Annotated in this window: 27 protein-coding genes, 2 tRNA genes and 19 pseudogenes (1 of these 48 running past the window's edge); 38 read left to right on the top strand and 10 right to left on the bottom strand. The window is 58.1% G+C overall.

The window, feature by feature from the left end:
• The 8 genes and pseudogenes from B4967_RS03790 to eno all read left to right on the top strand — a co-directional run.
• Positions 1-2,036: the 3' portion of a type IV pilus secretin PilQ gene (locus tag B4967_RS03790; protein ID WP_083023685.1), read on the top strand. 10 nt of this gene lie to the left of the window's left edge; only the last 2,036 of its 2,046 coding nucleotides appear in the window; the start codon falls outside the window, past its left edge; it ends in the stop codon at positions 2,034-2,036.
• Positions 2,036-2,602, top strand: coding sequence for a shikimate kinase AroK (gene aroK / locus B4967_RS03785; protein ID WP_083023684.1), 567 nt, complete (start codon positions 2,036-2,038; stop codon positions 2,600-2,602). The genes B4967_RS03790 and aroK overlap by 1 nt, the downstream gene beginning before the upstream one ends.
• A pseudogene (gene aroB / locus B4967_RS03780) lies at positions 2,599-3,718 on the top strand (3-dehydroquinate synthase). The gene aroK and the pseudogene aroB overlap by 4 nt, the downstream one beginning before the upstream one ends.
• 442 nt (positions 3,719-4,160) lie before the next feature.
• Positions 4,161-8,604 (top strand): annotated as a pseudogene (gene gltB / locus B4967_RS03770) (glutamate synthase large subunit).
• Between the two features lie 32 nt (positions 8,605-8,636).
• Positions 8,637-10,055: an FAD-dependent oxidoreductase gene (locus B4967_RS03765; RefSeq protein ID WP_083023680.1), complete on the top strand. Its 1,419-nt coding sequence runs from the start codon at positions 8,637-8,639 to the stop codon at positions 10,053-10,055.
• A gap of 333 nt (positions 10,056-10,388) precedes the next feature.
• A pseudogene (locus B4967_RS03760) lies at positions 10,389-12,043 on the top strand (CTP synthase).
• A pseudogene (gene kdsA, locus B4967_RS03755) lies at positions 12,040-12,918 on the top strand (3-deoxy-8-phosphooctulonate synthase). Before B4967_RS03760 ends, kdsA begins: the two co-directional pseudogenes overlap by 4 nt.
• A gap of 68 nt (positions 12,919-12,986) precedes the next feature.
• Positions 12,987-14,276 carry a phosphopyruvate hydratase gene (gene eno, locus B4967_RS03750; protein WP_083023678.1) on the top strand — a complete coding sequence of 430 codons (1,290 nt, stop codon included), beginning with the start codon at positions 12,987-12,989 and terminating at the stop codon, positions 14,274-14,276.
• Between the two features lie 490 nt (positions 14,277-14,766).
• On the opposite strand, the gene fdxA is transcribed toward eno, so the two are convergent.
• Both fdxA and mutS read right to left on the bottom strand, forming a co-directional pair.
• A complete protein-coding gene (gene fdxA / locus B4967_RS03745) occupies positions 14,767-15,090 on the bottom strand; it encodes a ferredoxin FdxA (RefSeq protein WP_083023676.1) in 324 nt (107 codons plus the stop codon).
• Positions 15,091-15,283: 193 nt separating this feature from the next.
• On the bottom strand, positions 15,284-17,851 hold the full coding sequence (gene mutS / locus B4967_RS03740; RefSeq protein ID WP_083023675.1) for a DNA mismatch repair protein MutS: 2,568 nt from the start codon (positions 17,849-17,851) through the stop codon (positions 15,284-15,286).
• 121 nt (positions 17,852-17,972) lie between these two features.
• Between mutS and B4967_RS03735 the strand changes: the two genes are divergently transcribed.
• The 8 genes and pseudogenes from B4967_RS03735 (at position 17,973) to B4967_RS03700 (ending at position 25,045) form a co-directional block, all read left to right on the top strand.
• Entirely contained in the window at positions 17,973-18,497 is a 525-nt protein-coding gene (locus B4967_RS03735; RefSeq protein ID WP_083023673.1) for a CinA family protein, read from the top strand.
• An 89-nt stretch (positions 18,498-18,586) separates the two neighbouring features.
• A complete protein-coding gene (recA, locus tag B4967_RS03730; RefSeq protein WP_243470311.1) occupies positions 18,587-19,648 on the top strand; it encodes a recombinase RecA in 1,062 nt (353 codons plus the stop codon).
• 38 nt (positions 19,649-19,686) lie between these two features.
• Positions 19,687-20,148 (top strand): annotated as a pseudogene (locus B4967_RS03725) (regulatory protein RecX).
• A gap of 224 nt (positions 20,149-20,372) precedes the next feature.
• The gene (gene alaS / locus B4967_RS03720) at positions 20,373-22,982 is read left to right on the top strand and encodes an alanine--tRNA ligase (protein ID WP_083023672.1); all 2,610 of its coding nucleotides are present in this window, start codon (positions 20,373-20,375) and stop codon (positions 22,980-22,982) included.
• Between the two features lie 105 nt (positions 22,983-23,087).
• On the top strand, positions 23,088-24,338 hold the full coding sequence (locus tag B4967_RS03715) for an aspartate kinase (protein ID WP_083023670.1): 1,251 nt from the start codon (positions 23,088-23,090) through the stop codon (positions 24,336-24,338).
• A 193-nt stretch (positions 24,339-24,531) separates the two neighbouring features.
• Positions 24,532-24,720: a carbon storage regulator CsrA gene (csrA, locus tag B4967_RS03710; protein ID WP_039180068.1), complete on the top strand. Its 189-nt coding sequence runs from the start codon at positions 24,532-24,534 to the stop codon at positions 24,718-24,720.
• A 125-nt stretch (positions 24,721-24,845) separates the two neighbouring features.
• Positions 24,846-24,938, top strand: a tRNA-Ser gene (locus tag B4967_RS03705).
• A 30-nt stretch (positions 24,939-24,968) separates the two neighbouring features.
• A tRNA-Arg gene (locus B4967_RS03700) sits at positions 24,969-25,045 on the top strand.
• Positions 25,046-25,285: 240 nt separating this feature from the next.
• Here the strand turns inward: B4967_RS03700 and B4967_RS03695 are convergent.
• A complete protein-coding gene (locus tag B4967_RS03695) occupies positions 25,286-26,290 on the bottom strand; it encodes a tRNA dihydrouridine synthase (protein WP_243470310.1) in 1,005 nt (334 codons plus the stop codon).
• Between the two features lie 127 nt (positions 26,291-26,417).
• On the opposite strand from B4967_RS03695, the gene B4967_RS03690 reads away from it, so the two are divergent.
• The 3 genes and pseudogenes from B4967_RS03690 (at position 26,418) to B4967_RS03680 (ending at position 29,907) form a co-directional block, all read left to right on the top strand.
• Positions 26,418-26,675 carry an OadG family protein gene (locus B4967_RS03690; protein ID WP_083023669.1) on the top strand — a complete coding sequence of 86 codons (258 nt, stop codon included), beginning with the start codon at positions 26,418-26,420 and terminating at the stop codon, positions 26,673-26,675.
• Between the two features lie 92 nt (positions 26,676-26,767).
• Positions 26,768-28,569, top strand: a pseudogene (oadA, locus tag B4967_RS03685) (sodium-extruding oxaloacetate decarboxylase subunit alpha).
• Between the two features lie 13 nt (positions 28,570-28,582).
• Positions 28,583-29,907, top strand: a pseudogene (locus tag B4967_RS03680) (sodium ion-translocating decarboxylase subunit beta).
• Positions 29,908-29,982: 75 nt separating this feature from the next.
• Here the strand turns inward: B4967_RS03680 and B4967_RS03675 are convergent.
• Both B4967_RS03675 and B4967_RS03670 read right to left on the bottom strand, forming a co-directional pair.
• Complete coding sequence (locus B4967_RS03675; protein WP_083023667.1) at positions 29,983-30,549, bottom strand: IMPACT family protein; 567 nt, start codon at positions 30,547-30,549, stop codon at positions 29,983-29,985.
• 78 nt (positions 30,550-30,627) lie between these two features.
• Positions 30,628-30,942, bottom strand: coding sequence for a LexA family protein (locus tag B4967_RS03670; RefSeq protein WP_083023665.1), 315 nt, complete (start codon positions 30,940-30,942; stop codon positions 30,628-30,630).
• 404 nt (positions 30,943-31,346) lie between these two features.
• On the opposite strand from B4967_RS03670, the gene ccmA reads away from it, so the two are divergent.
• From ccmA to B4967_RS03605, 13 genes and pseudogenes are all read left to right on the top strand, one after another.
• Positions 31,347-31,967: a cytochrome c biogenesis heme-transporting ATPase CcmA gene (gene ccmA / locus B4967_RS03665; protein ID WP_083023663.1), complete on the top strand. Its 621-nt coding sequence runs from the start codon at positions 31,347-31,349 to the stop codon at positions 31,965-31,967.
• A gap of 49 nt (positions 31,968-32,016) precedes the next feature.
• Positions 32,017-32,715, top strand: coding sequence for a heme exporter protein CcmB (gene ccmB, locus B4967_RS03660; RefSeq protein WP_083023698.1), 699 nt, complete (start codon positions 32,017-32,019; stop codon positions 32,713-32,715).
• Positions 32,716-32,729: 14 nt separating this feature from the next.
• Positions 32,730-33,468: pseudogene (locus tag B4967_RS03655) on the top strand (heme ABC transporter permease).
• Complete coding sequence (gene ccmD / locus B4967_RS03650) at positions 33,468-33,722, top strand: heme exporter protein CcmD (protein WP_044629993.1); 255 nt, start codon at positions 33,468-33,470, stop codon at positions 33,720-33,722. Before B4967_RS03655 ends, ccmD begins: the two are co-directional and overlap by 1 nt.
• Positions 33,712-34,222 (top strand): annotated as a pseudogene (gene ccmE, locus B4967_RS03645) (cytochrome c maturation protein CcmE). Before ccmD ends, ccmE begins: the two are co-directional and overlap by 11 nt.
• 50 nt (positions 34,223-34,272) lie before the next feature.
• Positions 34,273-36,278, top strand: a pseudogene (locus tag B4967_RS03640) (heme lyase CcmF/NrfE family subunit).
• The gene (locus tag B4967_RS03635) at positions 36,275-36,802 is read left to right on the top strand and encodes a DsbE family thiol:disulfide interchange protein (RefSeq protein WP_083023662.1); all 528 of its coding nucleotides are present in this window, start codon (positions 36,275-36,277) and stop codon (positions 36,800-36,802) included. The pseudogene B4967_RS03640 and the gene B4967_RS03635 overlap by 4 nt, the downstream one beginning before the upstream one ends.
• Positions 36,793-37,260 (top strand): cytochrome c-type biogenesis protein, encoded by a 468-nt coding sequence (locus B4967_RS03630; protein WP_083023660.1) that lies wholly within the window; start codon positions 36,793-36,795, stop codon positions 37,258-37,260. Before B4967_RS03635 ends, B4967_RS03630 begins: the two co-directional genes overlap by 10 nt.
• A pseudogene (gene ccmI / locus B4967_RS03625) lies at positions 37,257-38,501 on the top strand (c-type cytochrome biogenesis protein CcmI). The gene B4967_RS03630 and the pseudogene ccmI overlap by 4 nt, the downstream one beginning before the upstream one ends.
• A 33-nt stretch (positions 38,502-38,534) precedes the next feature.
• Positions 38,535-42,034, top strand: a pseudogene (smc, locus tag B4967_RS03620) (chromosome segregation protein SMC).
• Positions 42,035-42,655: 621 nt separating this feature from the next.
• Positions 42,656-44,436: pseudogene (locus B4967_RS03615) on the top strand (cell division protein ZipA).
• A gap of 89 nt (positions 44,437-44,525) precedes the next feature.
• Positions 44,526-46,562: pseudogene (gene ligA, locus B4967_RS03610) on the top strand (NAD-dependent DNA ligase LigA).
• On the top strand, positions 46,559-46,831 hold the full coding sequence (locus B4967_RS03605) for a YheU family protein (protein WP_083023658.1): 273 nt from the start codon (positions 46,559-46,561) through the stop codon (positions 46,829-46,831). The pseudogene ligA and the gene B4967_RS03605 overlap by 4 nt, the downstream one beginning before the upstream one ends.
• On the opposite strand, the pseudogene mnmC reads toward B4967_RS03605, so the two are convergent.
• Positions 46,825-48,865, bottom strand: a pseudogene (gene mnmC, locus B4967_RS03600) (bifunctional tRNA (5-methylaminomethyl-2-thiouridine)(34)-methyltransferase MnmC2/FAD-dependent 5-carboxymethylaminomethyl-2-thiouridine(34) oxidoreductase MnmC1). The gene B4967_RS03605 and the pseudogene mnmC overlap by 7 nt on opposite strands.
• A gap of 157 nt (positions 48,866-49,022) precedes the next feature.
• Entirely contained in the window at positions 49,023-49,322 is a 300-nt protein-coding gene (locus tag B4967_RS03595; protein WP_083023656.1) for a YciI family protein, read from the bottom strand.
• A 214-nt stretch (positions 49,323-49,536) separates the two neighbouring features.
• On the opposite strand from B4967_RS03595, the pseudogene B4967_RS03590 reads away from it, so the two are divergent.
• Together B4967_RS03590 and B4967_RS03585 are read left to right on the top strand one after the other, a co-directional pair.
• A pseudogene (locus tag B4967_RS03590) lies at positions 49,537-50,412 on the top strand (PHP domain-containing protein).
• Between the two features lie 54 nt (positions 50,413-50,466).
• Positions 50,467-51,090, top strand: coding sequence for an L-threonylcarbamoyladenylate synthase (locus B4967_RS03585; RefSeq protein WP_083023654.1), 624 nt, complete (start codon positions 50,467-50,469; stop codon positions 51,088-51,090).
• A 91-nt stretch (positions 51,091-51,181) separates the two neighbouring features.
• On the opposite strand, the gene B4967_RS03580 is transcribed toward B4967_RS03585, so the two are convergent.
• Together B4967_RS03580 and B4967_RS03575 are read right to left on the bottom strand one after the other, a co-directional pair.
• Positions 51,182-52,087, bottom strand: coding sequence for an ion transporter (locus B4967_RS03580; RefSeq protein WP_083023653.1), 906 nt, complete (start codon positions 52,085-52,087; stop codon positions 51,182-51,184).
• Between the two features lie 42 nt (positions 52,088-52,129).
• Positions 52,130-53,029 (bottom strand): CYTH domain-containing protein, encoded by a 900-nt coding sequence (locus B4967_RS03575; RefSeq protein WP_083023651.1) that lies wholly within the window; start codon positions 53,027-53,029, stop codon positions 52,130-52,132.
• Positions 53,030-53,165: 136 nt separating this feature from the next.
• Here B4967_RS03575 and B4967_RS03570 point away from each other — a divergent pair.
• The 4 genes and pseudogenes from B4967_RS03570 (at position 53,166) to B4967_RS03555 (ending at position 57,175) form a co-directional block, all read left to right on the top strand.
• A pseudogene (locus B4967_RS03570) lies at positions 53,166-53,847 on the top strand (TIGR00153 family protein).
• 9 nt (positions 53,848-53,856) lie between these two features.
• Positions 53,857-55,122 carry an inorganic phosphate transporter gene (locus B4967_RS03565; protein WP_083023645.1) on the top strand — a complete coding sequence of 422 codons (1,266 nt, stop codon included), beginning with the start codon at positions 53,857-53,859 and terminating at the stop codon, positions 55,120-55,122.
• A 178-nt stretch (positions 55,123-55,300) separates the two neighbouring features.
• Positions 55,301-56,620 (top strand): annotated as a pseudogene (gene argA, locus B4967_RS03560) (amino-acid N-acetyltransferase).
• 255 nt (positions 56,621-56,875) lie between these two features.
• Positions 56,876-57,175: a DUF2335 domain-containing protein gene (locus tag B4967_RS03555; RefSeq protein WP_083023643.1), complete on the top strand. Its 300-nt coding sequence runs from the start codon at positions 56,876-56,878 to the stop codon at positions 57,173-57,175.
• Between the two features lie 112 nt (positions 57,176-57,287).
• Here B4967_RS03555 and B4967_RS03550 read toward each other — a convergent pair.
• Positions 57,288-57,642 (bottom strand): annotated as a pseudogene (locus B4967_RS03550) (SDR family oxidoreductase); the annotation flags it as partial.
• Positions 57,643-57,671 lie beyond the last annotated feature (29 nt).

The following is a 57,671-nucleotide window of genomic DNA, read 5'->3' as shown; positions in this document are numbered from 1 at the left end:
TGCTTCGTCTAATTACGCTGTCATTGTTAGCCCTGATGCCCACCTTTGCCCTTGGTTCAGTGCTAACGGATTTTGATGTGCGTTCAACCAGTGGCGGCGAGGTGGAGCTGGTATTGCAATTTAGCGGCGGCGTTGCCCAGCTTCGCGGCTATCGGCTGAATACTCCGCCGCGGCTAGCACCAGATCTAGCCGATACCCAAAGCAGCTTGCCTCAGCGGCGCATTAACGTAGACAGCGCAGGTGTGGAGCGTATTACCGCGCTGGAGGGCAATGGCCGTACACGGCTAGTGGTCGACCTGAGCGAGCCGCTGGACTACACCTCTCGCATAGAAGGGGATCAGCTGCGCATCACCCTAAGCCCTGAAAGTACTAGCGCTGCGAATGACAACTCGTCCGCAGGTATGAGTAGCGGGTTGGAAACTGCCCTAGGGCCGCAAGTAACGGATATCGACTTCCAGCGGGGGGCTGTTGGGGCAGGGCGTTTGCTGGTCTGTTTTGATCGTGAAGGGGAAGTGACGCAAGTGCGGGAAGGGAGCGAGGGCCGCGTTATTGCTGAGCTTCGCGACGTAGATATTCCTGATTCCTTGAATCAAATTTACGATGTGACCGACTTTGCTACACCCATTACCCGCATAACCCCCCGCACTGGCCAGCGGGAAACCCTGCTTGAGCTGCAAACTAACGGCCCCTACGCGATGATTTCATCGCAAAGCGGGCGAACACTCACCGTGGAAGTACAGCCGGTGAGCCAAGCCTCTCAGCAGGACCGCGCGCAGCAGGGAGAAAGCTTCAACGGCGACCGTCTGAGCCTCAATTTCCAAGATATTGAGGTGCGAGCCGTGCTGGCGACGCTGGCTGAGTTTACCGGCTTGAACCTAGTCGCCAGTGATAGTGTTACTGGGCGAGTAACGCTCAACCTCAACGATGTGCCCTGGGACCAGGCGCTGGCGCTGATTTTGCAAAGCCAAGGGCTCTCTAGCCGTGAACAGGGCAATGTGATTGTAGTAGCACCGGCCAGTGAGCTGGCCGAGATTGAGCGCCAGGAGATTGAGGCCCGTAGCCAGCAGCAAACCTTGGCACCGTTGGTGACTGAGTTCATCGAGATAAAGTACGCACGGGCCGAAGACTTAGCACAGCTGTTGCGTGGTGGTGACGGTTTTGGGCTGCTCACTGAGCGTGGCCGCGTTAGCGTTGACCAGCGTACCAACACACTGCTCATTCAAGACACGGCCGAACAGGTGCGCGATATTATGCGGACGCTGGACCGGCTGGATGTGGCGGTGCGTCAGGTACAGATCGAAGCGCGCATCGTGATTGCCCGTGATACCGCTTCCCGAGAGCTAGGAGTGAATTGGGGAGTCGATAGCACTCGAGGCTTCTTAGAGGAGGAAAACGGCAACTTCACTCGTCGTGACATCAACCCCAACGGCATCAACCGTGCCCAAGGTGGCCTGGCGGTGGACTTAGGCTCCACGGCAGCGGCTGATACGGGCTTCAGCTTTGGCTATCTCTCAGGGGATATTCTGCTCGGCCTTGAGTTGCGCGCCCTTGAAAGCGAAGGCACAAGCCAGACGATCTCCCAGCCTCGGGTGATTACCGCCAACCAGCGCACCGCAACGATCCGCCAAGGGGAGGAGCGGGCATTCCCGAGTGTCGATGCCCAGGGCAACCCAGATACCGAGTTTAAAGAGGCAGAGCTCTCCCTTGAGGTAACACCTCAAATTACCCCGGCTAACCGCATCATTATGGATTTGGTAATCAAGAACGACAGCTTCCGTGAGAGCGAGTTCGGCGGCGAGCCGCCCATTGATACCAACCAAATCGAGACCCAGGTGCTGGTCGATAATGGCCAGACGGTGGTGTTAGGCGGTATTTTGACCACTGAACAGCTGAGCCAAATAGCGAAAACACCGCTGCTGGGCGATCTTCCTATACTGGGCAGGCTGTTTCGCTATACCGAAGAGAGCAATGAAAAGGTAGAGTTATTAGTCTTTATCACTCCACGATTACTTGATTATGGTTTGGCGGTTCGCTGATGCAGGATTTACCCAATCTTTTCTTAATAGGCCCCATGGGGGCTGGTAAAAGCACGATAGGCCGCTTATTGGCGGGAGAACTATCGCGCCCGTTTTACGATAGCGATCACGCCATACAAGACCGCTGCGGTGCCGATATACCCTGGATTTTTGACGTGGAGGGTGAGCAAGGCTTTCGTCAGCGTGAAATTCAGATGATTTACGAGCTCACCCAGCTCACGGATGTCGTGGTCGCCACCGGCGGTGGCGCTGTGCTGCGAGAAGAGAACCGCCGAGCGCTGCGCGATCGCGGTACAGTGGTGTACTTGATGACCACTGTCGAGCAGCAGCTAAAACGCACCGCCAAAGATCGCAACCGCCCGTTGCTGCAGTGCGCGAATCGCGAACAGGTGCTCAACGATATGTTCGCCGCCCGTGATCCGCTCTATCGTGCTACTTCCGACATTACGGTACGTACGGATCGCCGTAGCCCCCGTGCCGTGGTGAATGAAATTTTACGCCGCGTGCATCGCCTGATTGATCCGTTAGAAACCGCCAGCGCCCCGCATAAAAAGGTATCTCAATGACAGAGCTAGCCCATGACCGTACGCTAACCGTTGAACTGGGTGAGCGCAGCTACCCCATCCATATTGGCGTTGGGCTATTAAATCGCTCAGACAGTTTTGTGACCTATCTGGCCGGTAGCCAAGTCATGATCGTCACTAATGAAACCGTGGCGCCGCACTACTTAGACACGCTGCGTTCTAGCTTACCCGAGCATTTAGACGTGCGTGCCGTGGTGCTGCCAGATGGCGAGCAGTACAAAACCATCGAGCAGGTAGGCCGCATTTGGGATGCGCTGCTGAAAGCGGGCTTTAACCGCCGCTGCACACTCATTGCCCTTGGCGGCGGTGTGATTGGCGATATGGTGGGCTATGCCGCTGCGTCCTATCAGCGCGGGGTGGCCTTTATTCAAGTGCCCACCACGCTGCTTTCCCAGGTGGACTCCTCGGTGGGTGGCAAAACCGGTGTGAACCATCCGCTGGGTAAGAACATGATTGGTGCGTTTTGGCAGCCCAAAGCCGTGGTGGTGGATATTGCTACTCTCACCACGCTGCCCGCTCGGGAGCTCTCAGCGGGGCTTGCCGAGGTAGTGAAGTACGGTTTTATTCGCGATGCGGCCTTCCTCGCTTGGCTTGAGCAGAACATGACGGCGCTGCGCCGCGTTGAGCCTGAGATCGTTGCAGAGGCCATTGCCAAAAGCTGTCAAATCAAAGCCGATATTGTGGCGGAAGATGAAACCGAGCAGGGCGTTCGTGCGCTGCTGAACCTTGGCCACCACGTTTGGCCACGCCATTGAGGCGCATCAAGGCTATGGCAAGTGGCTTCACGGTGAAGCGGTGGGGGCAGGTATAGCCATGGCAGCGACACTCTCCCACCAGCTTGGGTGGATTAGCCATGAGGCGCTTGAACGTACCAAAATGGTGATTGAAAGCGCTGGCCTGCCGCTGGTCGCGCCAACGGGAATGTCGTCTGATGACTTCTTGGCGCGCATGCGGCTGGATAAAAAGAACGTGGATGCGCGCTTGCGTCTGGTGCTACTGAACGACTTGGGAGACGCCTGTGTCAGCGATTCAACGCCTGCCGAAACGCTTCGCCACCTATTAGATAATTACCCTCGCGGCCAAGGCGTCGTTGGCTAACCCACTATCTACTCTGAAACCCGCCTTTTAACGGCGGGTTTTTTTATACGTACTTGCTTGAGATTAGCGGGTGGATAATGGAATCCGTATGCCTTATGCGCTATCGGCATGGGGTTTTGGCTTGTAATTAGACTAAAGTCTAACGGTTCGATTATGCCGTTAAAATATCGTTTCTTTTATTTGCAAGCCATTGAAGTGTAACTATTTTTTTGTTGAACGGTAATGCAAATACGGGATTTGGCGAGGGTTTTTGATGATTGGCGCGCGCCGGGCGATTGCGCTACGCGGTGGCAAATCGCTATGCTGAGCGACCATTTTCTTGCAGCAGCGGATACGGAAAATACCCTATTTTGGGCGGGTAACAAGATCCATAAAAAAAGAAAAACCCGCAATAATACCATAAAAACGCTGCTTACAAAATACGCTGACTAGAGGCACGCCCATGAATAGAGGTCTTCACCAGCCAGGCGAGTTTCGCGATAACTGCGGCTTTGGCCTTATTGCCCATATGGAAGGGCAGGCCAGCCACGACTTGCTGAAAACGGCTATTGAATCACTGACTTGCATGACCCACCGCGGTGGTATCGCGGCAGATGGCAAAACCGGCGACGGTTGTGGCCTGCTGCTGAAGATGCCCGCGCAGTTCATGCGTGCTGCTGCAAAAGAAGCGCTCGATGTGGAGCTAGGCGAGCGCTTTGCGGTGGGCTCGGTTTTCCTGCCGAACGACGACGCGCGTGCCTCCAAGGCAAAAGAGACCCTGGCCGCCGAGCTAAGCGCGCGTGGTTTGGACGTACTGGGCTGGCGTGTTGTGCCTACCGACTCGAGTGTCTGTGGCCCTATGGCGCTAGATTGCCTACCGCGCATTGAACAGCTGTTCGTCGCCCCCGGCAGCAGCGAAAACTTCGACGTTGATCTCTTCATGGGCCGCCGCTACGCCGAACAGGCGCTGCGCAGCGACGAAGACTTCTACGTGGCGTCGCTCTCCACCGAAGTGGTCTCCTATAAAGGCTTGGTGATGCCGGAAGATTTACCGGCGTTCTACAAAGACCTCAACGACCCACGTCTGGAAACCGCCATCTGCGTTTTCCACCAGCGCTTCTCGCCCAACACGGCGCCGCGCTGGCCGCTGGCGCAGCCGTTCCGCCTGCTCGCGCATAACGGTGAAATCAACACCATTGAAGCCAACCGTGGCTGGGCGAACTCGCGTAAAGCGAACTTCGTTAACGAACGCCTGCCGGACATCGCCAAACTGGACGAAATCGTCAACACCACCGGTTCTGACTCCTCCAGTATGGACAACATGCTGGAAGTGCTGCTGACCGGCGGCATGGAACTGCACCGTGCCGTACGCATGATGGTGCCGCCCGCTTGGCAAAACGTCGAGACCATGGACGCCGAGCTGCGCGCGTTCTACGAGTACAACTCCATGCACATGGAGCCGTGGGACGGCCCCGCAGGCGTGGTGATGACCGACGGTCGCCAAGCAGTATGTATGCTGGACCGTAACGGCCTGCGCCCGGCGCGCTGGGTGATTACCAAGAACGGCTACATCACCCTGGCGTCTGAAATTGGCACTTACGGCTACAAGCCCGGAAGACGTGGTGGCAAAAGGCCGCGTGGGCCCTGGTCAAATGTTGGCCGTGGACACCCAAACCGGTGAGGTGCTACACACCCAGGATATCGATGATCGCCTCAAGTCCGCTTACCCCTACAAGCGCTGGCTGAAGCAGGAAGCGAACTATCTGGAGTCGGCGCTGACCGAGCTGGCGCGTTTCCAAACCATGGATACCGACGCGCTGAACGTGCAGCAGAAGATGTTCCAGGTGACGTTTGAAGAGCGTGACCAAGTGCTGCGCCCGCTGGCGGAAAGTGGCCAGGAAGCGGTGGGCTCCATGGGGGACGATACGCCCATGGCGGTACTGTCGAGCCGTCCGCGTCTGCTCACCGATTACTTCCGTCAGAAATTTGCTCAGGTCACCAACCCGCCGATCGACCCGCTGCGTGAAGCGATCGTGATGTCGTTGGAAACCTGCTGTGGTGCCGAGCTGAACGTCTTCCAGGCGACGCCTGAGCACGCCCACCGCTTGATTCTGACAACCCCTGTGCTGTCGCCGCGTAAATTTACTGCGCTGGTGAACCAGGAAGATCCGGCGTTTACTAGCCATATTCTGCCGCTGGGTTACGACCCAGAGCAGACCAGTTTGCAACAGGCGATTACCGCGCTGTGCCAAGAAGCCGAAGCGCAGGTGAAGGCTGGCAAGGTCATTCTGGTGCTCACCGATGCCGAGCTGCCGAAAGGACAACTGCCCATTCAGGCGGCGCTTGCAGTAGGTGCGGTGCACTCTCACCTTGGCCGTTTAGCGTTGCGTCCTAACGCTAATATCGTGGTGGAAACCGGCTACGCCCGCGATGCCCACCAGATGGCCGTGCTGTTCGGCGTTGGTGCAACGGCTGTCTTCCCGTGGCTGGCCTACCAGGTCATGGCGGATATGCATCGCACTGGCGAGCTGACCGGCAACCCGGCGGATGCCCGCGAGAACTACCGCAAAGGCCTGCAGAAAGGGTTGTTCAAGATTCTCTCGAAAATGGGCATCTCAACGCTGGCGTCCTACCGTGGCTCGATGCTGTTTGAAGCGGTAGGCCTGTCGGATGAAGTCATGAACACCTGCTTTGTGGGCATGGCTTCGCGTATCCAGGGCACCGGCTTTGCTGAGCTTCAGCTTCAGCAAGAGCTGCTGGCCAAGGATGCATGGATTCCCCGCAAAGGGATCTCTCAAGGCGGTATGCTCAAGTACGTGCACGGCCACGAGTACCACGCCTACAACCCGGACGTAGTGAAATCGCTGCAAGCCGCTGTGCAAGAAGGCAGCTACGCCAAGTGGAAAAAGTTTGCCCAACTGGTCAACGAGCGTCCGGTGGCCACCATTCGTGACCTGCTGACGCTCAAGCCTTCTGAGTCTCCGGTGCCGCTGGAAGAGGTCGAGCCCATTGAAGCGCTGATTCCGCGCTTTGATAGCGCCGGCATGTCGCTAGGCGCACTGTCGCCTGAGGCGCACGAAGCGCTGGCACAGGCCATGAACGAGGCGGGTGGTCGCTCCAACTCCGGTGAGGGCGGCGAAGACCCCGCTCGTTACGGCACCATTCGCAGCTCGAAAATCAAACAAATCGCCTCTGGGCGCTTTGGCGTGACTCCGGCCTACTTGGTCAATGCCGAAGTGCTGCAGATCAAGGTGGCCCAGGGTGCGAAGCCCGGTGAGGGCGGCCAGCTACCGGGTGGTAAGGTCAATCAACTGATTGCCCGCTTGCGCTACTCGGTGCCCGGCGTCACGCTGATTTCACCGCCGCCGCACCACGATATTTACTCCATCGAAGACTTGGCGCAGCTGATCTTTGACCTCAAACAGGTCAACCCAGACGCGCAGGTCTCGGTAAAACTAGTCTCCGAGCCAGGGATCGGCACCATTGCGACCGGTGTCGCCAAAGCCTATGCGGATTTGATCACCGTGTCTGGTTACGACGGCGGCACCGCAGCCAGCCCGCTCACCTCCATCAAGCACGCCGGTTCCCCTTGGGAGCTGGGGCTGCCCGAGGTGCATCAGGCGCTGCGCATTAACGGCCTGCGGGACAAAATCCGTCTGCAAACCGATGGCGGTCTGAAGACCGGCCTCGACGTCGTTAAAGCGGCGATCCTCGGCGCGGAGAGCTTCGGTTTCGGCACCGCGCCGATGGTTGCGCTGGGCTGTAAATACCTGCGTATTTGCCACCTGAACAACTGTGCCACCGGTGTAGCGACCCAGGATGACTTCCTGCGTGGCGAGCACTTCCGCGGCACCGTGGATATGGTGAAAAACTACTTCCGCTTTATTGCTGAAGAAGTGCGCGAATTGATGGCCATGCTGGGCGTGCGTAAGCTCACCGACCTGATTGGCCGCACGGACCTGTTGGAAGTGCTGGAAGGCAATACGGCGTCGCAGCGTAAGCTGGACTTAATGCCGCTGCTGGCGAACGACTTCGTGCCTGCAGATGCGCCGCAGTTCTGTGAAGTGAGCCGTAACGTGCCCCACGACCCGGCTGCCAAAAACCAGGAAGTCTTGGCGGCGCTGAAAGAGGCCATTGAGCCTCAGTCTGGCGGCACGTTCGATTTTACCATCACCAACTGCGACCGCAGTGTAGGTGCGCTCACCTCCGGTGCCATTGCCAAGCGTTACGGTGAAGATGGCCTTGAGGCCGCTCCGGTCACCGCGCGCTTTACCGGCGTGGCGGGACAAAGCTTTGGCGGATGGAACGCTCGTGGCCTGAACCTCTACCTGGAAGGCGATGCCAACGACTACGTCGGTAAAGGCATGAACGGCGGCAGCATCGTGATCGTGCCGCCCAAGGTCAGCCAGTTCGAGAGCCATAAAACGGCCATTATCGGCAACACCTGCCTCTATGGGGCGACAGGCGGCACGCTGTTTGCCGCTGGTACCGCAGGCGAGCGTTTTGCAGTACGTAACTCGGGTGCGACGGCAGTAATTGAAGGTGCTGGCGACCACTGCTGTGAGTACATGACCGGTGGTTTGGTCTGCGTGCTGGGTGAGACCGGCGTTAACTTCGGTGCGGGCATGACCGGTGGTTTTGCCTACGTGTTGGATGAAGATCGTAGCTTCGTGGATAAGTACAACCACGAGCTGGTCGAGATTCACCGGGTCAACACCGAAGCGATGGAAGCCTACCGTCGCCCCCTGCGGGAGATGATCGAGGCCTACGGGGCCGCGACGGGTTCCGCACGCGGTGCGGCGATTCTGGAAGACTTCAGCGACTACGCGCGCCACTTCTGGCTGGTGAAGCCAAAAGCGGCCAGCCTGGGTAGTCTGCTGTATCAGTCGCGGCGTCAGCCGCAATAACCGTCAGCGCCTACGCTTCGAGGAGAGAGATCATGGCCAACCGTTTAAATAACGATTTTCATTTTGTCGACGTGGGTCGTAAAGACCCACAGAAAAAACCGGCGCACACCCGGGCCAAAGAGTTCGCGGAAATTTACGAGCCGTTCAAGCCCACCGATGCGGCGAGCCAGGCGCACCGCTGCTTGCACTGCGGCAACCCCTACTGCGAGTGGAAGTGCCCGGTACACAACTACATTCCCAACTGGCTGCAGCTGGTGGTGGAAGGCAACATTATTGAAGCCGCCGAGCTGTCTCACCAAACCAACTCGCTGCCGGAAGTGTGTGGCCGCGTGTGCCCCCAAGATCGTCTGTGCGAGGGTGACTGCACCCTGAACGACGGCTTTGGCGCGGTGACGATCGGCTCGGTGGAGAAATACATCACCGATACCGCCTTTGCCATGGGCTGGCGCCCTGATATGTCCAAGGTGGTGTGGACCGATAAGAAAGTCGCGATTGTTGGTGCAGGTCCTGCGGGCTTGGGCTGTGCCGATATTCTGGCGCGCAACGGCGTCAAGCCGGTGGTGTTCGATAAGTACCCCGAAATTGGCGGTCTGCTGACCTTTGGTATCCCTGAGTTCAAGCTGGAAAAGAACGTCATGGAGCGCCGCCGTGCGGTATTCGAGGAGATGGGCGTTGAGTTCCGTCTGAATACCGAAATCGGTACTGATGTCGAGTTCGAGACGCTGCTGCAGGAGTACGACGCGGTGTTCCTGGGCATGGGTACTTACAAGTACATGCAGGGTGGCTTCCCCGGTGAAGATCTGCCCGGCGTATACAAGGCGCTGGACTTCCTGATTGCCAACGTAAACCGCCGCTTGGGTTTCGCGAAAGACCCGAACGACTTTATCTCCATGGAAGGCAAGCGCGTGGTGGTGCTGGGCGGTGGCGATACCGCGATGGACTGTAACCGCACCTCGATTCGTCAGCGCGCCGCCAGCGTGACCTGTGCCTACCGCCGGGATGAAGAGAACATGCCGGGCTCGCGCCGTGAAGTGGCTAACGCACGGGAAGAGGGCGTCGAGTTCCTGTTCAACCGCCAGCCGGTAGCGGTAGTGGGCGAAGATAAGGTCGAGGGCGTGAAGGTGGTCCGTACGCGCCTGCGCGGTCCGGATGAGAACGGCCGTCGTCGTCCCGAAGTCGTGCCGGGGTCTGAAGAGATCGTTGCGGCTGATGCAGTCGTGGTGGCCTTTGGTTTCCAGGCAAGCCCGGCACCGTGGTTCGATAGCGCCAATATCGACGTCAACGAATGGGATCTTGTTAAAGCGCCTGAGCATGGCCAGCACGCCTTCCAAACCAGCAACGAGAAAATCTTTGCCGGTGGCGATATGGTGCGCGGCTCCGATCTCGTGGTCACCGCTATTTATGAAGGGCGTCAGGCCGCCGAGGGCATTCTGGATTACCTAGGCGTGTAAAGTGTGTATGTCATGCCGAACAGCACCAGGGGTAGGTCGTAGCGAGGGTCTTTTGTCATGGATGACAAAAGTAGCGCCCAGGGATGGGTTCACAGCGCCCTCGCGCAGACCTACCTCTGGGGCAACTGTGCATCGGCATCCTTTAGCCCGATCAATCGGCCTCCCACTGCTTATGTGCAGCCAGTAGCTAGGGTGGGAGGCAGCTTTAGCTCGTGACCGAGGCTGGCGCTGTTTCAGTTCAAATTGAGCCTTAAGGCGGACTCTGCTATTCTGTCGTCCCATCCTGGTGTGGCTTTCTGTTACGCCTTTTGATCACGTTTCGACAGGTTTTCCATGACACGATATATCTTCGTGACCGGCGGCGTTGTGTCCTCTCTTGGCAAGGGCATCGCGTCGGCCTCGCTGGCGGCGATTCTCGAGGCCCGCGGCCTTAAGGTCACCATGCTCAAGCTCGACCCGTACATCAACGTGGACCCGGGCACCATGAGTCCCTTCCAGCACGGCGAGGTGTTCGTCACCGAGGATGGCGCCGAGACGGACTTGGACTTAGGTCACTATGAGCGCTTTATTCGCACCAAAATGACCCAGGGCAACAACTTCACCACCGGCCGCGTGTACGAACATGTGCTGCGCAAAGAGCGCCGGGGTGACTACCTGGGTGGCACTGTGCAGGTCATTCCGCACATCACTGATGAGATCAAGCAGCGCGTCTACGCTGGAGGCGAAGGCTTCGATGTGGCGCTGGTGGAGATCGGCGGTACGGTCGGCGATACGAATCACTGCCGTTCCTGGAGGCCATTCGTCAGATTCGCAGCGAGCTGGGCGCCAGCCGCGCCATTTACATGCACCTCACCCTGGTGCCGTACATCAAGACCGCTGGCGAAACCAAAACCAAACCGACGCAGCACAGCGTAAAAGAGCTGCGCTCCATCGGTATCCAGCCGGATATTTTGATTTGCCGCAGCGAAGTGGAGCTTGAGGAGAGCGAGCGTCGCAAGATTGCCTTGTTCACCAATGTGGAAGAGCGTGCGGTAGTGCCGCTGCAAGACGCCGACACCATCTACCGCATTCCGCTAATGCTTCACGAGCACGGCCTGGACGATATCGTCTGCGACAAGCTGCGCTTAGAAGCTGAGCCTGCGGATCTGTCGGAGTGGGTCAAGGTACTCGATGCCAAGCTGAACCCGCTGAAGTCGGTCAGCATCGCCATGGTCGGTAAGTACATGGAGCTGCTGGATGCCTACAAGTCGCTAAACGAAGCGCTGATCCACGCGGGTATTCAGGGCCGCATCAAGGTCAACGTCGACTATATCGACTCCGAAGACATCGAGCGTCACGGTACCGAGCGCCTGGCAGGCAAAGACGCCATTCTGGTGCCCGGCGGTTTTGGCGAGCGCGGTGTGGAAGGCAAGATTCTGACCGCCCAGTTTGCCCGTGAAAACAACATTCCCTACCTGGGTATCTGTTTAGGCATGCAGGTGGCGGTGATTGAGTTTGCGCGCAACGTGGCAGGCTGGAAGGATGCTAACTCCACCGAGTTTACTCACGATACCAAACACCCGGTGGTGGGTTTGATCACTGAGTGGATCAACGCCGAAGGCAAGATCGAACTGCGTGATGCGGCGTCTGACTTGGGCGGCACCATGCGTCTCGGCGGCCAAGTGTGCCACCTGGCATCCGGCAGTAAAGCCCGCGAAGCGTACGGTGCCGACGAAATCGTCGAGCGTCATCGCCACCGCTTCGAAGTCAACAACCAGTTCATTGATGATCTGGAAGCTGCGGGCCTGGTGATTTCGGGCAAGAGCGTCGATCAGTCGCTGGTCGAAGTGGTCGAGCTGGCGGATCACCCTTGGTACGTGGCGTGTCAGTTCCATCCGGAGTTCACCTCGACGCCCCGCGATGGCCATCCGCTCTTCTCGGGCTTCGTCAATGCCGCACTAGAGCACAAAACGGCACGCACCCGGGCCCACGCCGCACCTCAGGAATAAAGGGGGAAGCATGTCTTCTCAATCCCAAATTCCCAGAGCATCACATCAACGTTGCCGGCTTAACCGCCGGCAATTCTTTGCCCCTCATGCTGCTTGGCGGCATGAACGTGCTGGAGTCGGCGGAGCTGGCCGATGAAGTGGCACAGGCCTACGTGAATGTGACGCAAAAGCTGGGTTATGCCTTATGTGGTCAACGCCAGTTTCGACAAAGCGAATCGCAGCTCGATCCACTCCTACAGGGGGCCGGGGCTGGAAAAAGGCCTGCAAATTCTGGCCGATATCAAGGCGCGCCATCACGTGCCCATCATTACCGATGTGCACGAGCCGTGGCAGGCAGCGCCTGCTGCTGAAGTCGCCGATATTATTCAGCTGCCGGCCTTTTTGGCGCGCCAAACCGATCTAGTGGTGGCAATGGCGAAAACGGGTGCGGCGATTAATATCAAAAAGCCGCAGTTTTTAGCTCCCCATGAAATGCGCCATATCCTCAAAAAGTTTCAGGAAGCGGGCAATGACCGCCTGATGCTGTGCGAGCGTGGCACCAGTTTTGGTTATAACAACCTCGTCGTAGATATGCTGGGCTTTGGCGATATGAAGCAGACCGGTTACCCAGTGTTCTTCGATGTCACCCATGCTCTGCAGCGCCCCGGTGGCCGGGCGGATAGCGCCGATGGCCGCCGTGCCCAAGTGGCAGAGCTTGCTCGTGCGGGCGTGGCGGTTGGTTTGGCGGGGCTGTTTTTGAAGCTCATCCAGACCCCGATAACGCCAAGTGCGACGGCCCCTGTGCGCTGCCGCTGGATCAATTAGAGCCATTCTTAACGCAGCTGTCGCAGTTAGACGCTCTGGTAAAAGGCTTCGATCCCTTAACCATCCGTTAATCGCGGCGTTAATCCGTGGTATACATTGGATCTTTCATCTATTAGACCGACAACCAAAGGATACTGTCATGACCAAAATTGTTGAAATCAGCGCTCTGGAAGTGCTCGATTCGCGCGGCAACCCGACCGTTCAGGCTACCGTGCGTTTGGAAAGCGGTGCCGTAGGCGTTGCCTGTGCACCCAGCGGTGCCTCCACGGGCTCCCGTGAAGCGCTTGAGCTGCGCGATGGCGACAAGGCACGCTACCTCGGCAAAGGCGTTTTAAAAGCCGTTGAGGCCGTGAATGGCAAGATCCGTGAAGCGTTGTTGGGAATGGATGCGCGGGACCAGCGCGGCTTGGACAACGCCATGCTGGATCTGGATGGCACGGATAACAAAGCGACCCTAGGTGCCAATGCGATTCTGGCTGTCTCTCTGGCGGCGTCCAAGGCCGCGGCAAACGCCAAGGGCGTGCCGCTGTACGCTCACATCGCCGAGCTATACGGCCAGCCCGGTCAGTACAGCATGCCGGTGCCGATGATGAACATTCTGAACGGCGGCGAGCACGCGGATAACAATGTGGATATCCAGGAGTTCATGGTGCAGCCAGTCGGCGCTGCGAACTTCCGTGAAGGCTTGCGTATGGGCGCCGAGCTTTTCCACGCACTGAAAAAAGTGCTCTCTGCCAAAGGCCTCTCTACGTCGGTCGGTGATGAAGGCGGCTTTGCGCCGAACCTGGCTTCCAACGCGGACGCCCTGGCGGTCATCAAGCAGGCCGTTGCCGATGCGGGCTACACCTTGGGCAGCGACGTCACGCTGGCACTGGACTGCGCCTCTTCCGAGTTCTACAAGGATGGCCAGTACAACCTCTCTGGCGAAGGCAAGAGCTACGACGCCGAAGGCTTTGCGGACTACCTAGCGGGCCTGTGTGCCGACTACCCGATCGTCTCTATCGAAGATGGTATGGACGAGTCCGACTGGGCGGGCTGGAAAGCGCTGACCGATAAGCTGGGCGATAAAGTACAGCTGGTGGGTGATGATTTGTTCGTGACCAACACCAAAATCCTCAAGCGCGGCATCGACGAGCAGATTGGTAACTCCATTCTGATCAAGTTCAACCAGATTGGCTCGCTGTCGGACTCCCTGGATGCGATCAAAATGGCTCAGGATGCTGGCTTCACGGCGGTCATTTCCCACCGTAGCGGTGAAACGGAAGATACCACTATTGCCGATTTGGCCGTAGGCACCTGTGCTGGTCAAATCAAGACCGGTTCGCTGTGCCGCTCTGACCGCGTGGCGAAATACAACCGTCTGCTGGTCATTGAAGCCGAGCTTGGCGATGTAACCTACCCAGGTTTGAAAGCGATTAAAGGCCAGTAAGCACAAAAGCAGCACCTATGCGTAAGAGATCTCTCAATTTTTTGTAAGAGATCTCTTACAGATGCCGACGACATTCGCTCGGATTGCTGTAAGAAAAAACGAAATTCTTCACTAATCTTAATTTAAGTGGTTGAATTTTATGATTTTTTTGAAATTAGGCGAGCCATTCAGGCTCGCCTTTTGCGTTTTGAGCTTGCTTGAGAACTTGGGCTGTTCTGCCACAATGCATTCAGGACAAGGGGAGGCAAGGATGCTTCAGGCAGGATGCAACGGGATGCAAGCAGGTGCGCCGGGTGATACAGAGATGTGAGTCCTGGCAAGGAAGTAGCCTGAGGAGGTTGACACAGGGAGTGGTCAGAGAACGTGCTTGGAGCGGGCGACCTACGGGTCGCCTTTTTTTTTATGCGCGTTTTCTGCACGGCGGCTTTTCCAGCCAATAAAAAACCAGCGCGAACGCTGGTTTTTACGCGGCTTGTCTTGCCAGGAGCACTTAACGCTCTAGTTTTTCCAGCTTACCGGTTTTTCCGTCCCACTCTTCGGCGTCGGGCAGCGGGTCTTTCTTCTCAGCGATATTGGGCCACACTTCGGCCAACTCCGCGTTGATCTCGATAAACTGCTCTTGGCCATCTGGCAGCTCATCCTCCGAGAATATTGCGTCAGCAGGACACTCTGGCTCACACAGCGCGCAGTCGATGCACTCGTCCGGGTGAATAACCAGGAAATTGGGGCCTTCGTAGAAACAGTCGACTGGGCAAACTTCCACACAGTCAGTGTATTTGCATTGGATGCAGTTCTCGGTAACGACAAACGTCATCTTGCTATCCCTCTTGCGAGACCGAGAAGTCTCCCGGTCGTGGTCAATCGTGAATGGTTATAAATCAGCGGTTTTTTATAAGATAAAAAGTATGGGCGACATTCTAGTGGTGCCCTTACCCGGCGGCAAGCGCTCGCCGTTATCCGTTGATGCGATTACGGCCGCTTTTTATACCCTTTCTCTATAGTTCCCTTCATAGCAGCTCGCGCCACTGATACAGCAACGCCAGCGCTTCACGGGGCGATAAATCGTCGATATCTGCCTTACTAAGCGCCTCTACTACCGGGTGGGGCGCACTGGCGAAGAGATCGTTCTGCTGCGGTGCACTCATATTAGGCGTTGGGTGCTGCTGCTCGTCCACATCCCGCTGCTCTAACATCATCAGCTTTTCACGGGCGCGGCGAATCACGTGGCTAGGTACCCCCGCCAGCTGTGCCACCTGCAAACCGTAGCTTTGGCTTGCCGGACCTGCTTCGATCCGATGCATAAACACAATGCCGTCGCCGTGTTCGGTGGCGGTCAGGTGAATATTGGCAACCCCCTCTGTTTGCTCAGGCAGCGCGGTCATTTCAAAGTAGTGAGTAGCAAAGAGCGTTAGCGCTTGGGATTTGGCTAAGTGCTCAGCGATTGCCCAGGCCAAGGAAAGCCCATCGAAGGTGCTGGTGCCACGGCCAATCTCATCCATAAGCACCAAACTGTGCTCAGTAGCATTGTGCAGGATATTGGCGGTTTCGGTCATTTCTACCATGAAGGTAGAGCGCCCGCCCGCTAGATCATCTGACGATCCGATCCGGGTAAAGATACGGTCAACCGGGCCGATCTCGGCGGCATCGGCGGGTACGAAGCTGCCGCTATGGGCCAGCAGGGCGATCAGGGCGGTTTGGCGCATGTAGGTCGATTTACCGCCCATGTTGGGGCCGGTGATGATCAGCATGTGCTGTTGCGGGGTTAGCAGCACGTCGTTGGGCACGAACGGTTTGTCGCTGACCTGCTCCACGACCGGGTGGCGTCCGGCGGTAATGGTGATGCCCGTAGCCTCCACCAATTGAGGGCGCACCCAGTTGAGAGCGTCGGCACGCTCGGCGAAGGCGCATAGAACGTCCAGCTCAGCCAGCGAGCGCGAGGTGTTCTGTAGTTCGTGCAGCTGGACGTTGAGCTCGGCTAGCAACTGGTCATAGAGCCACTTTTCCCGCGTCAGCGCCCGCGACTTGGCGGAAAGTGCCTTGTCCTCGAACTCTTTTAGCTCTGGGATAATAAAGCGTTCCGCATTTTTCAGCGTTTGACGACGAATATAGTCGGCTGGCGCATGCTGCGCCTGGGCGCGGGGCAGCTCAATAAAGTAGCCGTGTACGCGGTTATAGCCGACTTTTAGGTTGGCTAGTCCCGTGCGTTCGCGCTCTCTCAGTTCTAACTGACCGAGATAGTCGCCTGCGTTTTCGGCCATGCCGCGATGCTCATCTAGCTCGGCATCGAAGCCGTCGGCAATTACGCCGCCATCCCGAATCACTACAGGCGGGTTGTCGACCAGCGCTCGCGCTAGCGTATCGGCCAGCTCGGGGTAGGGGCGAATGTGCGGCTTGAGGCTATCCAGGGCGCTGCCGCTGTCGATATCGGTCAGCAGCGCTTCCAGCGTGGGCAGCGTGGCGAGCGCATCTCTCAGTCGTGCGAGATCGCGTGGGCGTGCGCTGTAAAGAGCGACGCGGGCGAGTATGCGTTCCACGTCTCCCACGTCGCTCAGCGTATCCCGCAGGCTCATATAGTTGGCATCAATAGAGAGTAGGGCCACGCCGGCTTGGCGGCCTTCGACGATCTCCCGCTGGCGCAGTGGGCGGTTCAGCCAGCGCTTTAAAAGTCGCGAACCCATGGCCGTGGTGCAGGTATCAAGCACGCTGGCCAGGGTGTTATCGCCGGTGCCGCCCAGGTTGATGTCGATCTCCAGGTTACGGCGGCTGGCGGCGTCGATCACCACGGCATCGTCGCGATTCTCTACGCTGATCGCGGTCACGTGGGGCAGGCGCGAGCGCTGGGTATCGCGGGCGTAGTCGATCAAGACACCGGCCGCGATCAGCGCCGTGGAGAGGTGCGCACAGCCAAAGCCACGTAGGTCGCTGACTTCAAATTGGTCGCACAGGCTGCGGGTGGCGCTCTCCAGATCGAATAGCCACTCCCCCTGGCGGCGTAGGCTGCGCTTTTGCGACCACGCATCGGGCAGGGTCAGGCTCTCCGGCACCAGCAGCTCCGCAGGGGAGAGGCGGGTCAACTCGGCGAGCATTTCCGCTTCGCTCTCGACTTCCAGTACGTTGAAACGACCACTGGAGAGCTCCAGCCATGCCAATCCCCAGCCCGCTTTTCCGGGGGCAACGGCCACCAGAACGTTATCTCGCCGAGCATCTAGCAGGGCTTCATCGTGCAGTGTGCCGGGGGTGACGATGCGCACCACCTGACGCTCCACCGGGCCTTTGCTAGTGGCTGGGTCGCCGATTTGCTCGCAAATCGCCACCGACTCACCGCCTGCTACTAAGCGGGCTAAATAACCTTCCGCGCTATGGTAGGGCACCCCGGCCATGGGGATGGGTTTACCCCCCGACTGGCCGCGCTGGGTAAGGGTGATATCCAGCAGCGCAGCGGCGCGTTTAGCGTCATCGAAAAACAGCTCGTAAAAATCCCCCATTCGGTAAAACAGCAGTACCTCGGGGTGCTCGCGCTTGATGTTAAGGTATTGCGCCATCATTGGCGTATGGGCGGGGCTGGCCTGTGACATGGGCGTCCTGATTGAGCGTGGCGCAAGCGGTTGGCCTGCGGCATGTTCGTTGAGCAATTTCGTTGAGAAAGCTAAACGCAGTATTCTACGCTACCCTAAGGTCTTACATGAAGGAGTCACCATGCCCCCCAGCGTTTCCAGCCTCAAGAACCTCGATTTATCGCTGCTTGCCCAGCGGCTGGGGCGGCTTTGCCTTCAGCTTGGCGTTGAAGTGACCGCCGCAGAGTCTTGCACCGGAGGAGGCATTGCCAGTGCGATTACCTCGGCGGCAGGCAGTTCGGCGTACTTTACGGCGGGCTATGTGACCTACTCAAACGCCGCGAAAACCCGCCTGCTGGGTGTGGAGCCTGCCACGCTTGGAGCCCATGGAGCCGTTAGCGAGGCCGTGGTGAAGGCGATGGTGGCGGGAGCCTGCCGTGAAAGCGGGGCTGATTTAGCTGTTGCGGTGAGCGGTGTGGCAGGCCCGGAGGGCGGTAGCGACGAAAAACCGGTAGGTACCGTATGGATTGCCTGGGGCAGTGCTGGACAGCAGCAGGCAGAGTGCTTCCACTTCCCCGGCGACCGCCAAGCGGTGCGGGAGCAGGCGGTGCGCGAAGCGCTGGCGGGTTTGGTGGCGCGGGCGGGCGCCCAGGCACAGAAGAAATAATCGTTAAAGTTGCCGCTGAGGATTTGTTTAGCCGCTAATCTTTGGCATACTACTGGCTAATTATACAGCTTGTTATGAGGAATTTCCGCATGGCTCAGGAAGACAACCGCACAAAAGCGCTTAATGCTGCACTCAGCCAGATTGATCGCCAGTTTGGTAAAGGGACCGTTATGCGCCTTGGCGATGCGCCACGCGTCGTGATGCCGTCTGTCTCCACCGGTTCGCTGGGGCTGGATATTGCACTCGGCATTGGTGGTTTACCGTTTGGTCGTGTCGTCGAAATCTTTGGCCCAGAGTCATCGGGTCAAACCACCCTGACGCTTTCGGTCATTGCTCAAGCGCAAAAGCAGGGCAAAGTGTGTGCTTTCGTCGATGCCGAGCACGCGCTCGACCCCAGCTACGCTGAGAAGCTGGGCGTCAACCTGGACGACCTGCTGGTTTCCCAGCCGGACACCGGTGAACAGGCGCGGGAAATCACCGATATGCTGGTCCGCTCCGGCGGTGTGGATGTGATTATCATCGACTCCGTGGCTGCACTGACTCTGAGTGCGGAAATCGAAGGCGAAATGGGCGACTCCCACGTGGGCCTGCAGGCGCGCTTGATGTCCCAGGCGCTGCGTAAAATCACCGGTAACATCAAAAACGCCAACTGCTTGGTGGTCTTCATCAACCAGATTCGTATGAAGATTGGCGTGATGTTCGGCAGCCCCGAAACCACCACTGGCGGTAACGCGCTGAAGTTTTATGCTAGTGTGCGTTTGGATATTCGCCGCACCGGCTCCGTGAAGTCAGGCGACGAAGTCACCGGCAACGAACCCGCGTTAAAGTCGTCAAAAACAAGGTGGCACCGCCGTTCCGTCAGGCTGAGTTTCAAATCCTGTATGGCAAAGGTATCTACCACGCGGGTGAGGGTTATCGATCTTGGCGTGCAGTGCAGCCTAGTGGACAAAGCAGGCGCTTGGTACAGCTATAAAGGCAACAAGATCGGCCAGGGTAAAGCCAATGCGGCGCAGTACCTGGAAGAGCATCCTGAAATCATGAACGAGATCGAAACCCAGATTCGTGATCAGCTACTGGCCAAGGCGGAGCCGAAGAAGGAAGAAGCGCCTGCCGCTGATGTGGCTACAGATAGCGATGATGATCTGCTTTAAGCCGCTACCTCCATTGCATGTGCTAAGAGGGAAACTCAATGTTTTCCTCTAGTGTGGATGCTTCTGCACGTGAAGTGGCGATTCAACTACTGGCTCGGCGCGAGTATTCTCGCGCCGAGCTGGCGCGTAAGTTACAGCAAAAAACTTTTGATGCCGATGAAATCTCTGCTTGCCTAGATGCCCTGGCCGAGCAGTCGCTGCAGTCCGATGCACGATTTGCCGAGAGCTTTATACGCTCGCGTATTTCCAGAGGGCAGGGCGTAATTCGCATTAAAGGCGAGCTTCGCCAACGCGGGGTTGACCAGGAAACTCAGGCCGCCGCGCTGGCAGCAGTATAAGAGCGTGAAGCGGTAGACTGGTTTGAGCTTGCTCGAGAAACGCTGGAAAGGCGTTTTTCCACTCCGGGTGATTCCCCCAAAGAGCGTGCCAAGCGCGAGCGTTTTTTAGCAGCGCGTGGGTTTGATTTTGAGCAAATTCGCTATGCGCTTTCCTGTTTGTAGCCCCGCTCAGGGCTGTCTATAGCCCCGCTCAGGGCTGTTACTGCCCTAGCTTACAGCGGCTTCCCTACTGTTTATTTCTTCTCTGTTTGGGCCGTCTGTTTTGGTTTTGCCACTAACTGCGGCTTTAGTCGTTTGACAACTGCGTTATAATGGTCCCTTTGCGACCCCAGCGGGTGGCGGCGACAGCGCCCTGGGGCATCAGGCTTTCTTGTTACGGATACCCTATGAAAAGCGCAGAGATCAGACAGGCCTTTTTAACGTTTTTTGAAGAGCATGGGCACACGGTGGTGCCGTCTAGCTCGCTGGTGCCGGGTAACGACCCGACGCTGCTGTTTACCAATGCGGGCATGGTGCCCTTTAAAGATGTGTTCCTTGGCCGCGACCCGCGCCCCTACGTTCGCGCTACCTCTGCTCAGCGCTGCGTACGTGCAGGCGGTAAGCATAACGACTTAGATAATGGTGGCTACACCGCTCGCCACCACACCTTCTTCGAAATGCTGGGCAACTTCAGCTTTGGCGACTATTTCAAGCGTGACGCCATCCGCTTCGCCTGGACCTTCCTGACTGAAACGCTGGGCCTGCCTAAAGAGAAACTGTGGATCACGGTGCATATCAGCGACGATGAAGCCGAACGCATCTGGAAAGATGAGATCGGTATTGACCCGGAGCGCTTCTCCAAGCTGGATGAAGATAACTTCTGGCAAATGGGCGACACCGGCCCCTGTGGTCCCAGCTCTGAGATCTTCTTTGATCATGGCCCTGAGGTATGGGGTGGCCCGCCCGGAAGCCCGGAAGAGGATGGCGACCGCTACATCGAAATCTGGAACCTCGTTTTCATGCAGTTTGAGCGCGATGCCCAAGGCACGCTCAACCCGCTACCCAAGCCCTCTATCGATACCGGTATGGGCCTAGAGCGCGTGGCGGCGGTGATGCAGGGCGTGCACTCCAACTACGAAATTGATCTGTTCCAGAATCTTCTTAAGGCGGCAGCAGAAGCCACGGGACACAGCGATACCTCCACGCCGTCGCTGCGCGTCATCGCCGACCATATGCGCTCCTGTGCATTCTTAATTGCCGACGGCGTACTGCCCTCCAATGAAGGCCGCGGCCACGTGCTGCGTCGGATTATTCGTCGCGCTATTCGCCACGGCCGCAAGCTGGGCGCATCCGAGCCGTTCTTCCACAAACTGGTCTCCGCGCTCGACGCTGAGATGGGCGATGCCTACCCTGATCTGCGCGATGCCAGCGAGCAGATCGCCCGCGTGCTGTTGAAAGAGGAAGAGCAGTTCGCGCGTACGCTAGATCACGGTATGGGCCTGCTCAACGCCGCTCTGGAAGAGCTTCAGGGCGACGTGCTGCCCGGTGAAACTGTGTGCAAGCTGTACGATACCTACGGCTTTCCATTTGATTTAACAGCAGACGTTTGTCGCGAGCGTGAAGTGACGCTGGATGAAGCAGGTTTCCAGCGTGAATTGGAGGCCCAACGCGAGCGTGCACGAGCGGCCAGCCAGTTTGGTGCTGATTACACCGCATCGATTGAGCTGGATGGCGAAACCCAGTTTACCGGCTATGAGTTGCTGGAAGACCAAGCCACCGTCACTGCGATTGTGGATAGCGAGGGCAACGCGCTGGCGGCGCTGGAAGCTGGCCAGAAGGGCACAGTGGTACTGGACCGTACGCCGTTCTACGGAGAGTCCGGTGGCCAGGTCGGTGATACCGGTTACCTGCACGATGATGGCGGCCGCTTCCAGGTCTCCGATACTCAGAAGCAGAGCGGCCACCGCCTTCACCAAGGCGTGATGGTCGAGGGCGCGTTGAACGTAGGTGCCAACGTGCGCGGCGAAGTCGATGCCAGCCTACGCGGCGCGACCATTCGTAATCACTCAGCGACCCACCTGCTGCATAAAGCGCTGCGTATGGTGCTGGGTGACCACGTGCAGCAGAAAGGCTCGCTGGTTAACGCTGAGCGTCTGCGCTTTGACTTCAGCCACTTTGAACCCATGACCGCTGAGCAGCTTGCTGAAGTAGAGCGCATCGTCAATGAGCAGATTTTGGCCAACGCACCGACTAAAATCGAGCAAATGAGCCTAGCGGACGCTAAGGCCAAAGGCGCGGCAGCGCTGTTTGAAGCGAAATACGCGGATAACGTGCGCGTGCTGACCATTGGTGACGATGACTTCTCGATCGAGCTGTGTGGCGGTACGCATGTTAGCCGCAGTGGCGACATTGGCTGCTGCCACGTGGTCAGCGAAGTAGGTATTGCCTCGGGTGTGCGTCGTATTGAAGCTATCACCGGCGAAAACGCACTGGCGTATTTCCGTGAGCAAGAAGCCCGCGTTCAGCGGATTGGCGAACGCTTACAAACCAAGCGAGAGCAAGTGGAAGCGCGTGTCGAATCGCTTGTGGAGCGCAACCGCAGTCTGGAGAAAGAGTTAGAGCAGCTCAAAGCGAAACTCGCCAGTGCAGCGGGTAGCGATATGCTCAGCCAAGTGCAGGAAGTGGGCGGCGTGGAGCTGCTGGTAACTGAGTTGGATGGCGTGTCTGGTAAAGATCTGCGCGGCGTATTGGATCAGCTGAAAAACAAGCTAGGCTCTGGCGTGATTATGCTAGCCACTGCCGACAAGGCCGCTGGTAAAGTCAGCCTGATTGCTGGGGTCACTTCTGATTTAACTGGCCGTGTTAAAGCGGGTGCGCTGGTTAATCATGTGGCATCCCGAGTGGGTGGCAAAGGGGGAGGGCGCCCTGATATGGCTCAAGCAGGCGGCAGTCAGCCCGATGCGCTGCCGGATGCGTTGAACAGTGTCCCGGCTTGGTTGGAAAACACACTTCGCTAAATAGAGAGGCCGGTGGCATTATTTGCTACCGGCCTTTTTGCTAGTTAGGAAATTAGCAATAACAATATTCACCTTCCATTCCCGAACGTAAAGGAAAAACGGCATATGGCACTATACGTACAGAAGTTCGGCGGCACTTCGGTGGGCTCTGTCGACCGTATCAAGGCCGTGGCGGAAAAAGTTAAAGGCTTTCGCGACCAGGGCCATCAGGTAGTGGTTGTTGTCTCCGCGATGAGCGGCGAGACCAACCGCCTGACCGAAATGGCCCACGCTCTGAACGAGGACCCCGCCCCGCGTGAAATGGATATGCTGCTCTCGACAGGGGAGCAGGTGACCATTTCCCTACTGGCCATGGCGCTACAGCAAATTGGCGTGTCGGCGACCTCGCACACGGGTGCCCAGGTAGGGATTCATACCGACAGCGCCTACACCAAAGCGCGTATTCAGCGTATTGAAACTGACGATCTCAAATCTGACCTGGATGCAGGGAAGGTCGTGGTGGTCGCTGGTTTCCAAGGCGTAGACGAAGACGGCAATATCACCACGCTGGGGCGTGGCGGCTCTGATACTACCGGCGTGGCGCTTGCTGCCGCCTTGGGTGCTGATGAGTGCCAAATCTATACCGACGTAGACGGTGTTTACACCACGGACCCCCGTGTATGTTCCAAAGCGCAGCGCCTTGAAAGCATCACCGTAGAAGAAATGCTCGAACTCGCTAGTTTGGGCTCCAAAGTGCTGCAAATTCGCGCTGTTGAATTCGCCGGTAAATACAACGTGCCGCTGCGGGTACTGTCTAGCTTTGAAGACGGCCCTGGCACCCTGATTGTTGCAGATTCAGACCAAGACGAGGATTCTATGGAAGAACCGCTAATCTCCGGTATCGCGTTTACCAAAAACGAAGCCAAACTAACCCTGCTGAACACGCCGGATGTACCTGGTGTGGCTTCACGTATTTTGGGACCGATTGCCGACGCGAATATTGAAGTGGATATGATCGTCCAGAACGTTGCACCAGCTGGCGATTGCACCGACTTCACCTTCACCGTGGCAAAAGGTGACTATAAAGCCACCAAAAAGCTGCTAGAAGAGACCGTTATTCCTGACCTGGGCGGCGGTGAGCTGCGCGGCGATGACAACATTCCCAAAGTGTCGCTGGTCGGCGTTGGCATGCGCTCTCATGCGGGTGTTGCCTCTAAAATGTTCCGCGTATTGGCCGATGAAAACGTTAATATCCGTATGGTCTCTACTTCAGAAATTAAAATTTCTGTCGTAATTGACGAAAAACATATGGAACTTGCAGTTAACGCCTTACACAAAGCGTTTGGTCTCGATAAGTCCGATATCGAATCTGAATAACAATTGTGGCCTAAACCTTCTACGCTGAAGTTACGCGCTGCCGTGTGGTGGTGAGCTTTCTTTCAACGGGAGGGTAAGGTGTCATAGGGGCCAAAGCCTTTGGTGGCAGGCGTCACCATGCCGCATAATGGCATGGTGACGCCGCTGGCGGACACATCCCGTTGTATAAAAACGTCTGAGAAGGAGATCAGCCATGCTCATCCTAACCCGCCGCGTTGGCGAAACGCTGATGATCGGTGATGAAATCACCGTCACAGTATTAGGTGTGAAAGGTAATCAAGTGCGCATTGGTGTGAACGCACCAAAAGATGTCGCGGTTCACCGTGAAGAGATCTATCAGCGCATTCAGCGTGAACGTAATAGTGAAAGCGAAGCAGAATAAATGGCCGCCCGTGTTACGGCTCATTAAAGGGCGTTTAAGCGGTGATTTTAGGCCGGCGCGAAAAAAATCGGAATAAGGCTGGACACCAGTCATCAAAATCGGTAATATTCGCGCCGTGCCGTTGAGGAGAGGTGGCCGAGTGGCTGAAGGCGCTCCCCTGCTAAGGGAGTATAGGGTTTATAGCCCTATCGAGGGTTCGAATCCCTCTCTCTCCGCCAACTGCATGATGTAACATCGTAATTTGATACGCGCCCGTAGCTCAGCTGGATAGAGTACCTGACTACGAATCAGGTGGTCGGAGGTTCGAATCCTCCCGGGCGCGCCAGATTCCAAAACCCGCTCTCATTAAAGAGCGGGTTTTCTGTTTTCTAGCCTGACTAACGTGGCTCGCGCGTTAGTCTTGCGATCGTGTAAAGCGCCCCCGCAACTTTGCGGAAGGGCGCTTTTTTTTTGGCTCGTAGGAAATGAGGTGGGTCGAACCCGCGTATGGGTCGAAAAAAAGCGCCTCGATAGGCGCTTTGACTCAGCAGGTTCAACGGCGGTTGGTTCAGGCGCTTCGCCCGGCTTAGGCGGGTTCGCAGGCAGCGAGGGCGCTTGCGCTAGGGGTAAGGCTGCCGAGAAGTGCGTCCAAGTCGGTCAGGCGCTTCAGGCGCTGAAAGTGCTGGTCGGCTTCAGCGTTGCCTTGACGCATCTGGGCAAGCCACTGCTTCACCAGCGACACGACCACGCGGTCAGGAAGGTGTTGACGCTGGAGCGCGGCGTACTCTTGCAGTACGCTGGCGCGCATTTCCCAAGTGGTTTCCGCCAAACGTTCGCCGGTTTGTTGCCAGTGGCGAATCCGAGGTGCCAGCCAGGGGTCAGCCAGCGCGCTGCGCCCGAGCATTACATCGCAGCAGCCGGAGAGCGTGCGTGCCTTCCAGTAGTCCTCAAGCGTCCAGATATCGCCATTGGCCACCACGGGGATCGAGACGTGGTGGCGCACTTTGCCAATCCACTCCCAGTGAGCGGGTGGGCGATACCCTTCGTCCCGTGTCCGGCCATGTACGACCAAGCGCGCTGCGCCGCCTGCTTCCGTCGCCTGCGCACAGGCCACCGCCAAGCGGCGATTGGCAAATCCCAGGCGAATCTTCGCGGTCACCGGAATTTCGCCGTCTAGCGCCTCTGCGACCGCTTTGACGGCCTGGTAGACGCGGTCTGGCTGGCGCAGTAGCGATGCGCCGCCGTCGTGGCGGTTCACCAGCTTGGCTGGGCAGCCAAAGTTGAGATCCCCGCTAATGGCCCCAAGGGCTAGCGCCTGGCGGGCATTTTCGGCTAGTGCCCTAGGGTCGGAGCCGAGGAGCTGCAGATGGACGGGTACGCCGCTAGGCGTCGCTACCGGGCGCTCGGTGAGTTCGGGGCAGTGTTTGTAAAACACCCGTGGGGGAAGGCGGGTATCCACTACCCTGACAAACTCCGTCACCGTCCAGTCGAAACCGGCCTGACGAGTCAGTAGATCGCGGGTGAGCGCATCGATAACGCCTTCCATCGGTGCAAGACCGATCTTGCCTTTATGTAGTAAATTAACAACCATGACTTCCACTATGGCGCGATTGCATTCTATCCTGAATGTGGCAGGTTAGTGTATTACCCTTATTGCGCCAAGCGCCGTTAGAGGCGTTTGGCGTGCCAATAACCCTATAAAACAAGGAGAGCACGCTATGCAGGGGTCGGCGTTACTCCAAGAGGGGCACGCTCTAATGGGCCTTGGTATGGGCTTTGTTTTTGTTTTTCTTACTATTTTGGTCATTAGCGTTACGCTGATGTCGAAGTTGATTGACCGCTTTCAGCCTGCTCCAGTGGCAGCGCCAGCGGGTCGAAATAGTGACAAAACACCCGCCAGTAACGGCCAAAATGACGAAGTTGCCGCGGTGATCAGTGCTGCAGTGCATCGTTACCGCTCGTCCCGCCGTCCGTAAGACGCACGCTTTTGTGTGTCTATTTCGCCCTGATGGCTATTTTTTTGTTAAATTTACTACAAATCCATAACGCTAAACTGTGAGCCACGACCATGAATGAAACAAAACGTCCTCTGGGAATCACTGATGTTGTCCTGCGCGATGCGCACCAATCGCTGTTTGCTACGCGCCTGCGCTTGGATGACATGCTGCCCATCGCCGAAAAGCTGGATAAAGTCGGCTACTGGTCTCTGGAAACCTGGGGCGGTGCCACTTTCGATGCGGGTATCCGTTATTTAGGAGAGGACCCGTGGGAGCGTATTCGGCCCTTAAAGAGGCGATGCCGAACACACCTCAGGCAATGCTGCTGCGCGGCCAAACCCTGCTGGGTTACCGCCACTACGCCGATGACGTAGTTGATAAATTCGTCGAGCGCGCTAAAACCAACGGCGTTGACGTGTTCCGCGTGTTTGATGCCATGAACGACCCGCGCAACCTGGAACGCGCCATCAAAGCGGTTCGCCAAGTCGGCGGCCATGCGCAGGGCACCATTTCCTACACGGTGAGCCCGGTACATACCCTGGATAGCTGGGTAGATCTTGCCAAAACCATTGCTGCAATGGGCGCAGATTCTCTGGCTATCAAGGATATGGCGGGGCTACTCACGCCGTATACCGCTTACGATTTGGTCTCACGGCTGAAAAAAGAGCTCTCCATTCCAGTGCATTTGCACTGCCATGCGACGACCGGCTTATCCACGTCGACCATCCTGAAAGCGGTCGAAGCCGGGATTGATAACGTCGATACGGCGATCTCCTCCATGTCGATGACCTATGGCCATAGCCCGACTGAATCCGTGGTTGCCATGCTCAAGGACACTGACTGCGACACTGGGCTAGACCTGGAGTTGCTGGAAGATATCGCCGGCTACTTCCGCGAAGTGCGCAAAAAGTACGCCGCCTTTGAAGGCTCGCTGCGGGGCATTGATTCGCGCATTCTGGTGGCTCAGGTGCCAGGCGGTATGCTCACCAATATGGAGAGCCAGCTAAAAGAGCAGGGCGCTGGCGACAAGCTGGATGACGTGCTGAGCGAAATCCCCCGCGTACGCGAAGACCTCGGCTTTATTCCGTTGGTGACGCCCACCTCACAGATTGTGGGCACTCAGGCGGTCATGAACGTCATGATGGGCGAGCGCTACAAGTCGATCTCTAAAGAAGTGCAGGCGCTGCTGAAGGGCGAATACGGCTCTGCCCCGGCACCCTTCAATGCCGAATTGCAAAAGCGTGTACTGGAAGGCGGCGAGCCGATTACTTGCCGCCCGGCAGATAACCTCTCTCCAGAAATGGACAAGCTCGCGGCCGAGCTGAAAGAGAAAGCCAGCGCCGATAGCATTCGCCTTGCCGAGGGCGAGCGGGAAGTGGATGACGTGCTGACCTATGCGCTGTTCCCGCAGATTGGCCTGAAATTCCTCAAAAACCGCGACAATAAAGACGCCTTTGAGCCTGCGCCCGAAGCGCCTCAGGCAGCCGCCCCAGCTAAGGCAGAGGCTCCCGCAGCAGCACCTGCGCCTGCCGGTGGTCCGGAAACCTACACCGTGAAGCTCAACGGCAAGGCTTACGTGGTCGAGGTGTCGGAAGGTGGCGAGATTGGCGATATTCAGGAGCAGCCCGCCGCACAGCCTGAGGCCGCCGCCCCAGCGCCCAGCGGTGAAAGCATCGATGCGCCGCTGGCCGGTAACATCTTCAAGGTGAATGTACGCCCAGGCGACCAAGTGGCCGAAGGCGATGTCGTCATCATTCTGGAAGCCATGAAGATGGAAACCGAAGTGCGTGCCAGCAGTGCCGGTACGGTATCGAAAGTCAATGTCAGCGAAGGCGATAGCGTCGCCGTTGGCGATGCACTGATTGAGCTTTAAGGGCAACTCGGGAATGGATAAATTAATCACCTTATGGGAAGGCTCCGGGCTCTATAACCTGGAGCTGGGCCAAGCGGTTATGATCCTGGTAGGGCTTGGGTTGCTCTACCTGGCGATCTACAAGAAGTTTGAGCCCCTGCTGCTGGTGCCAATCGGGTTTGGCGGTATTCTTGCCAATATTCCTGAGGCAGGCTTGGCGATTTCAGCGCTGGATCAAGCGATTGAAGTCGCCAAGCCCGCCCGTGCTGCAGCAAATGGCTGCAGCGTTGGGCGCTACCCTTGACCCGCTGACTGGGGTAGAGGGTTGGCGCGAGACGCTGAAAGCGATTGCCCATGATTCGGCTGCGCCGGACCAACTGCGAGCCGCGAAAGATATCGCGGTGAGTGTCGGCTACAGCGATGGCATGCTCTACAACTTCTATAAAGTCGCCATTGGCTCAGGCATTGCACCGTTGCTGATCTTTATGGGCGTTGGGGCAATGACCGATTTCGGCCCGCTGCTGGCCAACCCGCGCACGCTGTTCCTGGGCGCGGCGGCACAGTTCGGCATTTTCGCTACGCTGTTCGGCGCCGTGCTGCTCACGTCCATGGGCATTATGGACTTCTCGCTCAACCAGTCCGCGGCGATTGGTATTATCGGCGGGGCGGATGGCCCGACCTCTATCTATGTGTCCAGCGTACTCGCGCCGGGACTGCTGGGGGCGATTGCCGTGGCCGCCTATGCCTATATGGCGCTGGTGCCGCTGATCCAGCCGCCAATTATGCGTCTGCTGACCACCGAAAAAGAGCGCAAGATCACCATGACGCAGCTGCGTCCGGTCTCCAAGCTCGAAAAAGTGGTTTTCCCGCTGATGCTATTGATCGCCGTGGCGCTGTTTCTACCGGACGCGGCACCTCTGCTAGGCATGTTCTGCTTTGGTAACCTGATGCGCGAGTGCGGTGTGGTCGAGCGCCTTTCCGATACCGCGCAAAACGCGCTGATCAATATCGTGACGATCATCCTCGGGCTCTCTGTGGGCTCGAAACGGATGGCCGATAGCTTCCTGGCGTTTGAAACCCTGGGTATTCTGGGACTGGGGATCGTAGCCTTCGGCATCGGCACCGCCGCTGGCGTATTGATGGCCAAGCTGATGAACCTAGTCAGCAAAATGCCCATCAACCCGCTGATTGGCGCGGCGGGTGTGTCTGCCGTGCCGATGGCGGCGCGTGTGGCGGATAAGGGTAGGTCTGGAAGCGAACCCGCATAACTTCCTGCTGATGCACGCCATGGGGCCGAACGTTGCTGGGGTCATTGGTTCGGCGGTGGCTGCCGGGGTAATGATCAAGTACCTGGGCTAAGCGGCTAGTTAGACAGCACGTCTGCCGTTATAGAACGCGGCCTACCGAGCAAGCGCCCGTGCAAGCCGCGTTTTTTTATGTTCGCTGTAGCTCAATGGCTGTTTTAAGGCGGTTTTCCAGACCGCGGAAATCCAGCTCGACATCGCGTGGCCAGCCAATGGTTAAGCTCACGCCATCGCCATCGTAAGCCGCCTGTTGCACGGGCAGTGCCTGCTCGTCGCACCAAGCGCGGGCTTGCGCTTCGTGGGCGAAGCTGACCTTTAATAAATAGCTATCCCGCTCGACGACTTCCTGGGTGGGCAGCGTTTCCAGCCCGGCATTGACCGCCTGCGCATAAGCGCGTGCCAAACCTCCGGTACCTAACTTGGTGCCGCCAAAGTAGCGAATCACCACGCAACCAATTTCGCCAATCTGGCTGCCCTGCAACGCCTGGAACATCGGACGGCCTGCGGTTCCGCCGGGCTCGCCGTCGTCGGAAAAGCCAATATGCGTTTGCTCTCCAGGAGGTCCGGCGATAAACGCAGTGCAGTGATGGCTGGCATTCGGGTGAGCAGCTTTGGCCGCTTGAAGCAGCGCGTCGAAGGCGTCGGTGGTAGGAGCGTGGCACACCCAGGCCAAGAACTGACTCTTTTCAACGTCAATCTCGGCGGTGTGCCATGTCTCAGGGGCTAAATCAGGGACTCGATAGCGGAAATAGTACTCCCGGCAGGGTGGATAACGTTAATGGTGCCGGGTTTCCGTTGCGTGGTGGGCCACACCCATCACCATGCCCAGCACCTGGATATCACAATTATGCAGGAAGACTTCGGGCATCGCTGCATCTTCGGGCCATAAATGAATGCCTAAACGGCTGATAGAGAGCTGCTTCAGCGCCACTTCCCGCTGGTTAATCGTTGCTACGGCAGTTTCTTGATGAGCGTCGGCTGGTGGGCGATGAATGATAATAACGTCACCCTCGAAGAGAGTGCAGTCACGCATGCGGTCGCCGCGTATGCGCAGTGCATAGGTGTTGCGTCGGGTAATAGTGTGAGACATGCATGCCTGGCGGGTGTGCTGGGAAGCTGAGCGTTGCCGTGCTGGAGGTTGCGTTATCGGTTGAGACAGCGTCTGAGAGGGTACGTAAGAAGGTACGTGAGACGTTACCTGAGGGGATAGGCAAATCGTCATAGGGTGTTCTCCCATGCAGCGCCCGTTGCCAAGGCGTTTGATTGAGTCGATAGCTGTAGTTTTATTCTATGGTGTCTATTCATACAGTGGTTACAGTATAAACCTGTTTTTGCATACAGTGCTAGTGCTGTCTTTCGCTTGTCTTTGCAGCGTGTTTCTTAAGCAAGCATTGAGCTGGATCACGCTGCGACCCAAGACCGCAGAGCGTGACTGGCGAGAAAGGGCCTTTCCGTGTAGAGTTCGACCCAAAATCAACGTGCCTGGAGTGTCTTTTGAGCCTGTGCCTGCAAGCCCGACAATTGGCCTGTGAACGTGACGACCGTTGGCTGTTTGAAGGGCTCGATCTCGATATCCAAAGCGGTGAGATCGTGCGCATTGAAGGCCCCAACGGCAGCGGCAAGACAACGCTGCTGAAAATACTCTCCGGGCAATTAACCGATTACCGTGGCGAGCTTTACTGGAATGGCGAACCCATGCGCCAAGCCCGTGAACATTTTCTCGCAAATTTACTCTATTTAGGTCATGCCCCAGGCGTGAAAGCAGGCCTGTCACCGCTGGAGAATCTAGCTTGGTATCAGGCGCTTAGCGGGGAAAAGGGCAGCGAACCTGCACGTGAGGCAGCGTTGGCTGCCGTTGGGCTCGCCGGCTTCGAAGACGTGCCTGCCGGCCAGCTTTCAGCCGGGCAGCAGCGGCGCGTGGCGCTGGCACGCCTGACCCTGACCCCGCGGGCGCTGTGGGTGCTCGACGAGCCTTTCACCGCAATCGATCGCCAAGGGGTGGCGGCGCTAGAGGCACAGTTGGTGGCGCATGCACAGTCTGGCGGCTGCGTTCTGGTCACCACCCACCACGCGTTGACCGAGTCACCTGTGCTTAGGCGCATTCAGCTGGGGTAAGAAGGAGACAGCGTTGCAACGTTCACACGCTCAACTGAGCACCCCAGAGATGGCTATGCATGCTCCCCAGGGCGGTCTGCTGGTGGCCATAAAGGCAACCCTCAAACGCGACCTCACCCTGATGCTGCGCCGTCGTGGCGAAGTGCTCAATCCGCTGGTGTTCTTTGCGCTGGTGATTACCCTGTTTCCCATCGGTATTTCACCGGATCCAGAGCTGTTGGCAAGCATTGCGCCAGGGCTTTTTTGGGTGGCCGCACTGCTCGCGGCACTGCTTTCGCTGGATAGCCTGTTTCGCAGCGACTACGACGATGGCAGCCTGGAGCAACTATTACTGGCACCCCAGCCGCTGGCGGCGCTGGGGTTGGCAAAAGTGGCGGTACATTGGTTGCTGACGGGGCTGCCGCTGGCACTGATGGCACCGCTGCTGGGCATCATGCTGTCGCTTCCAGCGGGAAGCTACGCCGTGCTAGCGCTGTCGTTGGCACTCGGTACGGCCAGCTTGAGCTTAATTGGGGCGATCGGAGCGGCGCTAACAGTAGGGCTGGCCCGTGGCGGTGTGCTGCTCTCGCTGCTGGTGCTGCCGCTCTATATACCAGTACTAATTTTCGGCGCAGGTGCCGTACAAGCCGCTATTTTCGGCGAGGGCATTGCCGCGCATCTGGCGATTTTAGGCGCACTGTTAGCGCTGGCGCTGATGCTGGCTCCCTGGGCCATTGCGGCATCGCTGCGCATCAGCATTAACGGTTAGAGGACGGGAACACCATGTGGGCCTTTATCAACAAACTAAGATCACCCAAGTGGTTCTATGCCATTAGCGCCAAGCTGCAGCCACTTTTTTGGGTGGCGGCGACGCTGCTGCTGCTGGTAGGCACCGTCTGGGGGTTGGCCTTTGCGCCTGCGGACTATCAACAGGGCAATAGTTTTCGCATCATTTATGTCCACGTACCCGCCGCATTCCTAGCCCAATCCATCTTTGTCTCCATGGCGGTCTCCGGGCTGGTATTCATGGTCTGGAAGATCAAAGTGGCGGATATGGCCGCCACCGTGATGGCCCCGCTGGGTGCCGCGATGACCTTCGTGGCGCTTTTTTCGGGCGCAGTATGGGGCGTGCCCACCTGGGGAACCTGGTGGATGTGGGATGCACGGCTTACCTCCATGCTTATTCTGCTGTTTCTCTATCTGGGTGTGATTGCCTTGCGCGGTGCGTTTAGCAGCCGCGATAGCGGCTCGTGCCGCGTCGGTGCTGGCCATGGTCGGCGTCATCAATATCCCCATCATCAAGTACTCTGTCGATTGGTGTTATACCCTTCACCAGCCTGCCACTTTCACGATTACAGGGCGCTCTGCCATGACCATGGACATGTGGGCACCGCTGCTCATCATGGTATTGGGCTTTTACAGTTTTTTTATTGCCCTCACGCTGATGCGCACGCGCAGCGAAATTCTCCATCGAGAAGCCAACAAGCGCTGGGTGCGTGAGCTTGCCGAGGAGACGAACTAATGGCCTTTTCGTCGCTAAACGAATTTTTTGCCATGGGCGGTCACGCGGTTTACGTGTGGGCTGCCTGGGGAGTCACTGCGCTGTTGATGCTAGTGATCGTGTGGCACGCACGTCAGGAACGCCGCCAGCTACTCAACGTGGTAAAGCGCCGGGCGCGTCGTGAAAATGCCCAGCGCAACGCTCAGCCATCGCACGCGCAGCCCCTGCAAGAGCCAGTTAACTCTGCTCAGAAGGACGTTCACCATGACGCCTAAACGTAAACAGAAGCTGTTTGTTATCTTAGGGCTATTGTCGCTCACCGCCATTGCGGTGGGGCTCACCCTGTATGCGCTGCGCGCCAATATCAATCTGTTTTTCCAGCCCGGTACAAATTGCCCAAGGCGATGCCCCTATGGAGCGCCAAATTCGCGCGGGTGGCATGGTCAAAGAGGGCTCTGTGTCCCGCGACCCGGAAAGCCTGGATGTGGAGTTCGTGGTAACTGACTACGTGGATGATCGAGAGGTCTACTACAGCGGTATTCTGCCGGACCTGTTCCGTGAAGGGCAGGGCGTGGTGGTGGTTGGCGAGCTTCAGGCCGATGGCCGCCTCTACGCCGATAAAGTACTGGCGCGCCACGATGAAAACTACATGCCGCCTGAAGTGGCCCAGGCACTGGAAGAAGCAGGCTACTCCCCGGCCGACTTTCAAGCGAAAGCCGCCGAAGTGGGCAAGCGCCTAGAGCAGGAAGGCTCCCCAGAAGGAAGCGGCAATTAATGGCTGAACGCAGGCAACGCGATAAGGCCTGATGCTAATTCGGAGCGCCCATGTTAATTAAGATCATTCCTGAAATTGGCCACTTTGCAATGGTCATCGCGCTATTAATGGCGGTGGTGCAGGCAGTGATGCCGCTTGCTGGGGCAGCGACCCGTCGCCCGCTATGGATGGCCTATGGCCGTCCCATGGCTACCGGTCAATTCCTGTTCGTCGCCATTGCCTACCTCTGTTTAACCGCCAGCTATATGCTGGATGATTTCAGTGTCGCCAACGTGGCTAATAACTCCAACTCGTTGCTGCCCTGGTACTACAAGTTCAGCGCGGTGTGGGGTAACCATGAAGGCTCGGTGCTGCTGTGGAGCCTGATGCTAGCGGGCTGGGGTTATGCGGCGTCGGTCTTCTCGGGCGACTTGCCCCGCGACATGGTGGCCAGGGTGCAGGGCGTGATGGGCATGGTGTGTGTGGGCTTTCTGCTCTTCATTCTCGTGACCTCCAACCCCTTTGAACGCCTGCTACCCAACATGCCGCAGGATGGCGCGGACCTGAACCCACTGCTGCAGGATTTTGGCTTGGTGGTTCACCCGCCGATGCTCTACATGGGTTATGTGGGCTTTTCGGTGGTGTTTGCTTTCGCGATTGCCGCTCTGCTGGGCGGGCGCTTGGACGCCGCCTGGACCCGTTGGGCTCGCCCCTGGACCAACGTGGCCTGGGCGTTTCTCACCGTGGGGATCGCACTCGGCAGCTGGTGGGCCTACTACGAGCTTGGTTGGGGCGGCTGGTGGTTCTGGGATCCGGTAGAGAACGCCTCGCTGCTGCCCTGGCTAACGGGCACGGCGCTTGTTCACTCGCTGGCGGTGACCGAAAAACGTGGCTCGTTCAAGAGCTGGACGGTGCTGCTGGCGATCTCGACGTTCTCGCTGTCGCTGATGGGCACCTTCTTGGTGCGCTCGGGCGTACTGACCTCGGTCCATGCCTTTGCCAACGACCCCTCCCGTGGCTTCTTCATTTTGATGCTGCTGGCGATTACCGTCACGCTATCACTGCTGGTGTTTGCCCTGCGCGCGCCGCGGGTGAGCCATAAGGTCGGTTTTAACTGGCTCTCGCGGGATTCGCTGCTGCTGATCAACAACATCATTTTGGTCATTATGACCGTCACGGTGCTCTTGGGCACGGTGTACCCGCTGATTCTGGACTCTTTGGGGTTGGGTAAAATCAGCGTAGGCCCGCCTTACTTCAATGCGCTCTTTGTGCCGCTCACCGTGGTGATGTGTGTCTTCATGGGCTTGGGGCCGGTGGCGCGTTGGAAAAGCATGAGTGGTCGTGAGCTGTGGCGGAAGCTAGGTCTCGCGGCGGCAGCTGCCATCGTGCTGGGTGTGGCCATGCCGTTGATCTACGGCGGCGAGTGGAACCTGTGGGTGTCGCTGGGCATTATTTCTGCGCTGTGGATCGTCTGGCCGATGGCGCGCGCCCTGTTTGATAAGACCCGCCATGCCAGCTCGTTTGTCGCCGGGCTGCGCAAGCTCTCGCTCTCTTACTGGGGAATGGTGCTGGGCCACGTGGGCATTGCGGTGACCATCGTGGGCGTTGCCGTCGTTTCGAACTACAACATCGAACGTAACGTACGCATGTCGCCCGGCTCCACCGTGGAAGTGGCGGGCTACCAGTTCACTATGACGGAACTCCCCAACCGACGCGGCCCGAACTTCCTTGCTGATACCTCGATTATTCAGTTACAGCGCGGGGAAGAAGGGCGCAGCTTTTCGATGCGCCCTGAGAAGCGCCTCTATCTCGCCACCGGCATGCCCATGACCCAGGTGGCGCTGCGCCCCGGCCTGTTCCGCGACCTCTACGTGGCCATGGGTGAAGACCTGGGCGACGGCAGCTATGCCATGCGCGTCCAGTACAAGCCGTTTGTGCGCTGGCTGTGGTTAGGCGGCCTGCTCATGGCCTTCGGCGGCATCTTGGGGTAGCGGATAAGCGCTACCGCGGCGCAGCTGCGCGCCAACCGGCATCTTCACGTATTGATCAATCTCCGTCACAGGAGGCCACGGTATGACACGCCGCCTGCTGCTGCTTCTTTTACCCATCGGTTTTGTGGGCATCGCGCTGTTTCTCTATCAAGGGTTGGGGCGTGACCCTTCACAGCGAGACTCAGCGCTGATGGCGCGGGATTTTCCTGCGTTCGAAGCCTCCACGTTGCGGGATGCCAACCGTCAGGGGGACCAATCGCTGCTGACGGGTGAGGTCACGCTCGTCAACGTATGGGGCGAATGGTGCCCCGCCTGCAAGCAGGAAATGCCGCAGCTGTTAGAACTCGCTGATAACGGCATCCGTATGGTGGGCATCAACTACCGAGATACCCGCGAGAAAGGCCTGGAGTTTTTAAGCGAGTTTGGCGACCCCTTTGAAGTGAACGTCTTCGACCCCGAAGGCAGCATGGGCTTCGATCTCGGCGTTTACGGCGCGCCGGAAACGTTTTTGGTAGATGCCGACGGTGTCATTCGTTACCACCATAAAGGCTACGTATCACCTGAAGACGTTCGCGAGCGCATCCTGCCGGAGGTGGAAAAATGGCGTTAATGCGTTTGTTCGCTGCTGTCCTGCTAACGCTGGCGGGCAGCGTTGTCGCGGCAGGCATTGAACTCCGCGAGTTTGACGACCCGGTGATGGAGCAGCGCTACCGTGATCATACCTCCTCCATGCGCTGCCCGCTATGCGAAAACCAGGCGATCGATGACTCGGACGCGCCGATCTCTGGTGATATGCGCGAGCGGGTCTATCAGCTGCTTCAAGACGGTCAGTCGGATATCGAAATCATCAACCACATGGTGCAGCGCTTTGGGGAGTACATCCTCTACACCCCGCGCCTGGAAAACCGCACCTCCCTGCTGTGGGGGCTACCGATCGGGTTAGTGGTGCTAGGCATGCTGGTCGTCGTGCTGATGGTACGCGCCCGCCGCAATGCATCTGCGAAAGCGTTGAGCGCCGAAGAGCGCGCCCGCCTAGATGCCCTGATTAACCGCGAGAGGTCTTCATGACACCGCTCTGGATAGCGATTGCCTTACTGTTACTGCCTGCGCTGTGGCTATTAATTGCCCCCATGCGCGGTGCTAGTACCCTGCGTGACCAGCTTGACCATTTCGAAGCCAATGACACTTCGGCCGAACAGAACGTGGCGATTTTCCAACGCCGCTTGGCCTCGTTGGAGGCGGCTCGCGAGCGTGGCGATATTGACGACGCTCGCTTTAACGAAGACCGTTTAGAGCTAGAGCGCAGCCTGCCGGAAGACACGGCCCACCAAACTAAGCGTCCGCTGAAAACCGTGACCGCTGGACGACTGGTGGTGCCGCTGGTCATGGTTGCCGTGGTGGGAGCCAGCACCTTCTGGTACCAGCAGAATGGGGCAGAAGGCGACCTGACGCGCTATACGCCATCCAAGAGGAAGTTCGCAACGACCCGGAAGGCTCGATGGCTATGTTTCTGGAGCGCATGGAGGCCGAGGCCGAGCGTCAGCCCAACAACCCCAACGTGTGGAGTTCACTGTTTCCGCTCTACCGCGATACCGGCCAGCCCGAAAAAGCCGCCGATGCCCTGGAGCGTTTGATTGCCATTGAAGGGCGTATTCCACCGCTGCTCGCCCAGCTGGCGCAGCTACGCTTCTTTATGGCTGAGCGTGAACTAACCCCTGATGTTCAAGCGTTAGTGGATGAAACGCTAGAGTTAGACCCCCGCCAGCCCACCGTGCTGGGGCTGTTGGGCATCTACGCCTTCGATAACGGGGACTATGAAACGGCCATTGACCGCTGGCCGTCGCGCTGTTGCTAACATCGAAGATCCGGAAACGGCTGAGTCGCTGCGTGATGGCATTCGCGTTGCCCAAGAGCGCATGGGCGTAACGCCTGAGGCGCCTGCAGCGGCGCAGGGCCAAGGGGTGAGGGTAAACGTTTCCTTGGATGAAGCGCTGGTAGACAACGTCAGTGACGACGCCACGGGGTTCATCTCCGCGCGGGATATCGAGGGCGAGCTGCCGCCGCTGGCGGTGATACGTACGCAGGTTTCTGAGCGGCCGATGACCGTCGTGCTGGACGATACCGCCGCCATGTCGCCGCAAGCGCAAATCTCCCAGGTGCGCGAAGCACGCTTGGTGGTGCGTGTCTCAGAATCTGGGCAGGCCACGCCGCCGCCGGGCGATCTGTTTGGCGATTTGGAGAGCGTTAGCGTAGGTGCTATCAGCGAAGACGATGCGGCCAATGTCGTTATTAACCGTGTTTTTGAATAAAACCCACGAAAGCAACTTCTGCCAAGGGTCGCAATGCGCTTAACCTCTATTCGTCTCGTTGGGTTCAAGTCCTTTGTCGATCCGGTCACCGTGCCCTTCGATGGCAATATGACGGCCATCGTCGGGCCGAACGGCTGCGGTAAATCCAATATTATCGACGCCGTGCGCGGGGTGATGGGGGAGTCCTCCGCCAAAACCCTGCGCGGCGAATCCATGGCCGACGTTATTTTCAACGGCTCTACCGGGCGCAAGCCGGTAGGGCAGGCATCTATCGAGCTGAAGTTCGATAACCGCGATGGCGGTATGGGCGGTTTATACGCCCAGTACTCAGAAATTGCCGTTAAACGCCTGGTGACCCGGGATGGCCAGTCCAACTACTTCTTCAACGGCCAGAAGTGCCGCCGCCGGGATATCGCCGACCTGTTCATGGGGACCGGCCTAGGCCCGCGCTCCTACGCCATTATCGGCCAGGGCATGATCTCGCGGCTGATCGAAGCGCGCCCGGATGACCTTCGCGCCACCCTCGAAGAAGCCGCGGGGATCTCCAAGTACAAAGAGCGCCGTCGGGAAACCGAAAACCGCATGCGGCGCACCCAGGAGAACCTGGAGCGCCTGGACGACATTCGCGAAGAGCTGGATAAACAGCTCGAACGCCTCAAGCGCCAAGCGGAAGCCGCCAAGCATTACCAAGAGCTCAAACAGCAGGAGTATCGCTTAAAAGGCGAGCTGGCGCTGCTGCGTGGCCGCACCCTGCGGGCCGAACAGTCTCACAAGAGAGCCGCGTCCGCGAGCTGGAAATTGCCGTCGAAAAAGATGTGTTGGGCGTGCGCCAGTGCAAACCCCGCCTGGAGCAGGCCCGGGAACAGCACGACGAGCTGGCCGAAGTGCTGGACCGCCACCAGCAGCAGTTTTATGAAACCACCACGCGCATTGCCCGCTTAGAGCAAGACCAGGCCCACCGCCGCAGCCGCGAAGCGCAACTGGCCAACGATATTGCCACCGCGCGCCGGGATCTCGACGAGCAGCGCCAGGTCAGCGAGGGCGACCAGGAGCGGCTCGCGGTGATCGACGAGCGCTTTGAGGAGCTGCTGCCCGAGCATGAAGCGCTGGAAGAGCAGCTCGACATGCTCGAGCAACCCCTGGCCGAAGCAACGCCAGCGCTGGAAGCCGCCGAACAGCAGTGGGCCGACGCCGAAAACCGCTGGCGCGAGGCCAGCCGCGATGCCGACCGTAGCCAAGACCAACTGCGTGATTTAGAGCAGCGTATTGCCCGCCTGCAGGCAGAAGGGCAGCGCCGCCGCCAGCAGCGCGGCGAGCTGGCCGACATGACCGCGCTACAAAACGAGCACGCCGACTACCAAGCCCGCCTGGAAGAAGCCGACCAACGTGCCGATGCCTTCCAAGTGGAGCGTGAACAGTGGCAGCAGCGCTACAGCGATGCCAAAAGCGCCTACCAGCAAGCGGTGGCAGGGCGTGATGAGCAGCGCGCTGCGCTTAGCCAGCAGCAGGGCGAACTTGCCTCGCTGCAGGCGCTGATGGATGCCGCTCTGGCCGACCACGACCCTCAGCTAAGCGAAACGCTGGCCGCTCATGGCCTCGCCGATGCACCCCGCTTGGGTGAAGCCATTTCGGTCAGCCAAGGCTGGGAGCGGGTTATTTCCTGGCTACTCGCCCCTTGGTTAAACGCCCGACTGGTAGCCGCCCATCAGCTAAACGCGCTGCCCGAAGCGCTGGCGACGGAGTGGTGCTTGATTGATCAAGCGCCGCCTTCCACAGCCACGGCAGGCGCAGGCCATCGCCTCAGCGATTTGGTGAAAGGCGCGGGCGCGCTAACGGAGTGGTTAGCAAGTATTCACTATGTGGATACCGCCGAGGCGGCCGAAGCGCTGCTGCCTACGCTAGCTCCCGGTGAGAGTGTGGTCAGTCAAGACGGCGTATGGCGCGGTCGCGGCTGGCTGCACCAGCAATCGAACGGCGAGGGTGTCGATGCGCTATTAGTGACGCGTCGCCGCTTTGAGGAGCTGGCCGCAGAGCGTGAGCGGGCAGAAGAGGCGCTGGCACTCTTGGATGAACAGTGCGAAGCCGCCAACGAGACGATTGAAACGTTAGAACTGACTCGTGAGCAGCAGGCGGACCAGGAGCGCGACCACGCGGCCACCCGCCAACAGCTAGCGGTGCAAGAGCAGCGGCTTGCCCAATGCCTTGAGCATCTCTCCAGCCGCGCCACGGAGCTGGACGACGAACTGGCGCAACTGCAAGAAGATGAGGGGGAGTTAACGCTTACTTTAGAAGAGCAGCGCGCTCGTTGGCACACGGCCATGGAGCAACTGGAAACCGCCGCAGAAGCCCGCGAAACCAGCGCCGAACAGCGCCACCGCCAGCGTGAGCAGCGCGAGCAGCTCAACCAACAGCATGCCCCGCTCAAAGCGCGGCAGCAGGCGCTGGCCTTGGAACGTGAGCGCTTAAAAGCCGAACGCGACAGCCTGCGTGCGCAGCAGTCCCGCTCAAGCGATACCGAAGAGCGCCTCTCACTGCGTATTGCCGAGCTGGAAGAGTCCCGTGAAATGCTGGTCGAGCCCGACGAGCTGGCCGCAGAGGAGCTTGAAGAGCTGCTCCACCAGCGCGAACAGCAGGAACGGCGGCTCAACGAAACGCGCCAGCAGGCCCAAGCGCTGGCCGAGCAGCTGCGCAACGATGAGTTAGCCCGCCAGCAGCATGAGCGTAATCTGGAACAGAGCCGCGAACAGCTCCAGCAGCGCCGCATGGACGTGCAGGCGCTGGCGCTCAAAGCGGCGACCCAGGATGAGCAGTTAGCAGAACTAGGCCACGATGCCGATGCGCTCGCCAGTACGCTCGCCAGCGATGCCAGCGAACCTGCTTGGCAAGAGCGCTTGGAAAGTACCTCGGAAAAAATCCGCCGCCTGGGGGCGATCAACCTTGCGGCCATTGAGGAGTATGATCAGCAGGCCGAGCGGCGTAACTACCTCGAAGCCCAGCACGCCGAGCTTACCGAAGCCCTCGAAACGCTGGAGCGTGCCATTAAGCGGATTGACCAAGAAACCCGCGTCCGTTTCCGAGAGACGTTCGATCAGGTCAATAATGGCCTGCAAACGCTCTTTCCCCGTGTGTTTGGCGATGGGGCGGCGTGGCTGACGCTGACCGGTGATGACCTGTTGGAAACCGGCGTGGCCATCATGGCCCGACCGCCGGGTAAGAAGAACAGCACGATTCACCTGCTGTCCGGTGGGGAAAAAGCGCTGACTGCGCTGTCGCTGGTCTTTGCCATTTTCCAGCTCAACCCGGCCCCGTTCTGTATGCTGGATGAGGTCGACGCTCCGCTGGATGACGCCAACGTTGGCCGCTACGCCAAGCTGGTGAAAGAGATGTCCGAAAGCGTGCAGTTCATCTATATCACCCACAACAAGATTGCCATGGAAGCCGCCGAGCGCCTGATGGGGGTCACCATGCAGGAGCCCGGCGTTTCGCGTTTGGTTTCCGTGGGTATTGATGAGGCCGCTGAACTGGTGGACTAACCGTCTCATCGTCGTGCGATGCGCTCGGCTTATGGATAACAAAAGGCAAAGCGAAACGGCTTTCAAGGTATTTCCTTATTTGGCGGACAAGCGGTATATCCAGCTTGCCCCCTTGGTACTACCATGATGCATAGCCATGACAGTGGGTAGCCGCAATAGCTTGTATAACAGCGGGTTGAAAGGTCGGGCTGGTTGTGTAGGAGATTGTTCGAACAGAGTCTCGTGACACAGCTAGTGCAGGTACATCTGCCACGGATGAGTAGCCCTCATGCCAACAAGCGGTAGAAGAAACTAGCGGGAGTGTAAAACTTTCACTAGCATAACGTTTAAATAGAGTGATTTAAGCAGGTAGCTGTGTGGTGGTGCGGTCACGAGAGTACGCACGCATGAGATAATGCAAAACAGAAATAGCACTTTTGTTGGATGTTAAGGTCGGAAAAACTGCCTAAAAATCGCATATAGCAGTTGAAACGTGTGAAAATTAGTAGAAAGTGGTCCCATTCGTATCAACCGCGCTATGCTTAGTGGTAAATACCGTTTTATCAGAAGGTTCCCATATTGGGGTGTAGCCATTAGTACTGCGCCTAAGTAACCGGTTAGATGACCCATGGAATGCTCGACATGGAATTAAGAGAGTGGTTAATCATTCTAGGATTGGCGTTGGTGTCGCTTATCGTTGTTGACGGTGTGCGAAGGCTCCAGCGTCAGCGTCGTGTACCCCGGCTAGATCAAGCGGTAAAGGATTTACCCACCGCCAAGCTAGAAGAGTTCGACGACGAGGCGAAAGAGGCCGAGATCAATTGGGAACTGCCTAACGGCGGTGCCCGGGTCGTTAAGGCTGCTGACTACAGCGGGCTGGGTCAAAAACCCAAGCTAGAGCGCCAAGAGCATCCAGGGCCTTCTAGGGTGCTGTCTGATTTCCGTCGCTCGTTTACCAAATCCTCAGGAAAGCCAAAACCTGCAGCAGTGAAACCTAACAAGGCGGAGCCGGCTGTCCAGGCAGCTACTGTTAATGTGTCAGCAACAGCTGATGCGTCTGCTGAAACCAGAAACGAAATGCGAGAACCGCCACGTCGTGAGCCAAGTGTCTTTACAGCTCGTGAAGAGGCCCCGAAAGCAGAGGCCCCCCAGCCAGCGACCCCGGAGCCGTCCATGAGTGCCATGGAAGACGAAGCACCCCAGTCTCAGCAAACAGGTACAGCACCTGCGTCGTTCTCCGCCACTGATGAAGCACCTAGCGAACAGCCGAACACCGCTGAGCTAAACGCCTCTCATACACCAGAGCCCCATTCTGAGCTGGAAAGCAACCGAGCTCCTGAAGAGCCAGCGGCCGCTGAGCCAGATATTACTCCTGAGCCCGAGCCGGTGCTTCGCGCCGAGCCTGAAGATGCGGTATTTGCCAAGCACGCTTCCGACGCACCCAAGCGCCGCCAGTTGCGCGCCGACACGGCGGGCGATCACGAATTAGATGACGACGAAATTGACGAGTACCGACTGGTCGACTTTGAAGGCATTGGCCGTTCCTTCAAGCGGCGTATTATTGAGCGCCGTAAAGAGAAGGCCATTAAAAAAGCTGAAAAAGCCAAGCGTGCTGAAGCTTTAGCCAAACAGAAAGCCGAACGTAAAGCGCTGGAAGCCGAGCAGCGCCGTGAAGCGAAGCAGGCCGCTGAAGCGGAAAAAGCGCGTATTGCTCAAGAAAAAGCTCAAGCTCGCGAAGCCGCTGCAGCTAATGAAGCTGCCGCCCAACGCGACGCCGTGCAGCAGGCGCATGCCGAGCCTGAATTAGAGCGCTACGCAAACAGCGCTAGCCGCTATGAAGATCATTACCAGAGCGTTGATGACGAGTACGATGACGCTTATGCAGCCCAAGACAATGTTGTGCGCGCGCACCCTACGTTGGAAAAAGCTCTGCGTCATGACGTGAACGGCGAGCACGCTAAAGAGACGCTTGCCAATGCTGACGAGTTGGTAGTCATTAGCGTGCTGTCGCGTGATCCCGAAGGTTTTGATGGCGACAAGTTGCTTGAATTAATGATGGCCTGTGGGTTGCGCTATTGCCGCACGATGGGCGTCTTCAATCGCTTTGAAACGGAAAGCCCCAATAGCGAGCTGCAGTTCTCGATGGTGAACGTGCTCAAACCCGGCACTTTCCCCATTGAAGAGATGGATGAGTTTGTAACACCTGGGATCACTTTCTTAATGCCGCTGCCCGGTGCAGTAGATAGCTCGGCTGCTTTTGAAGCAATGGTCGAAACGGCCATGGTGGTGGTACGCCACATGGGCGGCGAGTTTAAAATGAAAACCGCAGCGTGATGACGGCGCAAACCATCGAGTTTGCGCGGCAGCGTGTTCATGAATTTGAGCGTCGCCACCGCCTGCACCGCCATATGCAGGCTCGCTAAACGCCGCGTTGCGCGAACACCCGCCTTCCCCAAGAAGGCGGGTGTTTTTGTTACTAATTACCTGTTTTATTTGTCTTCGGAACCTCTGAATGAGTCAGCCTGACCCCACCCTGCTGGAAGAGATCAGCCAACTGCGTGCTGATCTGGATGCCGCCAACTACCGCTACTACGTGCTAGACGAGCCAACGTTAACCGACGCTGACTACGACCGTAAGTTGCAGCGCTTAAAGCAGTTAGAGGGCGAGCACCCCGAGTTGATTTCCCCCGACTCGCCCACTCAGCGAGTCGGCGCCGCTCCGGCAGAGGGCTTTCCCGAGGTTGCCCATGCCATTCCGATGCTCTCGCTGGATAATGCCTTTAGTCGTGACGATATTGTGGCCTTTGCCGAACGCGTGGCGGAACGCTTGGAGTGTCAGGCAGAAGAGATTGAGTTTAGCTGCGAGCCGAAGCTGGATGGCGCGGCGGTATCGCTGGTGTATGAGCAGGGCGTGTTGGTCAGCGGTGCGACCCGTGGGGATGGCCGCACGGGGGAAGGCATTACCTCTAACCTGCGTACCTTGCGCTCGGTGCCGCTTAAGCTCATGGGCAAAAGCGTGCCTGAGTTGGTCGAAGTGCGCGGCGAAGTTATTATGCGCCACTCCGGCTTTGAAGCGCTCAACGAGCGCGCCAGAGAAGAGGGCAGCAAAGTATTTGCCAACCCGCGCAACGCTGCGGCTGGCAGCCTGCGCCAGCTCGACCCGCGCATTACGGCGACCCGCCCGTTGGAGTTCCACGCCTACCAAGCAGCACGCTTGGAGCCAGACTTGGGCGATGCCACCCACAGTGCGCTGATGGCACGGCTGTCCACCCTGGGCTTTCGCACTAGTGCAGAGTTAACCACGATGTACGGCCCCGACGCGGTAGCCGACTACTGCGAGCAGCTAGGCGCTAAACGCGACCAGCTTGGCTATGACATTGATGGCGTGGTGATTAAGGTCAACGACCTGCGCGACCAGCGGGAGCTGGGATTTGTGGCCCGTGCACCCCGCTGGGCGGTGGCGTTTAAATTCCCCGCTCAAGAAGAAGTCACGACCCTCAACGATGTGGAGTTTCAGGTAGGCCGTACTGGAGCGATTACGCCAGTGGCGCCCCTTGCGCCGGTCACCGTCGCAGGAGTGACCGTCTCTAACGCCACGCTGCATAACGCCGATGAAATTACTCGCTTGGGCGTGATGATTGGCGATACGGTAGCCATTCGCCGCGCAGGGGATGTGATTCCACAATGTGGTTCCAGTGGAGGAAGAGAAGCGCCCGGCGGATGCCCGTGTGATTACCTTCCCCGACCACTGCCCCGTGTGCGGCTCGGATATCGAGCGCCTGGAAGGCGAGGCGGTGGCACGCTGGTCTGGTGGGCTTTACTGCGGTGCCCGGCGTAAAGAGGCGCTGAAACACTTTGCCAGCCGTAAAGCGCTGGATATCGACGGCCTGGGCGAGAAGCTGATTGAACAGTGGGTGGATCAGGAGTGGGTGAAACGCCTGCCGATCTCTTCCATCTCAGCGTAGAGCAGCTAAAGAGCCTGCCGCGTATGGGTGAAAAGTCAGCGACGAATTTGGTTAACGCCCTGGAAAAAGCCAAACAGACCACGCTGGCGCGGTTTATCTACGCGCTGGGCATTCGTGAGGTGGGCGAAGCCACGGCCGCTAACGTCGCCAACCATTTCGGCACGCTGCAAGCGCTGCAAGACGCCGATCAAGCGGCGCTGGAAGCGGTGAATGACGTAGGCCCCATTGTCGCCAAGCATATCCACACGTTTTTTCGCCAGCCCCATAACCTGGAAACACTCCAAGCGCTGATTGAGGCGGGCATTACTTGGCAAGAGTCAGAAGTCACCCAAGGCCCCACGCCGCTAGAGGGCCAAACCTGGGTGCTGACCGGTGCCATGGAGAGCATGACCCGTGACGAAGGCAAGGCGCGGCTTCAGGCGCTGGGGGCCAAGGTAGCGGGCAGCGTCTCTAAAAAAACGACTTGCCTAGTGGCGGGCGAAGCTGCAGGCAGTAAGCTCACCAAAGCCGAGCAGTTGGGGGTTGAAGTGATCGACGAAGCCACCTTTATTGAGCGTTTAGCCGCTTGGGAGCAAAGTGAATGAGCCGATTTATCGAAGTGCCCGCGCGGATGCTGCCGCCAGAAACATTAACCGCGCTGCTGGAAGCGTTTGTTACCCGGCAAGGCTACGACACCACCGACGCCGGCGAAGGCATGAGCGGCTGGGTGGCCGAGCTCAGACAGCAGTTGGATCGTCACGAGCTGATCATTGCTCATGATCTAGAGCTTGAGATGACCGAAGTGATGACCCTCGCCCAATGGCGCTCCTTTGGGCGAGAGTTGGCGGATGACGAAGAAGAGGGCGACTACTGAGCCCGTACCAGCGCGCTAATCACCCGCCGCCCTGGGTGCAGATGATCAATAAGCGGCTGCTCAAGCGGTAGCGGCTCATCGCAAATGCGCGATGCGATAACCTCCGCACACAGCGGCGCGCTGGCAAGCCCTCGTGAGCCGTGGGCGGTGGAGATCCACAGCCCGGGGTAGTGCTCGCCGGTAATAGTAAGCACTTTAGAAGCATCTTTACGCAGCACTGCGTAATCCCGCTGCCATGCCGTCGCGTTGGGCACTGGACCAGCGTAAGGGGTTTTATCGGGGCTGGCGGCTCGCACCGCTGCCCGGCCTTCCAGTGCCTCTGGGCTTAACGAAACGCCGGATGCTTCAAACGCAGCCACCCACTCTGGCAGCGCTTGGCGTAGCTCATCAATATTGCGCTGGTGCTCTTCCTCGACCACTTGCGTTGTGGCGTTATTGGGCACAAAGCTGGCGCCAAAGGTCAGTACGTTATCCATCGGTGGTGATACATAGCCTCCCGCACATCCCACTTTAGTGGGCACCTTCGTACCTGCTGGCAGCGTTAGCTCGCTGACCTGGCCGCGCACCTGCTGCAACGGCAGCTCGGCGGTTTGCGCAAACTGGTTAGCCAGGGATGCCGTAGCCACGACCACATGATCAGCCTGCAGCGTTTCACCGCTGGTCAGCGTGACCTGCCACTGCGCCGTTTGGGAGGCTTGCTGGGCTTGCTTTAGCTCGGTGGCGTCGCCCTGTTGAAGAGTGATATTGGCGTGCTGCAGCAACTGTTCGCAGAGTTTTTTGGGCTGAACCCAACCCGCCTGGGGATAAAATAGCCCGTGGGCCGCAGAGACCGGCACGCCAGCTAGGCTGCTCAGCGCATCACTCTGTGCAGACACGACCGATTCCGGCAGCGGATGATTGGCCAGAAAACGCTGCTGGCGGTTCGCCTCTTTATCGCTTAGAGCGAGCTGTAACACGCCACAAGGCTGCCAGAGCGGAGGCTCTTGGGGGTGAGCCGTTGCCAGTTGGCCAAACCAGCGCCGGCTATACAGCAGCCCCGCTAAATAGAAGCGGCTTTGATGATTGGTTTCCACCGCCAGCTTCACATAGAGCGCCCCTTGACGATTGCCGGAGCCGCCCGCGCCAGGGGCGTCACGCTCAATCACCGTGACTTGCTTGCCGCGCTTAGCCAGCGCTGCCGCTACGCTGCTGCCCGCCATGCCCGCGCCAATTACAATCACGTGCTTTGCATCGCGGTGGGCAGGGGGCGTGAACCAGGGCGCCGCGTTGCGCCGCGTATCTGTGGGCGGTGCTTCTATACCGCCCGCTAGCATCTCTCGTTTACGTCCAAACCCCGGCCCTTTTTTCCAGTAAAACCCCGCCGCTTTCAGCCCGCGCTTGACGATGCCCGCACAGGTAAAGGTGGCAAAGGTGGCGCCAGGGCGGGAACGGGCCGCCATGGCTTCAAACAGTTCCGGCTGCCACATATCCGGGTTTTTAGAGGGGGCAAAGCCATCTAAAAACCAGGCATCGACTTGGCCCTCCAGCAGGTTCAGCCGTTCGGTGGTGTCGCCAAAGTGCAGGTCGAGGGTGACGCGCTCGCTTAGGTGCAAACGGTGGATGCCGCTTACCGCTTCCGGCCATAGCGCGCACAATACCTGTGAATAACCGGCAAGCGACGGCCACGCGCTTAGGGCGCGGGGAAAGCGCTTCCCGGTCGAGGGGAAATTTTTCTGTGGATAACAGATGCAGCCGTGCGCCTTTTGGGGCGTGCTGCTCAAAGCAGGCCCAGGCGCAGAGCATATTTAGCCCGGTGCCAAAGCCTGTCTCGCCAATCACAAAGGCCCGCGCTTCCTGCCACGCTGCAAAGCGCTCGGGAAGCTGGTTGGCCCCTAAAAAAACGTGCTCGGTTTCTGCACGCCCATCCTCACGGGAAAAATAGACGTCGTCGAAGGCGTCTGAATGGGGAGAAGTGTCGTTCCACGTCAGCTGTGGGGCGGTTAACGCCTCAAGTGGGGGTCGAGCCCTAGGGGATTGAGCAGGGCGTTGAGTCACGAGGGCATCCGTGGTGGCGATAATTGGTTAAAAAATGATCAATTTGTTAATCGGGGCGCTATCTCTGGCTTATAGAAAAGCGTCCGCCGAGTTTTCACAGAGTTTTCCACAGGCTCTGTGAAAAAGCGGGCGGACCCTCCACACTCGCCCCTATTGGTCAAGGCAAAACTTTTTTGAACGGCTTAACAATTACCTTGGCATAGACCCCAGCGATGATGTATGGATCGGCATCTGCCCAGGCTTGCGCGTCCTCTAAACTATCGAATTCCGCCACGACCAAGCTGCCACTGAAGCCCGCTTCGCCGGGGTCATTAGAATCAATCGCCGGGTGTGGGCCAGCCAGTACAAGGCGACCGTCATCGCGCAGTGCTTCAAGCCGCGCTAAGTGGTCGGGGCGGGCTGCTAAGCGGCGCTCTACGCTGTTGGCAACATCTTCACTGATAATGGCGTAAAGCATGGGGATAACTCCTTGAAGGCAGGGGTAACGTATCGGCCATAACATTGCCCGAACCCCGGTTAGCGCGCACCATGGCGAGCCTATTCGTGTTCTACACGCCTATTCTGACAAACTCCCCCCACGGCGTCATGCTAATGCCACTACTTCCTAATGCGCTTGCCTCAAACTTCCCGCCGTGTTCGATGCCGACCAGCGCTACTCGGTTGACCTGCACATGCACTGAACCGCTTCTGATGGGGCGCTTTCCCCGACGGATCTGGTAACCCTATGCGCTGGGCGTGGGCTTACTCACATGGCGCTCACCGACCACGACACCATGGATGGCGTGGAAGAAGCGAGCCACGCCGCCCAGAAGGCAGGGCTTTGCCTGGTGCCGGGATGTGAGTTATCCACCCGCTGGCAGGGGATTAATATTCACGTGGTAGCGCTAATGCCCGGCGGGCTGCAGGGGCCGATGATAGAGGGGCTTGAGCAGCAGCGGGAAGCGCGTATCAAGCGCGCTGAAGTGATCGCCGAGCGTTTAGAAAAAATGGGCTTACCCAACGCGCTGGAAAAAGCCCGCGCCCAGGCAGGCAGCGACCGCCCTCTGGGGCGGCCTGATTTTGCCCGAGCGTTGGTAGCAGAAGGTGTGGTGGCCGATTGGGCTGGCGCGTTTAAGCGCTACCTGGGCAGCGGCAAAAAAGGCGATGTTAAAGCCCATTGGCCGGAAATCAGCGAAGCAGTGGGCTGGGTCGTGGCCTCTGGCGGTGTGGCCGTGCTGGCCCACCCACTGCGCTACGGGCTTACCCGGCGCAAGCGCGGCCTGTTGATGGATACCTTTATGGCCGCAGGCGGGCAGGGCGTAGAGCTTGTTAGCGGCCAGCAAAACCCAGACGCCACCCGCGATTTAGCGCGCCAGTTGGTAGAGCGGGAGCTATACGCTTCGCTGGGCAGTGATTTCCACTTTCCCGGCAGCCATGCAGCGCCTGGCAGCATGAGCCCGGTGCCCCGTACCGCCGCGCCGCCTATTTGGCAGCACCCCCGTTTAGCCCACCTGCGCGATGCCCCGAGCGGTATGCTGGGTGCTAAGCCGCTGAATCAGCTAAGCTAAAAGTGATATCGCTAAAAACCTTAGCTAATAGATGCCTACAGGCAGGAGTAAGCGATGAGCCAATATTTTCAGATTCATCCGGAAAACCCGCAAAAGCGGCTGATTGACCAAGCCACCGAGATTATTCGTAAGGGTGGAGTAGTCGCTTACCCAACGGACTCAGGCTACGCGCTGGGCTGCCATTTAGGCGAAAAAAAGGCCATTGAGAAGATCAAATGGCTGCGCTCGCTGGATGACAAGCACAACTTTACCCTGGTGTGCTCGGACCTTTCCGAAATTGGCACTTACGCTAAAGTGGATAACGCCGTGTTCAGGCTGCTGAAGGCTCACACGCCCGGCCCCTACGCCTACATTTTGGATGCCACTACCGAAGTGCCGCGCTTGCTGCTGCACCCTAAGCGCCGCTCAATTGGTGTCCGGGTGCCCGATCACCGCATTACCCACGCGCTGCTAGAGGCGCTGGGTGAGCCGCTAATGAGCGTTACGCTGATTCCGGTAGGCGAAGCGCTGCCGATGAGCGACCCGGAAGAGATCCGTGACCGCTTTGGTGCCCATCTGGATCTGATTATTGATGGCGGCGCCTGCCATCTTGACCCAACCAGCGTGATTGACCTGCGTGAGCTGCCGCCGAAAATTGTGCGGGAAGGGCGCGGAGACATCACGCCATTTCAAGACTGATGCCGGAAAGGCTAGAAACGACGGGGGCGCCTAGCGCCCCCGTGTTTTGAGTGCCTGTTTGAGCACTGGTAGATAGTGGCGGTGACAACCGCTACGACTCGCTAGGAGCCTCATCGCCATTGTCTTCCTCTTTCTTCTGCGCTTTCTTGCGTGGGTCTTCGCTATTTTCATCCAGCCAGGTGCCGCAGCGTAGGCAGTAGCGGGCACGCTTTTCGTGGCGGTCGTGGCCGCAGCCAGGGCAGGCTTCTTCTGAGTAGCGGTCTTCACGAATCGAGCGGATCACTTGGGCAGAAAACACCCCGGTGGGCACGGCAATAATCGAGTAGCCAATCAGCATCAGAATCACTGTGATGGCTTTGCCCAGCGAAGTGGCGGGCACAATATCCCCATACCCGACGGTGGTAATGCTCACGATGGCCCAATATATCGACATGGGGATGCTGGTAAAGCCCGACTCAGGGGACTCAATAGTGTACATCAGCGCGGCAAACAGCGTGACTACCATGAGAATGCTACTGAAAAATAGCAAAATCTGGCGCAGGCTACGTTTAAGCGCATCCAGCAGCAGCCTGCCTTCCCCCACAAACTCCATCAGTCGCAAAATGCGGAAGATGCGTAACACCCGCAAAATCCGCACCATCACCAGCGCATGCGCGCCAGGCACCAGCAGCACTAGCCAAGTGGGGATAATTGCAATCACATCCACCACGCCGTAAAAGCTTTTTAAATACACCGTGGGGCGTTCAAGGCAGTAAAGCCGTACCAGCAGTTCCAGGCTAAACAGCAGTGTAAAGGCCCATTCGATGTAGAAGAAAATATGCCCATAACGCTCGGCATAAATCTCAACGCTACCGAGCAAAATCACCGCAACGCTGAGCAGAATGGCGACGATTAGCGCAATATCAAACGCCTTTGCCCCCGACGTATCGGATTCAAAAATAATATGGAACAGCCGGGCGCGGAATCCTTCGGCGCCGGGAGTAAGGGGAAAGCTCATCGCGTCATCCTGAGGTGGGCTTAATGAGTGGTTGAAACGTGTTTAGCGTAGCGCGGTTTCATAAGCGAAGCGACGTGCCAAATTTAACGCAGCCGCGCCGTAGGCGTTGGTGGGCATGCCCGCGCTATCTAATGCCTTAGGCAGCATCTCAGCATCTGCCCGTGCGGCGCTATCCAGCTGCGGGTGCTGGGCAAGCGTTGCCAATGCCTGCTGCGCGGCGATTAAGTGCGTCGCGTCACCGCTATCGTGATAGGCGTCGAGTGCGACTGTCGCGCGGTGTAGCCACTCGGCCGGGTGCTGGGCATCAGGCAGCGGCCACTGCTGGCGGCCCAGCGCATTGCCCCGCGATGCCTTACTGCTGTCGGAGGGGCGCAGTGGTACTTGGCTGGCCAGCTCGGCCGCCAGCGACCATAGCGCCTCAGGGTCGCCTGCTTTTAACTCTAGCTCCACTTCGCAAATCGGCGCGCGAGCCTTGCCACAAACGATCTCGCCCTCATCCAGCACCAGCTCAATCTTGCTGCCTTGCCAGGCAAGCTGCCAACTGCGGCGGGTGAAGTCTGTGCTTAGCGTCGGGCGCAGGGCCGCAATTTTGTCTGCTAACGCGTTTTGAAAGGGCGGCAGGGCGGCCAGGGCGGATTGATCTAAGCTGGGGTCAGGAACTTGCCACTCCCACTCCTGTCGGCTGGAGAGCCCGCCACCCCCTTGGCCTGCGGTTTTTACCGTCTGCAATACTTGGCTATCCAGCTGGCGCAGGCGCACCGCTATTCGTGCGGCGGCTAAATCTCCCGCCGGGGTATCGAAGTAGGTGTTGGCCAGCTGCTGCTGAACGGGGGGAGTGCTGGCGAGCACCGGATGGTGTAACAGCGCGTCGATCTGGGTGGGCGGCAGCGCCAGTTTTAGCTCTCCCCCGGTCGGTTCTGGCATACTGGTTGAGTTTTTCATGACAATCGCCACCTCACTATTGTGACATTTTGGTTAATTTTTGATGACATTATGAACTTTTCATGACGGCGGCGGACGCACTCTTTATCCTGGCGCCCGCCATTTCCAGGCTCCCCGAAAACAGGCTAAAGGCTATATGGTAACCTCCAACCCTTTGTCCGCGATGTTTGGCCGCTCGCCATTCCAGCCGCTGCTGGCCCACATCGTCAAGGCCAATGAATGTGCCGACCAACTGTTGCCGTTCTTCGAGGCAACACTTGTCGGTGATTGGGACACGGCGGCTGAGCTGCGCGAGAACGTCACGCGCTTAGAGCACGACGCCGACACCCTGAAAACAGAACTGCGGCTGAACCTGCCTAACACCATGTTCCTGCCGGTATCGCGTTCTGACCTGCTCGATTTGATCAGTGTTCAGGACAAGATTGCCAACAAAGTGCGCGACATTACCGGCATTATGCTGGGCCGTAAAATGCGCGTACCCAATGAGCTGGCCGAACCGATGCGCGACTACATGCGCACCAGTGTGGCCTGTGTGGGCCAAAGCCCGCCAAGCGCTTGAAGAATTGAAAGACCTGCTGGAATCCGGTTTTGGTCGCAACGTTTCCGATGTCATGCAAAACATGATCCGCGAACTCCACACCCTTGAGCACCAGGCCGACAGCCAGCAGGTGGCGATTCGTCGTCAGCTGTTTGAGCTTGAGAGCCAGCTGCCGCCGGTGGATGTGATCTTCCTCTACAAGATCATCGAGTGGGTTGGCGAAGTCTCTGATCGCGCTGAACGCGTGGGCAGTCGCCTGCAGATTTTGACCGCACGCTAAGGGATACTCATGCAGATTATTGCCCAGCACGGTGACATTTTTATCATTCTGGCCTGTTTATTTGGTTTCTTTATGGCATGGGGCGTTGGCGCAAACGATGTCGCTAACGCCATGGGAACCTCGGTGGGGTCGAAAGCGATTACCATCAAGCAGGCGATCCTTATTGCCGTTGTCTTTGAGTTTTTAGGCGCATGGCTGGCCGGTGGCGAAGTTACCAACACCATTCGTAAAGGCATCATCGACCCGGAGTTGCTGCAGGAAGTCCCGCAACTGCTGGTGTACGGTATGTTAGCGGCGCTGCTGGCAGCGGGAACCTGGCTGCTAGTGGCCTCCATGAAAGGCTGGCCCGTTTCCACCACGCACTCCATTGTGGGCGCGATTGTGGGCTTCGCGGTGGCAGGCCTGGGGGCTTCTACCGTGGATTGGGGAGCGGTTACAAATATTGCGGCAAGCTGGGTCGTTTCCCCGCTGCTGGCCGGTACCATCGGCTTTGTGCTGTTCAAATCGGTCCACCACCTGATTTTTGAAAACGATAACCCGTTTACCGCCGCCAAGCGCTACGTGCCGGGCTATGTATTTTTGGTGGGCTTTATTGTTGCCATGGTCACGCTGACCAAAGGGCTCTCCCACGTGGGGCTCGACCTGACCTTTAACCAAAGCCTGCTGCTCTCCATCCTGCTCGGCTTGGTCATTATGGGTATTGGCATGCTGATGCAGCGCCGCATCAAATTCGAAAAGACCGCTAACGACCATTTTGGTTACGCCAACGTGGAGCGAGTGTTCGGCGTACTAATGATCTTCACCGCCTGTGCCATGGCCTTTGCCCACGGCTCTAATGATGTTGCCAATGCGGTTGGCCCGCTGGCAGCGGTGATCAGCGTGGTGCAAACCGGCGGCGAAATTGAGGGCTCGGCCCTTGTGCCCTGGTGGGTGCTGGTACTAGGTGGCGGCGGTATCGTCGTTGGCTTGGTTACCTATGGCCATAAAGTCATCGCGACGGTCGGTACCGGCATTACTGAGCTGACGCCAAGCCGTGGTTTTGCGGCCACCCTGGCGGCGGCTACCACTGTAGTGCTGGCATCGGGCACTGGTCTGCCCATCTCGACCACTCACACCCTAGTCGGCGCGGTGCTGGGCGTAGGCTTGGCCCGTGGTATGCCGGCGCTTAACCCGCGGGTGTTTGGCACCATTGCCATGTCGTGGCTGATTACGCTGCCTGCTGGTGCTGGTTTGGCGATTCTGTTCTTCTTTATGTTTAAAGGCATGTTTGGTTAACAGACGGAGCTAACTCCGCACCGCACGCCACAGCTCGGCTGACCGCCAAGCCTACAGCGGCACCTTCTTAGCACACGCTCTTTGAATAAGATCTTTGCAATAGAAGGTGCCGCTGTTTTTTGTGCTCTGTTAAAGTAAACAGCGTTACCTTCATTCACCTGCTGCCGGAGAGCGGCCCTTGGACACTCGTTTCCCCTTTGTAGATTGGTTTCGTAACGCCTCCCCATACATTAATGCGCACCGGGGGCGAACCTTTGTCATCTTGATTGAGGGCGAAGCCATGGCGTCTGGCCGAGGGGAGCAGCTCATCCAGGATTTAGCGCTGCTGCACACCTTAGGTGTGCGCTTGGTAGTGGTGTTCGGCATTCGCCCTCAGGTACATGAGGCACTGACTGCCGCTGGCGTAGAACCCACCCGGGTGGATGGCCGCTGGGTGGCCGATCGCGCGGTGATGGCCCACGTTGAGCAGGTAGCGGCGCACCAGCGGCTATGGCTGGAAGCCCGGCTTTCCCTTGGCCTGCCCAGCACGCCGCTACACGGCGTAGAACTCAGCGTGATTTCCGGCAACTTGGTCACCGCCAAGCCGCTTGGTGTGCGCGAAGGAGTGGATTTTGACCATAGCGGCGAAGTGCGCCGGGTGCGTGCCAGCGCTATTGAAGGTCTGCTGGAAAAAGGCTCGCTAGTGCTGCTGCCGCCGCTGGGCTTCTCCAGCACGGGTGAAGTGTTCGATTTAGACGCCTCGGAAGTGGCCCAGCACGCCGCCGTGGCTCTAAAGGCCGATAAACTGATTCTACTGGGCGAGTCGGAAGGGTTGGAGGACGAGCAGGGCGCGCTCTTGCGCCAGCTTTCCCCTTTTGAGGCAGAGCCGCGCCTGCAGCAAGCCGCGCCGGGTAGCGAATTGGCGCGACACTTGAGTGCTGCCTGCACCGCCGCCCGTGAGGGTGTAGCACGCACTCACTTGCTCTCGTGGCGCAATCACGACGCGCTGCTGGGCGAGCTATTCACCCGTGACGGCGTGGGCACCATGATTACCCAGCACCGCTACGAACAGCTGCGCCCCGCCACGCTGAACGATGTGGCAGGCCTGCTAGAGCTGCTAGAGCCGCTAGAGCGGCGCGGTATGCTGGTAGCACGCTCCCGCGAGCGGTTAGAGCGCACGAAATTGATGATTACATGGTGATTGAGCGGGACGGCATGGTAATTGGCTGCGCAGCGCTACACGTCTTCCCTGAGACCACCGTAGGTGAGCTAGCCTGCGTCGCCGTTCACGGCAACTACCGGGGTGGCGAACGCGGCGAGCGGCTAGTGGAAGCCCAAAGAGCGCCGAGCGCGCCAGCGCGGGCTTTCCGAAATGTTTGTACTCACCACCCCCACCGCCCACTGGTTTGTAGAGCGCGGCTTCCGCGCCGCAAGCCTTGAAGACCTGCCGCCTTTAAAACGCGAAACCTATAACCACGCCCGTAAAGCTAAGGTGTTGGTGAAAAATTTGGCGGGGTAGTGGGAAAAACTGACACCATGCACGCTATCTACTACCTCACTAGAGACAGTATGCGCTATGGTAAAAGAAACTAACCAGGAGATGTCGCCATGAGTCTCAAAAGTGTTGTACACATTGCAAGTGTCACTACTATTTTTCCGCAAAAGAGGCAGGCGCTCAAACCTGTTGAATTTGTAGCGCATGAGTGAGATGCAGAGGCATTGAGAAGCGATTTTCTAAAGGTTGGAAAAGATATGCAAAAAGCGATGGAGCAATATGACCGATTCCCCAAGCTCTCACACTCGTGATTCATCGCAGCAATCACCAGCTTCTTATAACACTCAAAGTATTATTGCTCAACAATTGACCTACTCAGGACCCTTGCCACCTTCTGCTGAAATGGAGAAATACGAGCGCATCAGCCCAGGCGCTGCAGATCGTATTTTAGCAATGGCTGAGAAGGAACAAGCGCATCGCCACAAGCAAGAAGACAAAGAAAACGCCGCCAACTCTCGTATTGCTGAGTCAAATATACGCTCTCAGGATGCCAGTATCAGCGAGATCAAGCGCGGCTAATGGATGGCCTACAGCCTTGGCTACTGTATTTATAAAGGTGCGTAACCAAGCAGTAGTGTAAGCAGGGAGAGAGTGTGATGGGTAGGGCGGCACAGCCGCCCCAGAAGACTGCTCAGGTATTGAGAATCACACCGCCGTTCAAGTGCATGGTTTGGCCGCTCATGTAAGACGATTCCTCGCTGGCCAAGTAGACATACGCCGGTCCGATTTCGCTAGGCTGGCCGGGGCGCTTCATGGGCACTTGGTTGCCAAATTCCGCTACTTTATCTTCCTCGAAGCTTGCTGGAATCAGCGGCGTCCAGATGGGGCCTGGGGCCACGGCGTTGACGCGAATCCCGCGATCCATCAGCGACATCGCCAACGAACGTACCAAGCCCTGAATAGCACCTTTGGTGGCGTTGCAATCAATCAGGGTCGTTGCCCTTGAACGCGTTGATGGAGGAGGTGGCAATAATCGTATCGCCCTGGTAATCCCCCCATTTTCAGAGGGTTTCAA

Origin of the sequence: Vreelandella lionensis, assembly GCF_002087295.1 — a bacterium.
In the GTDB taxonomy this organism is placed as follows: Bacteria; Pseudomonadota; Gammaproteobacteria; order Pseudomonadales; family Halomonadaceae; genus Vreelandella; species Vreelandella lionensis.
Note: the sequence above shows the minus strand (reverse complement) of the source record. Positions and strands in the feature narration are given on the sequence as shown.

Excerpts from the sequence above, each read along its gene's own strand:
- B4967_RS03580 (WP_083023653.1), bottom strand. The coding sequence starts at position 52,087 with ATGAGCTTTCCCCTTACTCCCGGCGCCGAAGGATTCCGCGCCCGGCTG.
- B4967_RS03695 (WP_243470310.1), bottom strand. The coding sequence starts at position 26,290 with ATGGTTGTTAATTTACTACATAAAGGCAAGATCGGTCTTGCACCGATG.
- mutS (WP_083023675.1), bottom strand. The coding sequence starts at position 17,851 with ATGTCACAGGCCAGCCCCGCCCATACGCCAATGATGGCGCAATACCTT.
- B4967_RS03635 (WP_083023662.1), top strand. The coding sequence starts at position 36,275 with ATGACACGCCGCCTGCTGCTGCTTCTTTTACCCATCGGTTTTGTGGGC.
- B4967_RS03715 (WP_083023670.1), top strand. The coding sequence starts at position 23,088 with ATGGCACTATACGTACAGAAGTTCGGCGGCACTTCGGTGGGCTCTGTC.
- B4967_RS03735 (WP_083023673.1), top strand. The coding sequence starts at position 17,973 with ATGCCCCCCAGCGTTTCCAGCCTCAAGAACCTCGATTTATCGCTGCTT.
- aroK (WP_083023684.1), top strand. The coding sequence starts at position 2,036 with ATGCAGGATTTACCCAATCTTTTCTTAATAGGCCCCATGGGGGCTGGT.
- B4967_RS03575 (WP_083023651.1), bottom strand. The coding sequence starts at position 53,029 with ATGAAAAACTCAACCAGTATGCCAGAACCGACCGGGGGAGAGCTAAAA.
- B4967_RS03765 (WP_083023680.1), top strand. The coding sequence starts at position 8,637 with ATGGCCAACCGTTTAAATAACGATTTTCATTTTGTCGACGTGGGTCGT.
- recA (WP_243470311.1), top strand. The coding sequence starts at position 18,587 with ATGGCTCAGGAAGACAACCGCACAAAAGCGCTTAATGCTGCACTCAGC.
- ccmB (WP_083023698.1), top strand. The coding sequence starts at position 32,017 with ATGGCTATGCATGCTCCCCAGGGCGGTCTGCTGGTGGCCATAAAGGCA.
- B4967_RS03690 (WP_083023669.1), top strand. The coding sequence starts at position 26,418 with ATGCAGGGGTCGGCGTTACTCCAAGAGGGGCACGCTCTAATGGGCCTT.
- csrA (WP_039180068.1), top strand. The coding sequence starts at position 24,532 with ATGCTCATCCTAACCCGCCGCGTTGGCGAAACGCTGATGATCGGTGAT.
- ccmD (WP_044629993.1), top strand. The coding sequence starts at position 33,468 with ATGGCCTTTTCGTCGCTAAACGAATTTTTTGCCATGGGCGGTCACGCG.
- B4967_RS03555 (WP_083023643.1), top strand. The coding sequence starts at position 56,876 with ATGACCGATTCCCCAAGCTCTCACACTCGTGATTCATCGCAGCAATCA.
- B4967_RS03595 (WP_083023656.1), bottom strand. The coding sequence starts at position 49,322 with ATGCTTTACGCCATTATCAGTGAAGATGTTGCCAACAGCGTAGAGCGC.
- B4967_RS03565 (WP_083023645.1), top strand. The coding sequence starts at position 53,857 with ATGCAGATTATTGCCCAGCACGGTGACATTTTTATCATTCTGGCCTGT.
- B4967_RS03605 (WP_083023658.1), top strand. The coding sequence starts at position 46,559 with ATGAGCCGATTTATCGAAGTGCCCGCGCGGATGCTGCCGCCAGAAACA.
- alaS (WP_083023672.1), top strand. The coding sequence starts at position 20,373 with ATGAAAAGCGCAGAGATCAGACAGGCCTTTTTAACGTTTTTTGAAGAG.
- B4967_RS03670 (WP_083023665.1), bottom strand. The coding sequence starts at position 30,942 with ATGTCTCACACTATTACCCGACGCAACACCTATGCACTGCGCATACGC.
- B4967_RS03630 (WP_083023660.1), top strand. The coding sequence starts at position 36,793 with ATGGCGTTAATGCGTTTGTTCGCTGCTGTCCTGCTAACGCTGGCGGGC.
- fdxA (WP_083023676.1), bottom strand. The coding sequence starts at position 15,090 with ATGACGTTTGTCGTTACCGAGAACTGCATCCAATGCAAATACACTGAC.
- eno (WP_083023678.1), top strand. The coding sequence starts at position 12,987 with ATGACCAAAATTGTTGAAATCAGCGCTCTGGAAGTGCTCGATTCGCGC.
- B4967_RS03585 (WP_083023654.1), top strand. The coding sequence starts at position 50,467 with ATGAGCCAATATTTTCAGATTCATCCGGAAAACCCGCAAAAGCGGCTG.